Genomic DNA, 44,460 nt, shown 5'->3' on the forward strand with positions numbered 1-44,460 from the left:
GATGCGCGGCGCATTCGTGCTCCCGCCGTGCCGATGCGCTTTTGGCCGCTTCGAGGGCGGCCCGGAAGCCTGATTCGGGCGCGGCATTGGCCTGGGACATGCCCCATTCTAGATCCGGGATGCGTGGCTTGGTGAGTGGTTCCACGGATGCGCCGGGGGAAAGGCCCGGCGCACACTGGTGGCAGCCCGCAGCACCGATGTTGCCGGTCGCCATGAGGAAGGAAAGTTCCATGTCAACCCCGTCAATTTCACTCACTCGCGGACGTGGAGGAAGCATCTCGCGCTTTGGGGCCATTGGCCTCGCAGGGGCCGTGGCCAGCGCCCTGTCGGCCATCGTGCTACTCGCATATCCGCCGCAGGTCGCACCCGAAATGTTCAGTTACCCGTTTGACGCCGCCGGGTTCACCGCGGTCCAGGTCTTTTTTGCCCTGCAACACGCCGCCCTGGTGCTTCTGCTTATTGCCTTGTTGCGGTCGAGCGCGGTGGGAACGTCGCGGTTGGCCCGTTGGGGGACCTGGATTTCCATCCTGGGCATGGGTCTCGTGGGAATCGTCGAACTTGTCGCCATCACCGCGGCCCATGCGGTGGTCGGGGATTCCCTCTACAATTTGGTCTCCGGCCTCTACGCGATCCCGTCATTGATGCTTGGCGTCGGGATGGTCTTGGCGGGAGCCGGCGTGTTGCGTGAAAAGGGCTGGCGCGGCCCGGCGCGGTTCCTGCCGCTGTTGGCGGGCGTGTGGGTCTTTGCCGTTCTGCTTCCCGCTCTGGCCGGCACCAACATGATGGGCAGGATTGCCATCTTCCTGTGGATGGTCATCTTCGCTGCGCTGGGTTGGGTCCTGTGGCGGGGGAACGAGCACGGGGAACTCCGGAATTGAAACCGGAAGCCGAGGGCTCCGGAGGCGGGAAAACCGCCGCCGGGGCCCTCGGTAGCGCCTACGCCTGTTTGCAGCATTTGTGCGGCGTGTGCGATCTTGGAAGTATCCCCGGCAGGGGGATTCCGGACGATGGGTGCCGTACCCGGTGTGCGACAAGACGGCCCGCGAGGAGTCTTGTCATGTCGTGGTTGATTCTCATTGTTTCCGGTGTTCTGGAGGCCGTCTGGGCCACCGCCTTGGGCAAGTCGGAGGGCTTTACCAAGGTGGCCCCCACCGTTGTCTTTGCCGTGGCCCTGGTGCTGAGCATGGCCGGCCTGGCCTACGCGATGCGGGAATTGCCGGTCGGCACCGCCTACGCCGTGTGGGTCGGGATCGGTGCGACGCTGACCGTCATCTATGCGATGGCAACCGGCGCCGAATCCCTTTCGATCCTTAAAGTGGTCTTTCTCCTGATGATCATTGGCGGCGTCATCGGCCTTAAATCCCTTCATTCATAGCTGAATTTCCCTGGGATAAGTATCCGCTGATCCCCGGTCCCCGGCGGAGCCACTTTCCGGTATGACAATAAAGATTTCAGTGTATGCCTTCTTTGCTGTCATGAATCTTGATACGTTGAAAAGGCGGCGCCACCTCGTGCGCACCGGAGCCCAGAAGGTAGCCGGGTTCGGGGCGAAGCGGGGAAAGACGTCTTTTCGGCTATTCCCGGGGGGGAAACATGGAAACCTTGACGACCCGCAAAAAAATATCCAAGAAATGGATTGTGATCATCGCGGCGGCCTTGCTGGTTATCGGTGGCGTGGCATACGCCTACTGGTCCAACATTGGTTCGGGCACGGGCACCGCCGACACCGGCACGAACCAGAGCCTTGTAATCAACCAGACCAGCACGGTGACGGGTCTTGCCCCGGGCCTGCCAGCCCAGCCATTGAGCGGCAATTTCGACAATCCCAACTCGGGCCCGGTGTATGTCACTGCGGTCACCGCAACGGTGACGGGTACGGATAAGACCGGGTGCACCGCCACGGACTACACCATTGCCGGAACGGCCGCGGTGAACGCGGAGGTTCCTGCCGGCAGCGGCGTCGGTTCTTGGTCGGGGTTGACGATCCAGTTCAACAACAAAGCCACAAACCAGGATGCCTGCAAGAACGCCGTGGTGAGCATAAGCTACACCGGCAGCTAAGGAGAGACCTGTGGGGCCGCGCCTCGGCGAGGAGCGCGGCCCTGACGTCTCTGGCTCTCGTCCGTCTCCAAGCGGGAGGTCCGTTCTCGTGGCTAGGATGCCCACAACCACTGCCATCGCTCAGGATGACCGGGCGGTGGCAAGGCCCCTGTTCTGGACGGTTTTCTGCCTCGCCGCAGCAGTACTGCTCGGCTCAGCGGCGTGGGGGTTCTGGAGTGGTTCGAGTGGCGGCACCTCCCAGGCGGGCACCGGGACGTTGCTGGCGCCCGCTGCAGTCACGGCGTCTGCCCCAGCGGAAGGTTCGACGGTGACGGTGAACTGGACCGCCGCACAACTGGGCAGCGGCCAGTCCGCCACCGGATACTACGCAACCCGCATCCGCAACAGTGACGGTGCCACGTTTGCCGCATGCGGCACATCCGTGAGCAGCCCCATCTCCGGGCTGAGCTGCTCCGACACAGGTGTCGCCGACGGGACCTACCACTACACCGTGACCGCAATGTTCGGCAGCTGGACCGCGAGGAGTCCTTCGAGCGGCAATGTAACCGTCGTGAACGATGCATCGCTGCCCAGCATCAACGTGACGTCCATTGCTCCGGCGCCGAACAGCAGCGGCTACAACAACACCAGCCCTGTCACGGTGAACCTGGCGGCCTCCGGGGGCGCCGGGGTCGTCTCCATCACCTACGCCATCGACTCCGGAAACCCTGTCACAGTGATGGGCTCCACGGCTGCGGTGTCCGTCGCCGGGGACGGGATCCACACCGTGACCTACTCGGCCAGGGACCTGCTGCTGCGAAACAGCCAGACCGGGTCCGTGTTGGTAAGAATCGACACCACCGCTCCGGCCGCGCCTCCCGGTCCGGTCCTGTCCGCCTCGAGTGACAGCGGGGTTTCCGCGACAGACCGGGTCACGAAGGCCACCACCCAGACCTACACCGGGACCGCGGAATCCGAATCCACCGTGACCCTCTACGACGGGGCAACGGTCATCGGATCCGGCACGGCCACCGGCGGAAGTTACGCAATCACAACCAGCACCCTGGCCGCGGGCACCAAAACCATCACCGCGAAGGCCACCGACCTTGGCGGCAACACCTCGCCCGCGTCTGCCGCAACCGCCGTCACGATCGACACCACCGCACCCTCCACGCCCGCAGCGCCTACCCTGGCCGCGGCGAGCGACAGCGGGAGCTCGTCAACGGACCGGATCACCAAGGTCACCACCCCTGCGTTCACCGGCACCGGCGAGGTAGCCTCCACCATCACCCTGTTCAACGGAACCCTCGCCGTCGGGACGGCCACCGCCAACGCCGGGGCGTACACGGTCACCTCCAGCGCCCTGACCGGCGGCGCCAAAACCATGACAGTCAAGGCCACCGACGTGGCCGGCAACTCTTCCCCCGCATCGCCGGGAACAGCCATCACCATCGACATCACGGCACCGGGCAAGCCCGGCCGCCCGGTGCTGGCCGCGGCGAGCGACACAGGCCGGCTGACCACGGACTCGATCACCAGGATCGCCACCCCCACGCTTACCGGCACGGCCACGGCCGGGACCATCGTGACCTTGTACGACGGGTCCAACGCCGTCGGGTCCGCCACCGCAGTATCCGGATACTCGATCACCACCAGCACGCTGAGCAGCGCCTCGCACACGATCACCGCAAGGGCCGCCGACGTCGCAGGGAACCTTTCCGCCGCCTCGACAGCCCGAACCGTGACCATTGATACGGTGGCACCCGCCGCGCCACCGGCCCCGACACTCAGCGCCGCCAGCGACACCGGCAAGTCCAGCAGCGACAGGATCACCAAGGCGACCGCACCCGTCATCACCGGCACCAACGAATCCAAGGCCATCGTGGTCCTCTATGACGGAGCCACGGTCATAGGCACGAAGACCACCACCGGCACGACGTTCTCCATCACGTCGCCGACCCTGGCATCCGGTGCCCACACCCTTACCGCGACGGCAACCGACATTGCCGGGAACACCGGAAACGGTTCGGCGGCGACAACGATCACCATCGACACAACGGCCCCCGCGGCCCCCGCGGCCCCGGCTCTGACGGCTGCGAGCGACACCGGAATCTCGGCCATCGACCGGATCACCAAGGTCACCACCCCGTCCTTGTCGGGCACGGCCGAAGACGGATCCACGATTTCCCTGCGCGATGCCTCGGCCCAGACCGGCGCGTCCGTCACAACAATCGGCGGCGTCTACACCGCCACGACCGGAATCCTTGCCGGCGGGAACCACGCCATCACCGCAGCCGCCACGGACGTCGCCGGAAACACGGGGCCGGCCTCGCCTTTCACCACCGTCACCATCGACACGACGGCACCGTCAGTGGCCCTCAACCAAGCATCCGGACAGGCCGATCCGACTACCGGGACAACGATCAACTACACCGCCACGGCCACCGAAGACCTCTACGGACTGGCGGGTGCCGGAATCACCTTGACCGGAACGGCCGGAGCCACCACCGCCGCCGTCTCCGGTTCCGGCACGAGCTTCAACATCGCCGTCAGCGGCATGACCAAAACCGGCACCGTCATCCCGAAAATCGGTGCCGGTGCAGCTCAGGATACGGCCGGAAACGCCGTGGCCGCCTCCACGAGCACCGACAGCACCGTCACGTTCACCGATGCCACCGCCCCGGCCGTGGCTATCGTCTCCTTCACCGCCGGGGCTGGCCAGACCGCCACCCTGACAGGCACCGCAGGAGTCGGTCCAGGCGATGGCACCACTGTTACCGTCGTGCTGTGTACCGTGAATGTCTTCCCCTGCGCAGCGGGAAACACCAAAGCCACCCTGACCCCGGCCGTTGCCGCACAAACGGGGGGTTGGACAGTCACCACGGGAACACTTGGAACCAATCCCGTCCTCTATGCCCGGGCCACCCAAAACGACCTCACCGGCAACATCGGCCAGAGCCCCGTCATAGGCCCCAGGTCCATTCCGTAGCCGACCATGCACGAGCGCTCCGTACTCGGCCATGGTTGCAGGCGAGGAACGCTTGCGGGCACCGAGGGTCCTGCCGCCCCCGCCGGTGGGCACTATGTTGGGTCTTGGTAGGCTCCTGTTGTTTCCAGCGATCTCGGGGGTGCACGGGGCACGGCCCCGAAATCTCCTCGGTCTTGATCGCACTCTTTCTCTTGGCGGTCATCGGCGGTGTAATCTTTTCCCGCTTACCCTTGCCCGGAGCGCCCCCTCAAGCATAGGTTTGGGGAACTGATGGCCGTTTTCTTGGGGGAGAAGCCATGGATCACTATGAGTACCTGGAAGTCCGGCGCGCCTCGTCGAACAACCAGATCAATGCCGCCGCCCGTTTGGCGATATGGCGGAACCGCAGCGACGCAGCCGAAACCGAGCGGATCATGGCCGCATGGTTCATCCTGGGGGACCCGGAGAGGCGATTCGACTACGACTGCTGGCTGCTGACAGACCGTCCGCCCGGCGAACCGTACCCGCCGGTGGAGCGAATCGCCGTTGCGGAACTCGTTCCAGAGGCCCAACCACCCCGGGCTGCGGGGGATGCCGATGCGTCGCCACGGGAGCCGGGGCCTTTGGCGTCTGGCTGCGTGTCCGGTGGCCCGCATGCTGCTGGACACTTCAACGCGGAGCCAAAGAAATTGCCGTCCGCGCCACCGCCGGTTGCATCTCAAGCTGCTCCGCCGCCGGTTGCATCGCCAGCTGCTCCGCCGCCTTTCAACCCGGAGCAGCTGTCCTGGTGGGAAGAGGCGCTGGGCCGCGAGGAAACCATAGGACCCGGCCACAACGTGCTGCGCCGGCTGCTGGTCCTTGGCATCATGGCCGTGGTGGCGGGTCTAGTTGTCTATCTCGTGACCACCGCCGGGTCGGTTGCCACCTTGCTGCCCATCGGGTTGTGCGCGCTGGCGCTGGTCCTCATTGGCCGGCTCTGGCCGCGGGCTGCCTCGCGTCGGGCGGTGGACCAGCGCGTGTTTGGCATCGGCGGCGGCGCCTTGTCCGGCGGGTCGAGCCGGTTCAGCAAGGAAAACGTGGCCAAGGGGGTGGCGGGGGAACGGCGCACCGCATTGGCCCTCGAGGCGCTTCTGCGCATCCCCGGAACACGGATCTTTCATGGGCTGCAGTTTCCAGGAAGCCTGGTGGCCGACATCGACCACGCGGTGGTCAACGGCGACCGGGTGTTGTTCCTCGATTCCAAGTTCTGGAAGCCGGGCGAATACCGGTGGCTGGAAGCGGACAAACTGGGCTATGTACGGGGACGCCGCGTGGACCGACGTGACATCCACATGGACCAGCTCCAGCTGCATCCACTCACGGCCAAGGCCGCAGCCGAGGTCGGCTGCCACGTGCTGATCCATCCCAATGCCGAAGGGGCCATCACGTTCACCCCGGGCGGGCACATCTCCCCGACCGGGATCCCGGCAACCGATATCAAGGACGGCATGGAGATGATCGGGCGTTGGCTGCTGCAGGGACGGAAGTCAGGCCTGGTGGATCGCTACGTAATGGCGCGGATGATCGCGATGCTCAAGTAGCGGCGCTTGCGAACGATTCACTGACCCGTGGTGCGGTGGACGTGGACAAGGGAACCGCCGAATAAGGTGGTTCCCTTGTCGAATAGCGTGCCGCTACGGGCCGGAGTGTCCGCACTCGCCGTCGAGCTTGTGTCCGAACCAAGCGGGGCTGCTGAAATCGGTGAGTCCGTCGGAGGTGGCGATGAGCGACCTCAGGTCGCTTTGGGTTGAGTGGTGGCCGTATCCGGGCGTAACCCCGGGAACCTCTGCCACGTCGCCGAGCGGGTGATGCTCGTTGGCGGTGGTGTTGGCGCAGTCGACCGACTCAACGATCGGGTGGATGGTCGCCGAAGCGGCCGGGATGAAGGCGAAGGTTGCCATGGCGAGCACGGCACCAGCAGTGAGCGATCTTCTCATGAGTCCCATGTGCATAATTCCTGTGCGAGTAGGGTGGAGCGCGGGACCGCGTCCCACCCTAAGTAAGCGCCCGGACCGGGCAATTCACAAGGTCTGCAAACGTGCTTTTCGGGCCTAAATTGCAAGGCCCGGGCACCACGGCTCCACGCAAGCCGGATGCGGCAGGGCTGGACACCGCCGAGCGGCATCCGGCCCCAACCTGCAGGCTACTCGGCGCCGGCGTGCGTCAGCACCTGCACCTGGTCGGCAAACCGGACGCTAAGTCCAGATTCCCTGCCGGTGACCGTGGTGATGGAGCTGCCTGCAACGAAGGTCCAGGGGCCGCTCGGACAAGAATCGGGCTTCGGTCCTTCGGTTTCGGACACGACGCTGGCCCCGTCGGCGAGTCCGGTCAGCAGGAACCCCGTGACCTTGTCCTGCGGATTGGTGCGTGCTTCGTGAAGGAGCTCGCCGGTGGTGCTTGCCTGGACCACGTGCTTGCGGTCCTGGGTCTTCCCGTTGTTTGCATTGAAGCAGGACCAGGTGGTGGTCGAGGTCGATTCCGCGTTCAGTGCGAACGAAACCCCGGTGTGATTGGCCTGCAGGTCGTGGTCGTTCCAGCCGAACGCGTCGTGCACGTCGCCCTTGCCGACGAACCCGGTTCCGGTGGACGTGTCCACCGACCAATCGGCCGATGCCGGCGTGGCGGCAAAAAGCGCCGCGGCCGCGAATCCGGACATGGCAAATAGAGCCATCGATTTCTTCATGCTTCCCCCAAGATTAAGTTGTCTCCCCAAAACACGACCTGAAAACGGTCGTTGACGTGGACACTAGCAGATGGGTATGCGCCCAGTAAATGGCCCGTGAAGTCCGTGGGGAAACTGGCCGCAGCGGCGGTGATGCCCGGGGCAGACAGGGGTCAAGATCGCGACTAAGCTGGGCCGCAAACACCGGCAACCCGACGCGCTGCACCAGCAGGAGGACCACTGTCATGGGCTACACGCACAGCATCACCGTTTCGCTGGAATGGGAGGAAGCGGTGGCCCGCATCAAGGAGGCCCTGGGACGCCAGGGGTTCGGGGTGCTCACCGAGATCGATGTGCGCGCCGTCCTGGCGGCGAAGATCAGTCCGGAATCGGCCGACCGGATCGGCGACTACCTGATACTGGGGGCCTGCAACCCGCACCTGGCCAACCGCGGATTGCTCACCGAACCCGAACTCGGGGCGCTGCTGCCATGCAACGTGGTGGTCCGCCGGGCCCTGGACGCGACCGAAACCACGATAGAAACCATCGACGCGCAGGTCCTCGCCCGGATCAGCGGCAACCCGGCGATTCGCGAGATCGCCGCCGACGCGGACACCCGGTTGAAAGCAGCCTTGGATCAGCTGCGCGGCGCCTGAACGGACATGTTTTTCGGCGGCGCGTGCGTGCCATTGAATGCCGGTTCCGCCGGACCTACCCTGTAGATGTCCAACACGAGGGGGAGGCATCATGAAGCGCTGGTTGGCCGTGGTTGCGGTCTTGGCATTGGCACCGTTGGGCGCCGGTCCGGCGGCAGCGGCGCCGAACATCTACCACACGATTTCTTCCACCCACGGGGGCGCTTATGTGGCAGCGGAGGACGGCTGCGAGCTGACGGAGGTGTTCCTCTCCTCGAGCGTGGCCATGTACGCAGCACAGCCAGGACCTGTCAACAAGCAGGGGTTGACCTCTGTCTTCGTGCGCGTCACCGACACTTGCGGGAGCGTGACGGCGGCCGCCGGCGGCGGTGGGGTCCTGTTCGAGGCAGAGGCCATGAACATGGCCAAGCTGGTGGCCGACCCGAGGCTGCGAAACGCCTCGGTGTCCACCACCATGGAGGGCACGGACGCCGACGGCAACCCGGTCACCGTGGAACTGAACGCCACCTGGACCGGAACCGGGGAGCTGGAGCACACCACCATCAGCAACCCGGACCACTTCCCGGACGGGAACGTCGTCGCGGTCGACAACAACCTGCGCCGCGACGCGGTCGCCGAAGTCAGCGTGGAGGTTGCCGGACGCTCGGTGTCGGGGACCGATGAGGGGGCCAGCCTGGAACTGGTCAAGGCGAATTGCGTGGAGGTGGCCCGGCCCGGCGTCGAGGGGTTCTTCCCCTGCTTCGGTTTCCCCGGATAGTGCCTCGGCAAGCCGACCCCGGCGGCCATCCATGGGTCGCCGGGGTCGGGCATGTGTCCACCGGTCCGTGAAGGAACCGGGGGAGCCCGCCCCGGCTACGGACGTGCCGTGTTTGCTGCCGATCGATTCGCGGCCGCGGCCAGGTACTCCTCGGCGCCGGCCGGGTCCAGGAACCACTCGCCGAAGTCCGCCGGGTCATCGAATCCGTTGGCGAAACGCGAAGCGATCTCGGGGTACTGCGCTGCGGAGCCGAGCAGCTTGAGGACGTGCGGGGGCGGCGGGGACAGCAGGGCATTGGTCCAGTCGACGACGGGCTTGGCCTGGGCGAAGTAGGCCTCGAACGTGGACTCCTGGAAGGCGCGGTCGAAAGCGGCGTCGCCGTGGGCGAGGATCTGCTCCAGGTAGACCTGCGCGCAACGCGATGCGTTGTTGGTTCCCTGTCCGGTGATCGGGTCGTTGAGCACCACGACGTCGGCCATGCCCAGCACGGTCCTGCCCGAGGGCAGCACTGCGACCGGGTGGCGCACCGTCGGCGGGTACCGGCCCTGCAAAACGCCCAGCGGGTCGGTCAGGGACGACCCGGCAGCCCGGTCCGCCTCCCACGGCAGGAAGGTGCGCAGGATCCGCAGCGAGTTCTCGAAGTGCGCCTGGGGGCCGAGGCCGCCCCAGGAATCCATGGGGCCACCGGGCACGCCCTCGAAGACCATGATGTGGCAGGGGCCGCTCAGCGTCAGCGCGGGGAAGACGAAGTATTCGCCGACGCCGGGAATCAGGTTGAAGCTCACCGTCGAATACTCCGGTTCCGGGGCAAGCCCGTGGACGTAGGTGAGGGCGAGCGCCCGCTGCGGGGCGTCGTGGACGGAGCGGGCCGCGTCGCGGGTGAAGAGCCGTGCGATCTCGCCCTTGCCCGCGGCGACGATCACCAACTCGTCCTCACGGGCGTAGCGTTCGAGGTTCTCGACGCCTGCGTCCTCGAAGACCAGCTCGCCGCCGCGTTGGGAGAAAAGCTCCATCAGGACCGGGTACTTGATCCGCTGGTCGATGGACTGGGCGGGTGCCTCCAGCCGGGCCCGCCAGCCGAAAAGCTTGGTGCCGGATTGGTCCGGGTCCGGGACGCTGAGCCCGATGCCTTGGACCGGCGGCGCGTCGAGCCACTGGTCGATCCCGACGGAGCGCTCGTAGGAGAGAGGCGTGGGGAACATGCACTGGCTGGAAGCCACCCGGCCGGCACGGATCTCGTCGGGCGTCCGGTTGGATACCAGGCGGACCTCGTATCCGGCCTGCAACAGCCCGAGGCCGAGCTGCAGGCCCGACTGGCCGGCACCGACGATCGTTATTTTTCGCTGGCCCATGTCACTTGCCTTTCGTCGCGGAAACGGGGGCGTGGAGCGGAGGAAGGGAATGGCGGGGACGCACGGTGCATTGACGCCCCGCGCGTTGCCGAGACCTCCAACATCCCTTCCCGGGCCTCGGATGTACGTGCTGACTGGTCATTCCACCAGATGAGGCTCGGAGGTCCCGACAGATTCGAGCGTACCTTTAGTGGGCTTTGAATACATGCCCAAAATCCGTCCGGGTGCCCGCTGGACCCGTCCTCCGACGAGGTCGCGGGGATCCCTTGGCCCGGAGCGAAAGGCTCCCTCCCGGGGCCACGCGCACAAGTCACTGCCACAACCAGCGGCGGGAAGGGTAGCCGCCGTGCCGGGTCCAACAACCCGCCCGTGAGCGGCCGGGGGGAGGAGGCCGTTGGCCAGTGGTCGCTAGAGTTGCGGCACGCAAGCGCCGGTGCCCAGCAGGGCAAGTCCGGCCCGGTCCCCGTCTGCCAGCGAGGTGACCCCCACGTTGTCATCGTGCATCAATTGGTTGCGGTCTTCGGTGTGCCCCATACCTACCACGTGGGCGAGTTCGTGGATGATGACCGCACGAAGAAGCGCGGGGCCCTCCCGATGTGCCAGGAACGGAGCCAATGCGGGGGCATCGAGTTTTACCTGGCCGGCCACGTAGACCATTGGATGCCCGGGTACATGGGCAACGGCGCTCCCGCCCAGTCCTGCCACTTCGCCGGCCAGGCCGGGAGTTTCCTCTGGGGTTGACCAGGCGATCAGAACCGGGGCCCACCGCTTGCCGTAGCGCTCGGGCTGGAACTTCTTGCGTTGCTCGGTGGGGGCCTCGCTGGTGGGTCCGTCGTAGATGAACCGCAGCCCGGTGGCGGAGGAAATTTCCGCGATGCCCTGGTGGATCAGTTCCTCGCCTCCGGGCGGGGAATCTTGCGGTCTGATCACATAGCGGACGGGGCGACAAGGATCGTAGGCGACGAAGTCCTGTTCGGGATCCGGGGAGGGCAGTAGCCGGAAGGATCCGGAGCCGGTGCCGACCGGTGGCGTGCCCAGGGGATCCGCGGCCGCATCGACTCCGCGCGGAGGAACATCGGAGCCGGGAACCAGGGGGTTGAGCGCCGGCATGATGTGACGATCAAGGATCGCTGGACTGTAGTAGAGCCCGACCAGCAGTGCGATGACCAGCAAGAGGTTCCATTTGCGGCGCGCCCCGCGCCCGCGCCGGGATTTCCGAAGGCCTGACGTCTTGGGGGGAGGACCGGGGCGGGAACCGAACACCAGCGCCTCGGCACGGCGAACATCCTCGTCAAGAACCCATTGCGGGACTCTTCCGCTGGGCGAACTCCGCGGCCGCCCGTTCCGGTTCCCGAATCCGGGTTCCTGGTTCCACTGGTTTTCGTGCGGCATTTTTCCCCCAAGGTTTGTGCCTGTGCGGGGCTCCCCAGCCCCGCACAACCCAGCATAGGTGGAAATGCCGCAAATCGGGGGCGGGATCTCTCCCGCCCCCGATTTGTGAGTGGCTATGCCGCGAGCGCGGCTTCCCGGCCCGCGGAAACCCGCAAGCCCGACTCGTCTGCCGTTACCGTGACAGTGCCCCCGGCGGCCAGCTCGTCAGTGACCAAGAGGTCCGCGACCCTGTCATCGAGCTCGCGCTGGATCACCCGGCGCAGCGGGCGGGCTCCGAACTCCGGTTCGTGGCCTTCCTCGGCGATCCACGCGACCGCCGCCTCATCGACATGCAGGCCGATACCGTGGGCGGCGAGCCGGGCCTCGGTGCGGCGCAGCTGCAGCCGCACGATCTCCCGCAGCTGCTCGGCCTCCAGCTTCCGGAAGAGCACCGTCTCATCGATCCGGTTCAGGAACTCCGGACGCATGGTCTCACGCAGCCGGCCCATGACCTTGGCGCGCAGCTCGCGCTCGGACCCGGCCCCGGAATCGGAGCCGAAGCCCAGCGGGGCGCCGCGGCTGGCAAGGAACTCCGAACCCAGGTTCGAGGTCATGATGATGACCGTGTTGCGGAAGTCCACGGTGCGCCCCTGCCCGTCGGTGAGCCGGCCGTCGTCGAGCACCTGCAACAGCAGATTGAACACGTCGGGGTGCGCCTTCTCCACCTCGTCCAGCAACACCACCGAGTAGGGGCGCCGACGGACGCGCTCGGTCAGCTGCCCGGCCTCGTCGTAGCCGACGTAGCCCGGAGGGGCGCCGACCAGCCGGGAGACCGTGTGGCGCTCGCCGAATTCGCTCATGTCGAACCTGACCATCGCGGATTCGTCGCCGAAGAGCGAGGCCGCAAGGGCCTTGGCCAGCTCCGTCTTGCCCACGCCCGTGGGACCCAGGAAGAGGAAGCTGCCGACCGGGCGGTTCTCATCCCCCAGCCCGGTCCGGGAGCGGCGAACCGCCTTGGCAACGGCGGCCACAGCATCGTCCTGCCCGACGACCCTGTCGTGAAGTTCGTCCTCGAGCCGGGCTAGGCGAACCTTGTCGTCCTCGGTCAGCCGCGCGGCCGGGATGCCGGTGGCGCGGGCGATGACCTCGGCGATCTGGGTCTCGTCGACCACGGCGGCGGTGGTGTCGGCGGTGCCCTCCAGCGCCTCGGCCAGGCGGGCGTTCAGTTCCTCGGCCTCGTCGCGTAGGGCCGAGGCGTCCTCGTAGCGCTCCTGCGCCACCGCCCGGTCCTTGGCCTCGGCGAGCTCCGCGATCTGCGACTTCAAGGCCTCGGTGTCCACGCCCGGTCCGCGCTTGAGGCCCAGCCGGGCACCGGCCGTGTCGATCAGGTCGATGGCCTTGTCCGGCAGGAACCGATCGGTCACATAGCGGGCCGACATCTCGACCGCGGCGCGGATCGCCTCGTCGGTGTAGGTCACCTTGTGGTGCTGGGCGTAACGGTCCTTCAGCCCGTGCAGGATCGCCACGGCATCCTCGATCGAGGGCTCGGGAACGGTCACCGGCTGGAAGCGGCGCTCCAGGGCGGGGTCCTTCTCCACCTTGCGGTACTCGGCCAGCGTGGTGGCCCCGATGAGGTGCAGTTCGCCGCGGGCCAGCCGGGGCTTGAGGATGTTGCCCGCGTCCATGGACCCGTCGCCCCCGCTGCCGGCGCCGACCACGGTGTGCAGCTCGTCGATGAAGACGATCACTTCCCCGTCCTGCGCGGCGATCTCGTCCATGGTCTGGGTCAGGCGTTCCTCGAAGTCGCCGCGGTAGCGGGTTCCGGCGACCATGGCTGGCAGGTCGAGCGCGATCACGCGCTTGTCCTTGAGCTGTTCCGGAACTTCGCCCGCGACGATGGCGCGGGCCAGTCCCTCGACCACCGAGGTTTTGCCGACGCCGGCCTCGCCGATCAGCACCGGGTTGTTCTTGGTGCGCCGGGCGAGGATCTCGATGGTCTGCTCGATCTCCTCGGCGCGGCCGATCACCGGGTCCAGTTCGTCCTCGACCGCACGTTTGGTGAGGTCCATGCCGAACTTGTCCAGTAGTGGCGTCTCGCCCCTGGTTGGCTGGCCTGCCGGGGCGGACTGCTGCGGTGCCGGTGCGGCGCCGGAGGGTTGTTGGTCGGTGCCCTCGGCGGCGGCCTGCAGGGTCTGCGGGGTGACCCCGGCGGCTCCTAGCACCTGCCCGGCGGGCGATTCGGTGTTGAGCACGAAGGCCAGGAACAGGTGCTCGGGATCGATGTAGGTGGAGCCGAAGGCGCGGGCCACCTGGTAGGCATCCAGCAGCGCGCGCTGGGCCGACGGAGTCAGCGCGGGGGTGGATTCGGTGCGTTGCGGCCCGGATTCCGGTAGGCGCTGTTCGGCGTCGCGGGCGATCGCCGCGGCGTCGGCCCCGGAGCGGCGCAGGGCCTCGTCGACGGGCTCGACATCGAGCATCACGCGCAGCAGGTGCAGCGCGTCGATGTCGGTGTGGCCGTGTTCGACGGCGAATTGCGCGGCACGGGTCAGCACCTCGTGCGTGTGGCGGCTGAGCAGTCGGGTGATGTCAACCGGGCGCCCGAAGCGGCTGGTGCGCTGGCCTTGCAGGTAGCGCGCCAGGAAATCCTCGAAAGAGCCGTTGCCGGCGCCGGACGGGCCAAAGAATGCTGGCATGTTTCCTCCTATGGATACTTGAGTGCCATTGACTCAAGTTAACGCGGATGCCAACAGGATATTCCCGGGCGCCCTTCCGTAGGCGCCGTGTTCGCCGATGGCGAGATGGATCCGGGTGGCCGTCGACGGGGCCGGTCGGTGCTGTGTTGCGCGTCACGGCAATGTCGGGAATCGAGAGCCCCGCAACACCGTTGAAACTCATTGACGCATCAAGCACAACACCCCAGACACAGGAGACTCCCCCTATGGCAACCACCGTCCTTACCCTCGTCGGTTCCCTGCGCAACGGTTCCACCAACCAGCAGCTGGCCGAGGCCACCGTCGCGAACGCCCCCGAGGGCGTCGAGGTGAACCTCTACTCCGGTATCGAGGACATCCCGTTCTACAACGAGGACATCGACGTCGAGGGCCAGGTTCCCGCCGCCGCTGCCGCACTGCGCGAGGCCGCCGGTGCCGCCGACGCCCTGCTGCTGGTTTCCCCGGAGTACAACGGCACCATGCCGGCCGTGCTGAAGAACGCCATCGACTGGCTGTCCCGTCCGTTCGGCGCCGGCGCCGTTGCGGGCAAGCCGGCCGCCGTCATCGGTACCGCCTACGGACAGTTCGGCGGCGTGTGGGCCCAGGACGAGGCACGCAAGGCAGTCGGCATCGCCGGCGCCACCGTGCTGGAAGACGTCAAGCTCTCCATCCCGGGTTCGCTGGTCCGCTTCGCCGAGACCCACCCGAAGGACGACGCCGAGGTCGTCGGCCAGGTCGCAGCCGTGCTCGAGGGCATCCGCGCCGCCGCCGAAAGCAACTAATTTCGATTCCCGATTGACCCCTTCGGGTCGATGAACGCACGTGTGGCCGGTACCTTCGGGTGCCGGCCACACGTGCGTTTGCCCCGGCCCGGCGGCCGACGGGGAGTGCTTGCCGGAAAGGCGCACACCGATGGCGGCCGATGCGGACCGAAACGCATCGGGTCCGCTGCCTGGCACGTGGCTAGGATTGGCACATGAACGACGTGATGACGCTGCGCTTCCTTGCCGCACCGACCGATGTTTCCGAAGACGGGCTCACGGTCCAGGCCGGCCGGGTGCTCGAATGGATCGACAAGGCCGGGTACGCCTGCGCCGTCGGCTATTCGGGAGGGTATTGCGTCACCGCCTACGTCGGGAACGTCCACTTCACCCGGCCCATCGAAAACGGCGACCTAATCGAGGTCACCGCCCGGATCGTGCACACCGGGCGCAGCAGCATGCAGGTGGTGGTCACCGTCGACGCCGCCGACGTGCGCGAACGCGTCTTCAAGCCCGCCATGGACTGCATCCTGGTCTTCGTGGCGATGGACGAGGAACGCCGCGCCAAGGCGGTCCCGCCCTGGGAGCCGGCCGATGCCGAAGCCGAGCAGCTGGCCCAGGGGGCCGCGGACCGCGTGGCCGCGCGTGCCGAGATCCGCGATGCCATGCGGGCCCAGGAATACACGGATGCTGGCACCGCGCCGCGGGAACGCTTCCGGTTCCTGGCGTCGCCAGGGGACGTGAACTGGGGCGGGAACGCGCACGGCGGGATCGTGATGCGCTGGATCGACGAGGTCGCGCGGGCCTGCGCCATGGGCTGGTGCGGCAAGGATGCGGTGGCCGTCTACTCCGGCGGCATCCACTTCACGAACCCGATCCACATCGGAGACATCGTCGAGCTCGAGGCCCGGCTGATCCACACCGGCCCGCACTCCATGCACATCGCCGTGCACGTGCGCGCCCGGGACCCCCGCGATACGCAGTGGCGCGACACGACCCAATGCATGACCATCTTCGTCACCCGCGACGAGTCCGGGCGGGCCTCCGAAGTTTCGCAGCTGGTGCCCGCCAACGAGGAGGACCGGCGGCTGGATGCGCACGCAGTGGACCTGGTCCGCCGGCGCGCGGAGCTGAGCCCCCTGCGATTCGCCACGCCGCGGGTGTACTGAGTCGGCACCTTAGCCCGGTTCACGCTTCCTCCGAGCGGATTCGGTCCCCACGCGCCCGGAGCGTCGCCGCTTCGACGATGTCAAGCCTCGGGTGCATGTGGTCCCCGTTCTCGATCTCCCCGGTGAGCCAGCTCAGCGCCAGCCCGTCGCCGGTGTCCTCGAGGATGGCCAGGTTGTTGTCGAACCAGGGGCCATGGATGAGGTTCCAGCCAAACGGCGGGTTGGGCACGTGCGCCCTCCGCGCCATCCAGGCCCCGAAGGGGACGGCGGGACCCAGGGCCAGGGCCGCGGCAAAGTAGCGCAGGAACCGGGGCAGGGGGTTGCGGATCGGCGAGGCGACCGCCTGCAGGATCCTGCTGCCGCCCTCGCGTTCGACTTCGGCGACGTAGGAGAAGTGCACGTCGCCGGAGAGGAACGTGACGCTCTGCGGGGCGGGTCCGCGCCTGCCGTCGGCGACCTCGGTGGCGAACCGGGCCACCTCCTGGAAGCTGCGCTGGAACGCAGCCCAATGTTCAAGGTCAAATGTCCGGCGCAGCCGCTCGCCCAGCCACGCCTTGGGGCCCCTGCGGCTCCGGCCGGAGATGGCCTCGTCCCATGATTCCACGTGGTGCAGTCCCATGGGGAGCAGGAAGGGCAGGGAGGTGCCGATCAGCAGGTGGCGGAAGCCGCCGCGCATCCGCTCGTCGAGCCACGCAAGTTCCGCCGGTTCAAGCAGGGCGCGCCGATCCGGTTCCAGGGTGCGGGCGGCCCGGGAGTCCACCACGATCAGGCGCACGTCATCCCAATCGCGGCAATAGCTCCAGCTGTGGCTTTCGGGCTCGGCGTCGACGCGCGCGGCGAACTCGTCCAGGTCGGCGGTCAGGTCCAGCTCGCCGGGACCCGTGTGGGCAGCGATGCGCCGCCACAGCGGATCCTCCTCCCGCTGGTCGGGGGAGAGGTTTCCGAGGTGTTGGTAGATCCAGTACGAACCGAGGCCGGCAACAATGCGTTCGTGCCACCAGCTGGTCTTCTGCACGTGGTGTTTCCAGTCCAGCGACGAGTTCCAGTCGTCGCGGATGTCGTGGTCGTCGAAGATCATGGCGCTGGGCAGGGTTGCCAGAAGCCAGCGGTTGGCCGGGTCCGACCATGCCAACCGGTACAGGTGGGCGTATTCCTCGAAGTCCTTCAGCTCGGCCCCCGGTGCTTCCTTGATGTTGCGCCGCCTGCGGATGAACTCCTGCATTTCCAGGCTGGTGGAGTCCGCATAGACCTGGTCGCCGAGGAACAACGCCAAATCGGGCCAGCGGCCGTGCCCGGGTGACGCCATGGACAGGGCATAGGCGCGCATCGCGTCGACCCCGTGGGTGCGGTTGCCGGATTCGTCATGCGGAACACTGGTGCGGCAGGATCCGAAGGCCAGCCGCGGTTTCCTGGCGGGGTCCAGGGTCGCGATCATCGAGTCGGGGAAGCCGTCGTCGAGCGGCCAGACCGGGTCCCCGTCCAGATGCACGGCGTAGGGACGCACGCTGCCCGGAGCCAACCCCGACACCTCGACCAGGGCATAGTGGTGGCCGTGGGCACCGAAGGTCGCGGCCCGCCAGGCATCCGCGCCGGAACGGACCTCGACGGTGCAGGCCATCGCGGTTTCGACCCAGATGCTCGCGGTCGTTTGATCCACGTGGCGAAGCAGCGGGCCGAGCAGCAGGCCCTGGGCGGTCTCCGGGCCGGAGCCGGCCGGTGTGGTTCCAGTGCTCATCGGATTTCCCCCCTGGTGGTGCCGGTCAACCCAGAATGGCACACCGGAATCGTCCGGCATAGACCGTTATTCCCTGAAAGCCAGGTCCCCGCCCCCTGTCCCGGTACGGGCAGTGCATAGGATGGGCTGATGAGTCACCCCCGTTACCTGCAGACCCGCCGGCGGTTCGTCCCCGCCGCCCCGCACGAGGTTTTCGAGCTGCTCGCGAATCCCGAAATGCACCCGGTCATCGACGGCTCCGGAACGGTGCGGGCCTCCAGCGGCCAGCAGCAGAGGCTCGCCCTGGGCAGCGAATTCGGCATGCAGATGCGCCTGGGCGTGCCGTATCGCATCAGAAACACCGTGGTCGAATTCGAGCAGGACCGGTCGATCGCGTGGAGGCACTTCAGCGGACACCGCTGGCGCTACGAACTTGACCCCCAGGGGTCCGGGACACTGGTCAGCGAAACCTGGGACGCCAGCCGGTTGCGGCACAAATGGATGCTTCGGCTCCTGGGCTTCACCCGGAGAACCGGGCCGAACATGGAACGGACGCTCGAGCGGCTCGCCGCGCAATTCCCCGACCGCGAAGAGTAGACCCTCCGGAGGGCAAAACACCGTGCGCCACCGTGCATCACGCGCCTCCCGGCGCCGGGCACTAGGCTAAAAGCCATGAGCCAACCACCCGCCCCGGGCCCGTCGAAACCGCGGCTCGCCCCGATGCGCATCACCGTGCCGAGCCGCAGCGACGCCTTCCTGCGCAAGTTCACCGAGGTCATCGGCGGGCCCTTGGGCAGGCACTCCAGCCCGGGGCGGATCACCCCCGGCTTCTTCACCGTCGAGCGCGTGCTGGTCATCTTCACCGTCATCGCCGCGTTGCTGGCCGTTCTCGCGAAGAACGCCTGCCGGCTCAACGGATGGGGCGGCACCAACCCCTACGCGTGGGCCTGTTATTCGGACTGGACGGCTCTCTTCCACGCCCGCGGCTTCGCCGAGAACGCATTCGCCCCCTTCGCCTCCGGCGCGCAGTTCGAGTATCCGGTGCTGATGTCGGTCGTGGCCTCAATGACCGCCGCATTGGTTCCGGCCGGGGAATTCGACAGGGCACTGGCCTTCTTCGACCTGAACCTCTTCCTGGTGGCGGGCCTGTGGCTGGTGGTGGTCGTGGCCACCGCACGCACCGCCGGACGCCGGCCCTGGGACGCCGCCATGGTGGCGCTGGCCCCGGGGATGATCCTGGCCTCCTCGATCAACTGGGACATGTGGGCGGTGGCGTTCCTGGCCCTGGCCATGCTCGCCTGGTCCCGGCAGAACATCTTCCTGGCCGGGGTGCTCATCGGCCTGGGCACCGCGATGAAGGTCTTCCCGCTGCTCTTCTTCGGCGCCGTGATCGTGCTGGCCATCCGCACCGGGCGCTACAAGCCGCTGCTGGTTTCGCTCGCCGGGGCTGCGGTGTCCTGGTTAACGGTGAACCTGCCGCTGGCGATGGTGAACTTCGACGCGTGGAAGCACTTTTTCACCTTCACCGAGGACCGCGGGGCGGGGCTGTCCTCCTTCTGGCACATCTTCAACGTCACCGCAGGCGTGGTGCCGCAGATGCAGGAGCTGGATGCCTCCGCCATCAACGCCCTGGCCCTGGGGCTCTTCGTGGCCAGCTGCGCGTTCATCGCCTTCTTGGGCCTGAACGCCCCGGTGGCCCCGCGGCTGAGCCAACTGGTGTTCCTCATCGTCGCCTCCTTCATCATGTTCAACAAGGTCTACTCCCCGCAATTCGTGGTGTGGCTGATCCCGCTGGCGGCGCTGGCCTGGCCGAAGTGGAAGGACTTTTTGGTCTGGCAGCTCTTCGAGGTGCTGCACTTCTGGGCGATCTGGATGTACCTCTACGCCACCACCGCCGACATCCAGGCCTCCAACACGTTCCCCACCTCCTTCTACGTGTTCGCCGTGCTGGGGCACATGATCGCCACCGGGTACCTGATGTACAAGGTGGCCCAGTCGATGTACGACCCCGAACTGGACCCGGTGCGCCGGGTGGGGCAGTTCGACCCGCAGGCCGGGGCCTTTGCCGGGGCGGAAGACAAGTTCGTTTTGGGAGCAAAGCATGGTGCATGACGCCGCAGTGATCGGGGCCGGGCCCAACGGGTTGGCCGCCGCCGTGACGCTGGCCCGGGCAGGGCTTTCGGTGCGGCTCATCGAGCGCAACGCCACCGTCGGCGGTGCCGCGCGCACGACGGAACTGGGGTACAAAGGCGCGGTCCACGACCTGGGCTCTGCGGTGCATCCGATGGCGCTGCTCTCCCCGTTCTTCAAGGAAATCGGCCTGCGGGAGCGCGTCGACTTCGTGGTCCCGGAGATCTCCTTCGCCCACCCGCTTCCCGACGGCCGGGCCGGCATCGCCTGGCGGGACCTGGAACGGACCGCCCAGGCGCTGGGCGCCGACGGCCCAGGCTACCGCCGGATCCTTGGACCCGTCGTCGATCGCATGGCGGGGACCGCGGACCTGCTGCTGCATCCCCTGCTGCGCGTGCCCAGGCAGGTCGGCGCCTTGGCCGTCTTCGGGTTGCGCGCCGCCCAACTCATGGTGCCGGGGCTGGGAACCGGCCAGATGGCCGCGGCGATGATCGCCGGGTGCGGCGCCCACACCGCCGGGGGCGGGCGCGGGCCCGCCGCCACGGGTGCGGGCCTCTTCCTCGGTGCCGCCGCCCACTCCGGCGGGTGGCCGATCCCCGCCGGTGGTTCCCAGGCGATCTCCGATGCGCTGGCGGGCATGTTCGTCGAGGCCGGGGGGAGCATCGAGCTGGACACCGAGGTCACCGACCTGGCCCAGGTCCCCGAAAAGACCGTCCTCTTCGACACGTCCCCGGAGGCCCTGGCCTCCATCGCGGACCGGGTGCTGCCGCAGAAATACAAGAACATCCTGACCGGCACGCGCAGGGCCCCGGGGTCATGCCTCATCCACTACGTGCTCAACTCGCCCGTGCCGTGGCGCAATCCGGAGCTCGCAGATGCCGGCACCATCCACCTGGGCGGCACCGCGGCGCAGATCGGGCGGGAGGAACGCCGGGTGCGCACCGATGTCTCGGCCGCGCCCTACGCGATCGTTTCCCAGCCCAGCCGCTTCGATCCAAGCCGGGCCCCGGAGGGCAAGCACGTGCTCTGGGCATATTGCCACGTGCCCAACGGAAACCCCGCGGACCTGAGCGCCGTCATGAACCGCCAGCTGGAGGCCGTGGCCCCGGGCTTCACCGACACCATCGAATACAGCGAGGCGGTCACAGCTCCGGGACTGGCGTCCCAGAACCCCAACCTGGTCGGCGGAGACCTCTCGGGCGGGGCGACCGACATGCGCGGCATGCTGGTGCGTCCCACGCTGTCCACCGATCCGTGGCGGACCCCGGCCAAGGGAATCTACCTGGCCTCCAGCTCCACCCCGCCGGGGCCCTCCGTGCACGGAATGTCCGGCCACCTGGCCGCGCAAAGCGCGCTGCGCCACGAGTTCGGGATTCGTCTCTAGCCGTCTGGATTCCGCTGGAGATTGCCCGGAGTGTTCGCCGTGCACCCGTGCGGCGACTCAATCATGGGAGTAGGGAATTGCCCGCCCGGCTTCGGGATGCATGGCGCAACGAGACAAGGGTTGCGATCGTGGCAAGGACCGGTGCCAGCAAGAACACAGCGGATCCGGCGCTGCGGGTAAGCCCGATCCCGAGGACGGCCACCCACCAGAAAAGGATCGCGGTGAATCCGATGGCGAGGGTCAGGGCATCCCAGGGGGCACGACGTTCGAGGGGAAAGAATCCTGAACTGTGCTTGCTCGACATTGCCGGCCTCCAAAGACGCGAACTGATTCATTGCCCCAACCACAGCACGGTTCAACGCCCTTGGCCAGAGGTTCCGCAAGGATCGACACACCAGACCGCGTGGACTCAACCGTTTGGTGGAGCCGAACCGCAAACGTGCGGCGCTACGCTGGGAGATGTGACCGTTCCTGCCCAGCAACCAACCCCCGGAGCCGAACCGAGCCCCCTTGACGGGCAGACGGCATCGGCCGGTGAGATGGTGCTGCGCGTCCTGCGGGTGGGGCTGCACGTCGGTTTCGCCGCGCTGCTGGGCGTCGGGCTCGTGCGCGTGCTGCTTTCCGAAACGACGATGCCCCGGCGGATCACTGCCGTCGCCCTTTCCGCGCTGCTTGCCGGCCTCTACCTGGCCGGGACCATCGCGGAAAAGCGCCATGCCGCCGGGCGGGCGCCAAGCACGGTGCGCTGGGCCCCCTGGTGGCTTGCGGGGGTCGTGCTGCTGTGGCTCGTGCTGCTCTACCTGCACGCCGACTACTCCTGGCTGGCATTCCCGCTCTTCTTCCTGCACCTGCACATCCTGGGCCAGCGCCATTCCCTCTTCGCGGTCGCGCTGCTGACCGCCGCTGTCATTGCCGCCGGCTGGTACCACTCTGGCTCTCTGGCGCTTCCCCAGATCCTGGGACCGGTGGTCGGTGCGATCTTCGCCGTCATCATGGGCATGGCCTACCAGGCCCTGTACACCGAGGGCGTGAACCAACGACTGGCCCTGGATGAATTGCGGGCCACCCGTGCGGCGCTCGCCGAGGAACAGCACCGCGCCGGGACCCTGGCCGAACGCACCCGGCTGGCCCGGGAAATCCACGACACCCTGGCCCAGGGGCTCTCCAGCATCGTGCTGGTCTCCCGCTCGGCATCCGCGGCCCTGGCGACGGGGGACACCACCGCGGCGGCCGAACGGCTCGAAACCATCGGGACCACCGCCGCCGAGAACCTGGCCGAGGCCCGCGACTTCGTCGCCGACTTGTCCTCTACCGGCGACGGAGCCCGCTCGCTGGCCGGGCGGTTGCGCCGGCTCTGCGCCTCCACCGAACGCACGGCCGTGGCCGCCGGACACGGGTTCGAGGTTGTTTTCCGGCAGGACGGCACAGCCACCTCGCTGCCGGCGGAGGTTGCCGCCGCGCTCTGGCGGGCCGCCCAGTCCGGGTTGGCCAACGTCGCCGCCCACGCCCACGCCAAACGTGCGGTCCTGAGCCTGGGCTACCTGCCCGACGCCGTCACCCTGGATATCTTCGACGACGGGGAGGGCATGGACACCGGCGCCATCCCGGCCAAGCCGCGTGCCGACGGCACCGGCTATGGCCTGGCCGGCCTGCGCGAGCGCCTGGGCCTGCTCGGCGGCTCCCTGGAAGTCGAATCCGCACCCGGGGAGGGGACGGTATTGGCCGTCCGCATCCCGCTACACACCGCAGAAAGCAGCTCGTGATGCCCAACCTGAAGATCATGCTCGTCGATGACCACCCGGTGGTGCGCGCGGGCCTGCGCGCGGTGCTCACCGAACAGGGCGGGCTGTCGGTGCTGGCCGAGGCCGGGGACGGGGCCGCTGCCCTGGCACAGCTGGAGCGGCTGAAGACCCTGGGCCAGCGCGTGGACGTGGTGCTCATGGACCTGCAGATGGACGGCATGGACGGGGTCACCGCCACCGCGCGCATCCGCGCGATCGATGGCCCGCCCGTGCTGATCCTGACCACCTACGACTCGGATGCGGACATCCGTGCGGCACTTGATGCCGGGGCGGCCGGCTACCTGCTCAAGGACGCACCGCTTCCCGACGTGTTGGCGGCGGTCGAAGCCGCGGCCGCGGGGGAGCGGGTGCTTTCGGCGGACATCGCCGCGCGCATCACCCCCGAGGCGCGTGCCAACTCCACGGACCTGAGCCCGCGCGAGCTCGAGCTGCTGCAGCTGCTGGCCCGCGGGCAAAGCAACAAGGAGATCGCCGCGGAGCTGTTCATCTCCCAGTCCACGGTCAAGACGCACCTGATCCACATCTACGACAAGCTCGGCGTGGACAACCGCACCGCCGCCATCGACAGGGCCAGGTCGAACCGGCTGATCCGCTGAGCCCTTGGCTGCTTACCGGCCGGCGACGTCGGGCTGTTGCCGGAGCGTCTCGAGAATGAGGGGCTCCAGCTTGTCCCGCAGGTAGTGCTGTCCCTCCACCGTGGGATGCAGTCCGTCCGGTCCCACGAGGCGGTCGACATCGTCGACGAACCAGCCCTCCGCGATGGGGTCGACGTGGATGGCGCCCGCGGCCCGCCCCGCCTGCTTGACCGCGTCCCCGACAGCCAGGTAACGGGTCCCCGGCGGGGTGCTGTAGGCGGGCGGCCCAACCACCAGAAGGGCGGCTTGCGGCGCCTTGTCCTTGGTCGATGCGAAGATTTCGGCGATGGCGGCCGCCAGCTGGGTGGGGTCGTGGTGCAGGTCGTTGACGGAGCCGAAGAACACCACCAGGTCGGTCTCCGGTGTCACCCCCTGCTCCACCTGCCAGGCGAAGGTGGTGCCGGTGAGGCCGACGTTGAGGTATCCGCTTCCGTTTTGCGCGTTGTTGCGGATCTGAAGCGGCATCGAGTCGTCCGTGGGTGCCGTGGCGATGAGGTTTGGCCACGCATTTGTGGCGCTGGTGCCAAAGCCGGTGCTCATCGAATCACCGATGACCACCACGTTGCGCACGGAGGTCGGGGCCGAGACGGACGAGGAGTCCGGGGCGGATGTCGTGGACCCGGTGCCTTGGCAGGCGGCAAGGACCAACGCGCCCGTCAGTGCCAGCAGCAGGGGAACGGCGGATTGCCGCCAATGCCGGGGGGTGCGCTCCATGTTTCCACCTTCCCGGGTGAAGCGAGGTGCCCGCCATTGTGGCAGCCATCAATTTCATCGCCGATTCCCCAGCCTACGCGCGGCACCTTGGCACTGTCATGGGCGTTGGTGCGCGATCTCGGGTGTCAACCCTCCGGGCAGTAGCGTTCCCGGGCCATGGCGCTGGGCATTGAGGGGGGCTCGTTGGCGGGCAGGGAGCAATCAATCAGGCCCGTCTCGATGTTGCTCCAGGTGTTGACCGTTCCCCGGGCTCCCTGGTTGCCACAGACCAGGGTTATCGGCACGGAAACCTGCTCGACGGCGCGGTAGCCAAGCGTCCGGTCCGGCTCCCGCAGGCCCGTGAACATGGTGGTGATCCGGTCCAGGCCCTCGATGACCTCCACGGTGGGATAGCCGATGGCCTCGCCGATGGCTTCGGTGAAGCGGTCGGTGCCGGGGCCGTTCCCGTCCCAGATGAGCGAGGCGCCGAAGGGCTCATCCAGGAAGACAGTGCTCTTCTCCCGGCCGGAGGTGGTGTCCAGCTCCATGGCGGCGATGATTTTCCAGCCGCCGTTGCTTGCCTCGCCGGCCGTGACGACAGGTTCCTCGCAGTCCGCCCCGCCCAAACGAGCCGTGGCGGGGGCAACGCCGGGGGCGGGAGCCGGGTCGGTGGCCGTTGCACCGGGGACCGGACCGTCAAGGGGAACGCACCCGGCCAGCAGCAGCGCCGTTGCCGCTAGCGGCAATAAACCCACCGGGGGCCTGCGGGTGCTGCGGTCGTATGCTGTCACGGTGGGCCCCTTCAACAATGTTTGCCCAAACCTACACCGGGATGCGCCGCCGAATCCGGCAACCCGGCTCAGGGCTGGCGCGGTGAGTCCCCGGGTTGCACCCAATAACCCGGCGCGGCGATCGCCGGTGCCGGCGCGGGCGGAACGCTGAGTCGCTGGATCTTGCGTTTGTTTGCCAACTTCACGATGACGACGACGAACACGACTGTGGTGGCCATCGAGGCGAGCAGACTCGGCAAATCGCTTTCGGTGGCACTGACATCGACCAGGCCGATGGCACCCAGTGCGAAGATGACGGAGTTGTTGACCACGTGAAGGGCTATGGCAGCCTCAAGCCCGCCGGTACGCCAGGCCAGCCATCCGGCCGCCAGGGCGAAGAAGCCCACATCAAGCTGTCCGTAGATGTCGTACATGTGCCCGGCCATGAATAGAGGGATGGGCAGCAGGATCGCGAAGGCGGGGTGGCGCAGCCAACCGCCAACCAGCTGCATCAGGTACCCGCGGAACACGTATTCCTCGGCCGTGGCCTGGAACGGGACGAGCAAGATGGTCATCCCGAGCAGGAGCCACATGTCCGGGGCGCCGAAATCCGGAGCGAAGCCGTGCCCTGCAAGGGCATCGATGGCGAAGGTGATCCCGAAGCTGAGCGCCAGGACACCGAGGGCCACCGCCAGGCACTGTCCCAGCCAACCCCAGCGCATGCGCCCGGCGACCGAGGTCAGGGTCCCGACCTTCTGGACATTCATCATCCGGGTGGCCAGCAGGATCACCGGCAGCATCAGGATGAGGGAGACCATGGAGATGGCAAAGACGAACGGGTCGGACATGTCGACGGAATCGATGGAGATCATGGCCTCGTCGGCGGTACTCTCCAGCTCCGGGTTGCCGATGGCGACCACGACAAAGACGATCCCGGCCAGCAGTATCAGGCCCAGGTAAAGCCCCAGGGCAATGAGCCCCACCATGATGGTCTTCCACCAGCGGTAGGCGGAGTAGGTGCGGGCCAGCCGGTGGAAGGGCAGCGGTTCGGCCGGGGCGGTGGGGGCCTGGGGTGCCGGAACCCATTGGGCGGGATACTGGCCGGGCTGCGGGTTCTGTGCCGGGGGATGGTACGGCGGCGGGATCGTGTTCATGCCACCATTCTGTATCAACAAGGGGCCTTATCGCCTCGGCATTTGGGACGATCTTTTGGCCGCCGCCGGGACGGAGCGATGTGGTCCTTTCGGTCGATGCCCGCCCGTGGGCACCGCCGGTAACGTTAAGCCCATGACCACCGTTCACGAACCGGCCGCTGCGCGCTCCCGGCTGGGCCGGTTCCTGTCCCAGGCCTGGCGCATCGCGCTGGGCCTGGTGCTCGGATTCACCTTTTTTGCCTTTGCCTACATGGACCACTCGTTCGACGAGGCATCCGACGTGGACGCGGTGGGTGCCGTGATTGCCCTCGACATGCTCTGCGGCCTCATCGCCCTGGTGCTCTACCCTTTCCGGCACCGTTTCCCGGTGCCGGTCACCGTTGGCCTCGTGCTGCTCTCGACCCCGTCGACGCTCGCCGCCGGTTTTGCCATGCTGGCCGTGGTGTCATTGGCGACCCGGCGCCGGGTGCTGGAGATCATCGGCATTTCCGTGCTCCTGGTGGTTGCCGGGTTTGCAGGGGAACATCTCGTGGGCACCGTGGTGTTGCGCGAAGACGACGGAACCACCTGGTGGCAATTGGGCATCGTTGCCGTGGTGATGGTCGGGTTGTTGGTGCTCACCGGAATGTACATTGGCGGGCGGCGGCAGCTCACCGAATCCCTGCGCCGGCAGGTGAACAGCGCAGTGCGCGAACGGCAGGCACAGATCCACGCGGCCAAGGCCGACGAGCGCACCCGCATCGCGCGCGAGATGCATGACGTCCTGGCGCACCGGCTCTCGCTGGTCGCCCTGCACTCCGGTGCGCTGGAATACCGCAACGACCTGACGCCGGAGGAGACCAAGCAGACGGCCGGCGTCATCCGGGAGAATTCCCACTTGGCCCTGGGCGAGCTGCGCGAGGTGCTCGGCATGCTGCGCGACCCCAACACGCTGTTCGACGACGAACTGGCCAAGCCCCAACCGACCGCGGGACAACTGCGGGAACTCCTGGAAGAAAGCCGGGCGGTGGGCACCGCGGTCCACCTTGACCTTGCACCGGAAATGCAGGGACGCCTGGACGCCCTGCCCGAGGCAACCGGCCGCCATCTGTACCGGATCGTCCAGGAGGTGCTGACCAATGCCCGTCGCCACGCGCCCGGGCAGGAGGTCAGGCTGGAGCTCGGAGGCAACGCGGGCGACAAGTTGTTCCTGCGCGCTTCCAACAGCTTGGCTGAGGTGCTGCCCCGGGGCTCCGGCGCGGGGACCCTGCCCAGCTCGGGCCTGGGGCTGACCGGCCTGGCCGAACGGGTCCGGCTGGCCGGCGGGGAACTGCAGGTCGAACCGGAAGCCGGGGGAGCGTTCGTGCTGAAGGTGTGGTTGCCATGGGGCCCGTAAACGATTCGATCCGCATCGTGCTGGTGGATGACGAGAACCTGGTCCGTGCCGGGCTGCGCATGATCCTCGAATCCGACCCTCGCATCGACGTGGTCGGCGAATGCGCCGACGGGCGGTCGGCCGTGTCCCTGGTCGGCTCACTGGCACCGGATTTGGTGCTCATGGACATCCGCATGCCCGTCATGGACGGGCTGGCGGCCAGCGAGGCGATCCTGTTGGCCAACCCGGGCCAAAAGATCCTGGTCCTGACCACGTTCAACACCGACGACATGGTGCTGTCGGCGCTCAAGATGGGCGCCAGCGGATTCCTGCTCAAGGACACCCCGCCCGCCGAGCTCATGGTCGCCATCAACCAGGTCGCCGCCGGGAGGACGATGCTCTCCGAAGCGGTGACCAAGCAGCTCATTGCCGTTGCCGGCTCACGGCCCGCATCCTCCCGCCGCGATGCGGCTCTCGAGCGGCTTGCCGTGCTCACCGAGCGCGAACGCGAGATCGCCGGGGCAATGGCGCGCGGCAGCTCCAACCAGGAAATCGCCGACGGGCTGTTCATCTCGCTGGCAACGGTGAAGACCCACATCGGCAGGGTGCTGGAAAAGCTGGGGGCGGACAACCGCGTCCAGGTCGCGTTGTGCGTCTTTGAAGCAGAGGCAATCTAGCGGCGTTGGTGGGCTTCTGGTTGTGCCGGCCCAGAGCCGGCGGTTCGCGTCGAACAGGCGAATCGGGCAGGAATGGAAGAACAAAGCAGCGGGCGGCACCTTGGGCCGCCCGCTGCTTTGCATCCCCGATATAGGGGTATGCCGTTATGGCTCCAGGAAGATGCCGTTGCCCGGACCCAATGGCAGGTCCATGAAGAAGAAGACGCTCAGGATGCCGACCCACGCCAGCCAGAAGGGGATGACGAACGGCAACATGCGAGCGATCAAGGTGCCCAGCCCTGCTTGCGGTTCATATTTGCGAAGCATGGTCAGAAGCACAATCATGTAGGGGTTCAGCGGGGTAATGACTTGCGTGGCGGAGTCTCCCACGCGGAACGCACCCTGAATGAAGGCCGGTTCGTAGCCCAGCAGCACGAACATCGGCACGAAAACCGATGCCATGAGTGTCCACATCGCCGATCCGGAGATGATGAACAGATTCAATACGGAAGCCAACATGATGAAGGCGATGATGGCCGGATATCCGGTCAGCCCGATGGACTCCAGTCCGGAGGCTCCCGCAACCGCGATCCATTGACCGATTCCGGACCAATTGAAGAGCGCGATGAACTGGCCCAGGATGAACGCCAAGACCAAGAAACCGGCCATGTCGCGGATGGCCTCGCCCATCACCTTGGGGATGTCCTTGCCGCTTTGAATCGTGCCGATCAGTTTTCCGTAGACCAGTCCGGGCACCGTGAACATGGCAAACACGATGAAGACGATGGAGCTTAGAAGCGGAGACTTCGGAAGGAAGCCGCCGGTTTCGTTGCGCCACGGGGAACCGGGTACCAGGACGGCGACCACCATCAGAACCGCAAGGCCGATTCCGGCTGTCATTGCCCATTTCAGTGCCGTTGCTTCGCGGGAGGAAAGCTCTGGGTCAAGCACTTCGACGGATTTCGTTGCGTCCTGTTCCTGGATGTTTTCCACGACGGGCACGCCTTGGCGGGTCAGGCGCGGCTCAAGGATCCGGTCGATGATGAACCCGGCCAGCAGCATCAGGACGAATGAGGAGACGATGTTGAAGAAGAGGTTGGAGACAGGAGTGACAACTGCCCCGGCATTTGGCATGTTCTCGGTTACTGCCGTTGTGATGCCCGCGAAGAGGGCGTCGAGGCTGGTGACCAGGAAATTGGTTGAATATCCGGCGCCGGCGGCCGCAAAGCCACCCAGCAGTCCCGCGACGGGATGGCGTCCCGCCGCCTTGAAGACCAGCGCCGCCAAGGGGGGAATGACTACAAAGGCGGCATCCGCCATGATGGAACCCACCACGCCCACGGCGCCGACGGCATAGGGCAGTGCCCACCGCGGAGCCGATCCAAAGGCCTTGCGGATCATGGCTGCCAGTAGTCCGGATTTCTCTGCGACACCCACGGCCAAAAGAATGGGCAGTACCGTGGCCAAGGGCGGGAAGCCCAGGTAGTTGTCGCCGATATTCGCCGTGATCCAGGTCAGTCCCTCGGCGGTGAAAAGTCCCCGGATTGCGGTTGCTTCTTCACTGCCCGGTAGCTGGACGCTGACATTCATCCAGGCCATAAGGGTGGAGAGAACAGCCGTGATGGTGAAGAGGATCAGGAAGAGCATGAAGGGATCGGGCAGCTTGTTGCCCACCTTCTCGACCGAGTTCAGAAACCGGTCCATGCCCCGCTGCCGCTTTGGCTGGGTCAGCGTGCTCATTCTCAGACTCCTGTCGTGTTCGTCAGTTTGCGGTTCTCGGACGCCAGTTGGTGCAGGCGGTTCTCGGCCAGTTGAGCGTAGAGCGCTGCGCCATCGGCCAAGACGCCGTCGTCGAATGAGGCGAAAGGGGAGTGGTTGAATTCGACAGAGTCCGGATTGACGCCTGGTGCCGTGGCCGCCAACCCGATGAAGGCACCCGGGATGTTGTTCAGGACGCGGGAGAAGTCCTCGGACGCGGCCAATGGTTGCCGCATCTGGATCATGCGCTCGGATCCGAACAGCTCGATGGCGGTGTCCTGGACGATCTGCGCTTCGGCCGCGTTATTGATGGTTGCGGGATATCTGGGCCGGAATTCCACATTGGCATCCAGGCCGTGGGCGCGCGCGATCCCTCCGAGGAGTTGTGGCGCCAGGTTCTTGAGGCGATCGCGGCTGGTCTCGGAGAAGGTCCGGACGCTGGCCTCGAAATAGGCCGAATCGGGGATCACGTTGGATGCGGTCCCTGCGCGGAGCAGGCCAACAGTGATCACCACCGGGTCGAAGATATCGAATTGACGGGTAACCGCGACCTGCAGCGCCGAGATCATCTCGGTAACCACCGCAATTGGATCCTGCGCCTTGTAGGGTGCGGAGCCGTGGCCACCGGTGCCTTGGACGGTGACAATCAAGGTATCCGAAGCGGACATCATGATGCCCGGGCGAGTGAGCACTTTTCCGTGCTCTGCCATCCCGGAGAACACGTGCATGCCGAAGGCCGCGTCGGCTCGTCGGCCCGCAAGATCCAGGATCCCCTCGTCGATCATGATCCCGGCGCCGTTGCATCCCTCTTCGCCGGGTTGGAACATGAAAACAACATCACCGGGAAGCCGGCTCTTGCGTTCGGAAAGCAACCGCGCCGCACCGGCAAGCATGGCGGTGTGCAAGTCGTGGCCACACGCGTGCATTGCCCCCTCGATTCGGGAGGTGAATGGAACGTTGGTTCGTTCCTGCACCGGCAAGCCGTCCATGTCACCCCGCAACAGCACGACGGGGCGGTCGCCCGATCCGGCTCCGGGCGCATCTCCCGTCCCTCGGAGCACCGCACCAATGGAACTGAGTTTCCGGCCGAGTGTGATCTCAAGGGGAAGATCGTCGAGCTCGGTCAAGACCTTCTCTTGGGTCCGGGGCAGGTCCAGTCCGATCTCGGGTTCCTGATGCAGTGAATGACGTAGTCGGATCAGTTCCGGTTCCAACTGGCGTGCGTTCTCGAGGTGTGACATGTTCTTCCCCTGTGTGATCTAGGTCTAACGTGGGAAGAGCGTATATGTTCTATGTTCACGGGGACTATTGCCGCTGGATATCTGCGCAAAGCCGGATGAAATTCGAATAAAAATGCAGGGGAACCATGTCATTGGACGTTACCGAAGAAGACCTGAGACTGATCCACGCGCTGCAAATCGCCCCGCGGATCAGCTGGAGCGACGCTGCCCGGATCCTTGATTCGCACGCAACGACTCTGGCTGCCCGATGGCAGCGACTTCGCACTGCGGGTCTGTCGTGGGTGACGGCGAACGTCATCAGTACATCCATGGAGTCGACTCTGTCCTTCTTCGACGTGGAATGCACGGTGGCCGAACGCGCGTCGACCATCGAGACCCTTTGTGCCAGGCCCGAGGTGGTGTCAGTGCTCGAATCCGCACGCAACCGCGACTTGATGTTGATCGTGGAAACCGCGAATCTCGCCGAACTTGGAAACCGGGTTGTCCCGATGCTCACCGCGATACCCGGTGTCACGAAGTTTGAGGCCTCGATCTGTACGCGGCTTCATTCGGAGGGGCATATCTGGCGCCTGGATGCGCTCAATCGCAAGCAGCGGGCCGAACTGGAAGCACTTGTGGTTCCGCCATCGGGAAAGCCCTATTCACTCACACCGGCCGACGCCGGACTGGTGAGATTCCTGATGCGCGATGGGAGGGCCACCGCCACGGATATTGCCCGGGAACTGGATCTGCACCCCACCACGGTAAGCAGGCGTTTGAATCGGATTCTGGCCAGTGGAACATTGTCGTTTCGATGTGAGCTGGCCCAGCAGGACTCTGCGTTTCCGGTGAGTTGCCAGTGGTTTGCCGTCGTTCCGCCGGGGCAGCATGAGCAGGTTGCCGAGGTCCTGAAGTCGTTCAAGAACCTGCGTCTGTGTGCATCGACCACCGGCACGACCAACTTCACGTTCGTGATCTGGCTCCGCTCGGTGGCGGAAGTGATGGAGGTCGAGCTGGCCATCGCCGAGCGGGTTCCGGAAATCAGGTTTGCCGAGAGTGCAGTTGCGCTGGCGTATCCCAAGCGTGTGGGCTGGTTGTTGGATGAAAATGGCAGGGCAACGCGCGGAGTTGTTGCCTGAAAATTCGATGGAAGTTTCGCGGCATGCCCATGGAACGGTTCTGCTCAAGAAAACCCCACGGTTGCAAGGGCGTGGGCGGTCATGGCCGAAATTCCCGGCGACACGAGCCCGTTCGTCAAATGACTACTGACCCATGCACCTTGCGGACCGGACGGCACTTCCTAGAGCTTGGGCAGGCCATAGTGGTCTGCGATCAGCTCCACGGTCCGGGTCTGCGCCTGGCGTGAATGGCCGCCGACCACGAGCATCACCTCGTCGACGCCCGTCTGCCGGTGAAGCAGCTCCAGGCCCTGGGCCACGTCCGCGGCGGTGCCGTGCAGCGTGCGGCCGGTCCATTCCTCGAGGATCGCGCGCTCGTGCTCGTTGGCCGGGTAGGCCTCGACCTCGTCCGGGGGCAGCATGGCAAAGGGCTTGCGCTGGAACATGCGCATCATCGCCATCGCCGTGGACGTCGCCTGGCGGCGTGCCTCGGCCGGATCGTTGTCGGCGATCGCGCCCACGCTGACCAGGCTGTACGGCTCGCCCAGCAGCTCCGAGGGCCGGAAGTTCTCGCGGTAGAGCCGCATGGCCGTGACGACGTCGGCGCTGCCGAACTGCAGGGCGAAGGCGTAGGGGCGGCCCAGCTGGCCCGCCAGCTGCGCCGAGTACGGGGATGAGCCCAGGATCCAGACCTCGGGATTCGTCTCGGGCCGCGGCACCCGGTTCTGTTCCGCCTGCCAGGGACCGGGCACGGCGTGGACATCTTGGTACGGATGCCCCTGCGGGAAGTCGTCGTCGATGAAGCCGAGCAGTTCCAGCACCTGCTGGGGGAAGTCGTCGTTCGCGTTGTGGCGGCGGCGCAGCGCCGCCGCGGTCTGCCCGTCGGTTCCCGGGGCGCGGCCGAGCCCGAGGTCGATGCGTCCCGGGGCGAGCGACTCGAGCATGCCGAACTGTTCGGCGATCACCAAGGGTGCGTGGTTGGGCAGCATCACGCCGCCGGCACCGAGGCGGATGCGCTGCGTCTCGCCGGTCAGGCGCGCCACCATCAGCTGGGGAGAGGACGTCGCGGCACCGGGCATGGCGTGGTGTTCGGACATCCAGAAGCGCTCGAGGCCCCGCTTCTCGGCCAACTGCGCCAGTGCGATGATTTCCGCGAAGGTCTCCTGTGCCGTATGCCCCACCCCGGTGATGGCGTTGTCGAGCACCGAAAGGACGAAGGGCGCATTGCCCAAGGGGCGTGACTGGATCATGGGTTCTCTCTCACTTCTCATGGAAAATATGCAACTTAAGCGTGACTCTCAGGCTAGCTTCTTATCACGGAAAAATACAACTGATACCATGAGATCTATGACAAGGATCCCACTTCCCCCCGCCCCCGGCGCCGACGACCACCCGAGCCTCGCCCTGGTCAACAGCGCCGTAAGCCTTCCCGGCGGACACGTGGCGGACGACCTGGGCAGCCCGGCCGAAGCAACTGCGTGGCTCGTCGGACAACGCCTGGTTCCCGAGGAAACCGCCCTTCTTGCCTATTGCCAGGGCCAGCTCACGACGCTGCGCGGCAATTTGCGCGCCCTCTTCATGGCCCGGGTGGAAGGCGCTGTTCCCGCGCCGGAGGCCCTGGAGAGCGTGAATCGGGCGTTGGTGAAGGTGCCCAGCGCACCGCTGCTGCAGTTCGACGCCACCAGCGGACTTCGGCGGGTCGCGCGGCACCCGGTGACCCAGCTCGTCGAACACGCCATGGCCCAGATCGCGGAGGATGCGGCCGCATTGCTGACCGGCAGCCAGGCCGAACTGATCGCGCAATGTGAGGCCACGTCCTGCGACCGGCTGCTGCTTCGCACGCACGCCCGTCGATGCTGGTGTTCCACCCGCTGCGGCGATCGCGTGCGCGCGGCCCGGGCCTACGCCCGCAAGCTTGAACGGGCCCAGGCCGGCTGATCCCGAACCCCTAGGGGATCACCCGTACGCCGAAAGAGTGAGGGTTCACGCCGTGAAGATCATCCGCGTGGGCGGCGACGGCGGAGCCGATCCTCCGTAACGTTGAAGACATGATCACAGTAGAGGCACTGACCAAGAACTATGGCGCCAAGCGTGCGGTGGACGGGGTTTCCTTTACCGTCCAGCCGGGCAAGGTCACTGGATTCCTCGGCCCGAACGGCGCGGGAAAATCCACCACGATGCGCATGATCGTGGGCCTGGACCGGCCAACCTTCGGCAGCGTGAGAGTGAACGGCCGCAGGTACGCCGAACATGATGCTCCGCTGCGCGAGGTCGGCGCCCTGCTCGAGGCCAAATCCGTCCACAGGTCGCGCAGCGCGCGCACCCACCTACGGGCCCTTGCGGCAACCCATTCGATTCCCAACACCCGGGTCGACGAGGTCATCGAACTCACCGGGCTCGGCGCCGTCGCCTCCAAGAAGGTCGGCGGCTTCTCCCTGGGAATGGGCCAACGCCTGGGCATCGCCGTGGCACTGCTGGGCGACCCGCAGACCCTGATCCTCGACGAGCCGGTCAACGGCCTGGACCCGGAAGGGGTGCTCTGGGTCCGCAACCTCGCCCGCCACCAGGCGGCGCAGGGCAAGACGGTGTTCATCTCCTCGCACCTGATGAGCGAGATGGCGTTGACTGCAGACCACCTCATCGTCATCGGCCGCGGCCGCATCATTGCCGATGCGCCGATCGAGCGGATCCTTGGCGGGGCGAACGTGCCCACCTGCAGGGTCAAGACCGACTCGGCCGAGGCCCTGATGAACGGGCTGGCCGCCGAAAACGTGCACCTTACCAGGATCGATGCCCAGACCGTCCAGGTCGCCGGCCTCGACGGCCGGGCGATTGCTACCCGTGCGCTGGAACTGCAGATCCTGCTCCACGAGCTCACCCCCGTCCAGCAGTCCCTCGAAGAGGCCTACATGGCACTGACCCAGGACGAGGTCGAATACCATTCCCACCTTGGCAACGAGCTTGCCGCCGCGACCACCGGAAAGCAGGGCCAGCCATGAGCACCACGGCCATGAAACGACCACGTTCCGCCGCACCCGGTGCCGCGGGGGGCGGAAAGCTCGGCTTCGCCGGCGTGCTGCGCAGCGAGTTCATCAAGTTCTTCTCGCTGCCCTCCACGCTGATCCTGATCCTGACCACCTTCGTGGTCATGGTGGGGATCGCGGCGCTCAGTGTCTGGGGGATCGGTGCATCCCTGAAAGCGATGGCGTCAGAGCCCGAAATGGCGGCGCAGATGGGGGACATGAATGAACTCGCCGCCTCGCTGCCGGCCAGCGGGCTTCTCGTTGCCCAACTGGTCATCGGCGCCCTGGCCGTGATGGTGATGAGCTCGGAATTCGCCACGGGCTCGGCCCGCTCCACCTTCGTGGCCACGCCCACCCGGCAGCCGGTGTTCTGGGCCAAGACCCTGATGGTCACCATCGTTTCGGCGCTGGTCGCGCTCGCCTCGATCCTGGCCGGGTTCCTGGTGGCCAAGCCGATTGCCGACAACTACTCCCTGCCGTTGGACTTCGCCTCCGAGGCCTATCAGCGCAACCTTTGGTTCGGGGTGCTCTACGTGGTGATGGTCTCGCTGATCGGCCTGGCCCTGGGGACGATGCTGAAGAACTCGGCAGGCGGCATCGTGGTGCTCGCCGCGCTGTTCTTCGTGGTTCCCATCGTCGTGGACGGACTGTCGGGCATGGTGTCCTGGCTGGCCGACGCCGCACGCTTCCTGCCGGGCCATGCAGGAGGCGCGCTGATGGCGATGCCCGGTGCCGAGGGCGCCCTGGAGACCTGGGCCTCCGGACTCGTGGTCGGCGCCTGGATCCTCGTCCCGCTGGCCGCCGCCGCGGTGCTGCTGCAGCGCCGCGATATCTAGAACACGCCTTTGATCGATAGGCTCAGGGACATGAGTGAAAACACGGCGCCGCTCGCCTCCGGGGACCCGGAGGCGAGCTTTGCCGAGATCTCGGCACAACGCATCGGCCCGCTGCGCTCCTTCATGCGCCGGCGCCCGGTGCTGGTCGACATCTCCGTGGTGCTGCTGTACTTCCTGATGACCGCCCCGAGTATCGTCGAGGCGGCGCTGGCCGCGCACTGGCCCACCCTGGGCCTGCTCACGCTGACGGGCGCCTCCCTGTTTTTCCGCCGCGGCCGGCCCATGTTCGTGCTGGTCGTGGTGGTGCTCTTCGACTCCGCCGCGATCCTGCTGGACTCCTCGTATTTCGGCGGCAGCGTGGGACTCTGGATCGCGCTGTATGCGGCGTCGACCAAATATGCCGCCCGGCGCATGTTCGCCCTCACGGCCCTGATCACCGCCCTCCAGGGGCTGGTCTTCGTCACGATGGGGCTTCCGTCGATGTTCACCGATTCACCCGAGGACCAGGCGGCGCTGGCGGAGATCGGCGGGCGCACCCTCACGATCACGCTGTCCCTGGCCTTCCTGCTGGGCACCAACGCCGCGGCCGTGGCCATCGGCGCCGCGGTGCGCAACAACCGGCTGCACGAGGCCGAGCTGGACAACTGGGCCAAGCGGGTCCAGACCCTGGCCCAGCTGCGCGAACGCAACCGCATCGCCCGGGAGATGCACGACGTGGTCGCGCACTCGCTCTCGGTCATGATCGCCCTGTCCGACGGCGCCGCGGTGGTGCTCAAGCGCGACCCGGCGCGTGCCGGGGAGGTCCTGGGCGAACTGTCCACCACCGGACGCCGGGCGCTGGGGGACATGCGGCGGGTCATCGGGGTGCTGCGCACCGGGGACGGGGCGTCGCTTGAACCGCAGCCCGCCGGAGGCTCCCTCGAACAGATGCTTGCCGGCTTCCGGGTCGCCGGCCTGCCGCTGCGCTACACCCAATCCGGCCCCGCCCTGCCGGAGGACGCGACCTTCCAGCTCACCGTCCACCGCATCATCCAGGAGTCCCTGACCAACGTGCTGCGCTACGGGCGCAACGTGGGCAAGGTGGAGGTGACGGTGCACCGGGTCCGCGACGATGTCACGGTGAGGATCCACGACGACGGCACGCACCAGGAAGCGCGCCGCGAGATCATCGGATCCGCGCAGGGCATCCGCGGCATGAAGGAGCGCGCCGCGCTCTTCGACGGCACGCTGCGCGCCGGTCCGGCCTCCCGCGGCGGGTGGAGCGTCGTGGCCAAGCTCAAGTTGCCGCACCCGCCCCGCTGCCCCGGCGAGCCCGCGCCGCAGCGGGGCAGCCAACCGGCCCCCAAGAACCAACACCAAGGATCGTGAGAACAACACCCATGCCCGAGACAACCGACAAGAACACCGCGCGCATCGGCGTGCTGCTGGTCGATGACCAGCCGCTGCTGCGCATGGGCTTCAGGCTCATCCTCGAAGGCGAGGACGACCTGGAAATCCTCGGGGAGGCCTCCGACGGGGCCGAGGGCGTGCGGCAGGCCATCAAGCTGAAACCCGACGTGGTGCTCATGGACGTGCGCATGCCCACCATGGACGGCATCGAGGCCACCGCCCGCATCGTCAAGGAGCTGCCCGAGGCCAAGGTCATCATCCTGACCACCTTCGACCTGGACGAATACGCCTTCTCCGGGCTGCAGGCCGGGGCCAGCGCCTTCCTGCTCAAGGACGTCGCGCCCGAGGAACTGGTCAACGCGGTGCGCCTGGTGGCCTCCGGCGACGCCGTGGTCGCGCCCCGGGTCACCGCCCGGCTGCTGGAGACCTATGTGCGCGACGGCGCCCCGAACCGCTCCAGCGCCCCGGCGCCGGAACGCGACCCGCTGCTGGGGGATTTGACCCCGCGCGAACTCGAGGTACTCGGGGCCATGGCCGAGGGGCTGTCCAACGCGGAGATCGCGCACCGCTTCTTCCTCTCCGAGGCCACCGTGAAGACCCACGTGCGCCGGATCCTGACCAAGCTGCACCTGCGCGACCGCGTGCAGGCAGTGGTCTACGCATACGAAACCGGGCTGGTCATCCCCAGCCAGGGACTGGACTACTAAGGGAGGATGCCGATGAACTCCGAATTCCTGCGCAGCCCCTGGCTGCTGCTGGCCGTGGTCCTGGGGGTCCTCGGCGCCTTCCTGCTCACCCTCTTCGCCCTGCCCGTTCCCGGGTGGGCTAGCATCGTCCTTGGGGTCGGCGCCCTCGTGGTGGCCCTGGTCCGCACCCGCACCTAGGCGCTCCTGCGCCGCCCCCCCGCACGCAAAACGAGTCAAGGGAACTTCGAATGTCCAGCGCAGCAATCGAGCACATCAACGACCTCTCCGCCTTCGTCGCGGACTCTCCCTCCTCCTTCCACGCCGCCGCGGCGGCGGCCCGCCGCCTGGCCGCGGCCGGCTTCACCGAATTGTCCGAGGCCGAGGCCTGGGATCCGGCCCCCGGCGGACACTTCGTGATCCGCGACGGAGCGCTCATTGCCTGGGTGCAGCCCGAAGGCGCCACCGCCACCACCGGGTTCCACATCGTGGGTTCGCACACCGACTCGCCCTCCTTCAAGCTCAAGCCCAAGCCCACCACCGGCGCGCACGGCTGGCTGCAGGCCGGCGTCGAGGTCTACGGGGGCCCGCTGCTGAACTCCTGGCTGGACCGGGAGCTGCTGCTGGCCGGGCGCCTGGTGCTGCTCGACGGCACACAGGTGCTGGCGCGCACCAAGCCGATGCTGCGCTTCCCGCAGCTGGCCGTCCACCTGGACCGGGCAGTCAACGACGGGCTGGCCCTGGACAAACAGGTGCACATGAACCCGGTGTGGGGGATCGGGAACCCCGAGGAGGCCGACGTGCTGGCGGTGCTGGCCGAATCCGCCGGCGTGGATGCCGCGGAGATCGGCGGCTACGACGTGGTGGTTGCCGACGCGCAGCGCGGCGAGGTCTTCGGCGCGGCCAACGAGTTCTTCGCCTCCGGGCGCCTGGACAACCTCTCCTCGATGCACGCCTCGCTCACCGCGCTGGTGCACCACGCGGCCTCCGGCGCCGGGGAGCACATTGCGGTGCTGGCGGCCTTCGACCACGAGGAAATCGGTTCCGCCTCCCGCTCCGGGGCCTGCGGCCCGTTCCTGCAGGACGTGCTCGAGCGCATCGGGCACGGGCTGGGGGCCACGCTCCAGGACCGCAACCGCGCCTACGCGGACTCGGTCTGCCTCTCGGCCGATGCCGGGCACTCGGTGCACCCGAACTATCCCGGGCGCCACGACCCGGCCAACCGCCCGCTGCTGGGGGCCGGCCCGCTGCTGAAGATCAACGCGAACCAGCGCTACGCCACCGACGCAGTGGGCGCGGCGCTCTTCGCCCGGCTCTGCGCCACCGCGGATGTCCCGTACCAGGAGTTCGTGTCCAACAACCAGATGCCCTGCGGATCGACAATCGGCCCGCTGACCGCCACCCGGCTGGGCATCCGCACCGTGGACGTGGGAATCCCGCTGCTCTCGATGCACTCGGCGCGCGAGATGTGCGCCGTGGCCGATCCGCTGCGCCTGGCCAGGATCTCCGAGGCGTTCTTCGCCGCCTGAGAATTCGCCGGTAAACGCGTCGTTAACACCGGCAGGTTACCCGCCGTTAACCGGCGCGTGCTTTGCTCACGGACATGATTGCCGAGCCGAAGCCACGCCGTTTCCTGCCCGAGGTCCAGTCGCTGCGCGCGGTGGCGGTGCTGCTGGTCGTGGCCTACCACCTCGAGCCGCGCATGGTCCCGGGCGGCTTCGTCGGGGTCGACGTGTTCTTCGCGATCTCCGGTTTCCTGATCACCGGGCACCTGCTGCGCGAGGTGCGCAAGACCGGGCGGATCGACCTTCCCGGGTTCTGGGCCGCACGGGTGAGGCGGATCCTGCCCGCCGCGTTTGCGGTGATCCTCGCGGTGCTGGCAGCCACGCTGGCCTTCCTGCCGGCCACGCAATGGAAGGCCGTGGGCACCGCGGCCCTGGCCTCGGCGTTCTCGGTGGAGAACTGGGTGCTGGCGGCCGACTCCGTCGACTACCTTGCCGCCGATGCCGAGCCCACCGCGCTGCAGCATTTCTGGTCCCTCGGCGTCGAAGAACAGTTCTACCTCTTCTGGCCGCTGCTGGTGCTGCTGGCGGTCTGGCTGGTCCGCAGGCGTGCCGGGGCGCGGGAACGCGTCGGCCGCCGGGAAACCACCGGAGGGCTTCCGCGCACCGCGCTCCTGCTGGTCTTCGGCACCGTCATCCTCGTCTCGCTGGCCTACTCGATGGTGCTGGTGAATTCGGGAAACCCGGCCGCCTACTTCATCACCCCCGCCCGCGTCTGGGAAATGGCCGCCGGCGGCCTGCTGGCCCTCTTGCTCGCCCCGCCCGAACCCGGGCTTGCGGCGCGGAGCAATCGCCTGCTTGCCGCCCCCGGCGTGCGGACCGCGCTGGCCTGGGGCGGCTTTGCCGCGATCGCGGCGGCGGCCTTCGGCTTTGACGGTGGCACGCCCTTCCCCGGACTGTCCGCTGCCCTGCCGGTGGCGGGAACCCTGGCCGTGATCCTGGCCGGGGAGACCCGCGGCGCCTTGGCCCCGCAAAAACTCCTCGAGCTTCCCGCGGTGCAATGGGTGGGGAACGTGTCCTACTCCCTGTACCTGTGGCACTGGCCGGCGCTCACCTTCTTCCTCTTCTTCGCCGACCGCGAGCCGGGGCCCGCCCAGAGCATCGGCCTGCTGGTGCTTTCGCTGCTGCTCGCCTGGGCCAGCTACCGCTGGATCGAAACCCCGGTACGGACCTTCGCCCCGCTCGCCGCCTCGAACTGGCGGGCACTGGGTGCCGGGGCCGCCGCACTGGTTCTGGTCGCGGCGCTTGCGGTGGCTCCCGGAACCCTGGCCGAACGCGAGATCGTCGCCCAGGAACGCGCCGTCGCGACCTTGCTTGCTTCTCCTCCGCCCGGGTTCGGTGCAGCTTCGGTCCGCGCCGGTGCACCTGCATACCTGGAGGGCGTGCGGCAGATCGTCCCGGTTCCGGCCGAGGCCGAATACGACCTGCCCGACCTGGGCGAGTGCGTCCAGAAACCCAAGTCGCCCATCACCGTCGAATGCGAGAAGGGTGCAGTCGACGGGACCCTGACCATTGCCCTGGTGGGCGATTCGCACGCCTCGCATTGGTACCAGGCGATGGAGGCAACCGCCAAGCAACACGGCTGGACGGTGTTGACCTACCTGAAGAACTCCTGCCCCTTCAGCGCCACCAAGCGCACCGCCGAAAAGGATGGCGGCATTTCCTGCCACCAAGCCAACAAGGACACGCTGAAGCGCATCCTGGCCCGCGGGGACGTGGACGCGGTGGTGAGCGGTCACTGGTCCGGGGCCACGTTCGAAAAGGGTGCCGCCGAGGGCTTCTCCGACTATTGGGGCCAGCTGGAAGACGCCGGAATCAAGGTCTACCCGATTCTCGACACCCCGCGCCCCGGGCTGAAGTCCTATGCGCGGGATTGCGTGGTGCAGCATCCGGAAGAGCTTCGGTCCTGCGGTGCCCCGGAATCAAAGGCCTTCGAGGCCAACGACTTCACACTGGCTGCGGCCAAGCTCGAGCCGCGGGTCGGTGTCCTGGATTTCAACGACCAGTTCTGTGCCGACGGGTTCTGCCCGGCCGTCATCGGGAACGTGCTGGTGTATCGGGACAAGCACCACATCTCCGACACCTACATTCGCACGCTCGCCCCGGTCTTCGGCGACCGGCTAGTCGAGCGGCTGCGCACGGACGGGCTGATGAAAGCCGCGCGGTGACCTCCGTGATACACCGCACCCGGCATAGTCGGGCGCGACAGTGATTTTCCGCTAGAATGGTTGAGGCTGTTTCTGCCGCGCCCGGCAATCGGGTTGTGGCGACAGCAAATGCAAAGAACCTCCTGTTGCGGAAATGCCGTGACCGTTTAGCCCAAAGGAGGTGGGTTCACATGCGTGCTTATGAATTGATGGTGCTGATCGACCCCGAGGTCGACGAGCGAACCGTTGAACCGACCCTCGGTAAGTTCCTCGATGTTGTCCGTAACGATGGTGGAACCATCGAGAACGTTGACATCTGGGGCCGTCGCCGCCTGGCCTACGACATTCAGAAGAAGAATGAGGCCATTTACGCGGTGGTTAACTTCACCGCTACCCCCGCTACTTCCGCAGAGCTTGATCGCCAGCTGGGCCTCAATGAGACCATCATGCGCACCAAGATCACCCGCCCGGAAGAGGCAAAGGTCGTAGCAGAGTAATTCTGCTTTTTCGATCTTCGTAGAACAACACTTTAGGAGGCTCCAATGGCAGGCGAGACAGTCATTACGGTTATTGGTAATTTGACCGCTGATCCGGAACTGCGTTTCACCCCGTCAGGATCGGCAGTGGCGAACTTCACCATTGCTTCGACCCCGCGAACCTTCGACCGCCAGACCAATGAATGGAAGGACGGCGACACGCTGTTCCTCCGGGCGTCGGTGTGGCGTGAGGCTGCCGAAAACGTCGCCGAGACGTTGACCAAGGGCATGCGCGTCATCGCCCAGGGCCGCCTCAAGTCGCGTTCCTACGAAACCAAGGAAGGCGAAAAGCGTAACGTCACCGAGCTTGAGGTCGATGAAATCGGCCCGTCGCTGCGTTACGCCTCCGCAAAGGTCACCCGCACCCAGCGCTCCGGCGGTGGCAATGGTGGTGGCTTTGGTGGCCAGCAGAACGCGGGGGCAAATGCCGGCGGGTTTGCCGGCGGCAACCAAGGCGGCGGCGGTGGATTCGGTGGCGGCAACGCCGGCGGAAACTCCGGTGGCGGCTGGAATGCACCGGCAAACGATCCATGGGGCGCTCCTGCCGGAGGAAACAACGGCGGATGGGGCAACCCGGGTTCCGACGAACCACCTTTCTAAACAAATTTATTCACCATCCCGCAGAAAATTCTGCGGGCTCCACCTGATAAAGGAGCTCCACGATGGCTAAGGCTGAACTCCGTAAGCCCAAACCAAAGTCCAACCCCTTGAAGGCCGCTGACATCACTGTCATCGACTACAAGGACGTAGCATTGCTGCGCAAGTTCATTTCCGATCGCGGAAAGATCCGTGCCCGTCGCGTTACCGGTGTTTCCGTACAGGAACAGCGCAAGATCGCACAGGCCATCAAGAACGCGCGTGAAGTGGCCTTGCTGCCTTACTCCGGCGCTGGCCGCGGCTAAGGAAGGTATACCAACATGGCAAAGCTCATTCTGACCCACGAAGTTACCGGCCTCGGTGCCGCAGGCGACATCGTCGAGGTGAAGGATGGTTACGCACGTAACTACCTTCTCCCGCGTTCGTTCGCCATCACCTGGACCAAGGGCGGTGAGAAGCAGGTTGAGTCGATCAAGGCCGCCCGTGCTGCTCGCGCCGTTGCATCCCTGGAAGAGGCACAGGCACTTGCTGCTTCGCTGTCCGCCAAGCCGGTCAAGCTGACCGTCAAGGCCGGCGCTACCGGTCGCCTCTTCGGCACCGTCAAGACCGACGACATCGCCAAGGCTGTTGCAGCCGCCGGCGTTGGCTCGATCGACAAGCGCAACATCGAGATCGACGACCACATCAAGTCGACGGGTAACTACTCGGCGACCGTGCGTCTGCACACCGATGTTTCCGCAAAGATTGCACTGCAGGTTGTTGCAGTAAAGAAGTAATTTCTTTCGCAACCTCCGTCGTCATTGACGACAACCG

The 44,460-nt window shown here is 66.7% G+C and carries 42 protein-coding genes and 1 riboswitch (1 of these 43 cut by a window edge); of the genes, 29 read left to right on the forward strand and 13 right to left on the reverse strand.

Going from position 1 to position 44,460, the window contains the following annotated elements:
* Positions 1 to 100: the beginning of a LuxR C-terminal-related transcriptional regulator gene (locus ACIPVK_RS03235; protein ID WP_407610545.1), read on the reverse strand. 1,490 nt of this gene lie to the left of the window's left edge; only the first 100 of its 1,590 coding nucleotides appear in the window; its start codon is at positions 98 to 100; the stop codon falls past the left edge of the window.
* 130 nt (positions 101 to 230) lie between these two features.
* On the opposite strand from ACIPVK_RS03235, the gene ACIPVK_RS03240 reads away from it, so the two are divergent.
* From ACIPVK_RS03240 to ACIPVK_RS03260, 5 genes are all read left to right on the forward strand, one after another.
* Positions 231 to 878 (forward strand): hypothetical protein, encoded by a 648-nt coding sequence (locus tag ACIPVK_RS03240; RefSeq protein ID WP_407610546.1) that lies wholly within the window; start codon positions 231 to 233, stop codon positions 876 to 878.
* Between the two features lie 100 nt (positions 879 to 978).
* Positions 979 to 1,045: riboswitch (guanidine-III (ykkC-III) riboswitch) on the forward strand.
* A 12-nt stretch (positions 1,046 to 1,057) separates the two neighbouring features.
* Positions 1,058 to 1,375 (forward strand): DMT family transporter, encoded by a 318-nt coding sequence (locus ACIPVK_RS03245; RefSeq protein WP_407610547.1) that lies wholly within the window; start codon positions 1,058 to 1,060, stop codon positions 1,373 to 1,375.
* Between the two features lie 218 nt (positions 1,376 to 1,593).
* The gene (locus ACIPVK_RS03250) at positions 1,594 to 2,061 is read left to right on the forward strand and encodes a hypothetical protein (RefSeq protein ID WP_407610548.1); all 468 of its coding nucleotides are present in this window, start codon (positions 1,594 to 1,596) and stop codon (positions 2,059 to 2,061) included.
* Positions 2,062 to 2,368: 307 nt separating this feature from the next.
* On the forward strand, positions 2,369 to 5,029 hold the full coding sequence (locus ACIPVK_RS03255) for a beta strand repeat-containing protein (RefSeq protein ID WP_407610549.1): 2,661 nt from the start codon (positions 2,369 to 2,371) through the stop codon (positions 5,027 to 5,029).
* Positions 5,030 to 5,325: 296 nt separating this feature from the next.
* Complete coding sequence (locus ACIPVK_RS03260) at positions 5,326 to 6,588, forward strand: NERD domain-containing protein (protein ID WP_407610550.1); 1,263 nt, start codon at positions 5,326 to 5,328, stop codon at positions 6,586 to 6,588.
* 93 nt (positions 6,589 to 6,681) lie between these two features.
* On the opposite strand, the gene ACIPVK_RS03265 is transcribed toward ACIPVK_RS03260, so the two are convergent.
* On the reverse strand, positions 6,682 to 6,993 hold the full coding sequence (locus ACIPVK_RS03265; RefSeq protein WP_407610551.1) for a hypothetical protein: 312 nt from the start codon (positions 6,991 to 6,993) through the stop codon (positions 6,682 to 6,684).
* Between the two features lie 197 nt (positions 6,994 to 7,190).
* Positions 7,191 to 7,730, reverse strand: a complete 540-nt coding sequence (locus tag ACIPVK_RS03270; protein ID WP_407610552.1) for a hypothetical protein — start codon at positions 7,728 to 7,730, stop codon at positions 7,191 to 7,193.
* Between the two features lie 224 nt (positions 7,731 to 7,954).
* Between ACIPVK_RS03270 and ACIPVK_RS03275 the strand changes: the two genes are divergently transcribed.
* Positions 7,955 to 8,365 carry a DUF302 domain-containing protein gene (locus ACIPVK_RS03275; protein WP_407610553.1) on the forward strand — a complete coding sequence of 137 codons (411 nt, stop codon included), beginning with the start codon at positions 7,955 to 7,957 and terminating at the stop codon, positions 8,363 to 8,365.
* A gap of 91 nt (positions 8,366 to 8,456) precedes the next feature.
* Positions 8,457 to 9,122 carry a hypothetical protein gene (locus ACIPVK_RS03280; protein WP_407610554.1) on the forward strand — a complete coding sequence of 222 codons (666 nt, stop codon included), beginning with the start codon at positions 8,457 to 8,459 and terminating at the stop codon, positions 9,120 to 9,122.
* A 95-nt stretch (positions 9,123 to 9,217) separates the two neighbouring features.
* Here ACIPVK_RS03280 and ACIPVK_RS03285 read toward each other — a convergent pair whose 3' ends face one another.
* From ACIPVK_RS03285 to ACIPVK_RS03295, 3 genes are all read right to left on the reverse strand, one after another.
* Positions 9,218 to 10,474 (reverse strand): styrene monooxygenase/indole monooxygenase family protein, encoded by a 1,257-nt coding sequence (locus tag ACIPVK_RS03285; RefSeq protein ID WP_407610555.1) that lies wholly within the window; start codon positions 10,472 to 10,474, stop codon positions 9,218 to 9,220.
* Positions 10,475 to 10,882: 408 nt separating this feature from the next.
* Positions 10,883 to 11,647: a peptidase gene (locus ACIPVK_RS03290; protein WP_407610556.1), complete on the reverse strand. Its 765-nt coding sequence runs from the start codon at positions 11,645 to 11,647 to the stop codon at positions 10,883 to 10,885.
* Between the two features lie 332 nt (positions 11,648 to 11,979).
* On the reverse strand, positions 11,980 to 14,538 hold the full coding sequence (locus ACIPVK_RS03295; RefSeq protein ID WP_407610557.1) for an ATP-dependent Clp protease ATP-binding subunit: 2,559 nt from the start codon (positions 14,536 to 14,538) through the stop codon (positions 11,980 to 11,982).
* A 245-nt stretch (positions 14,539 to 14,783) separates the two neighbouring features.
* Between ACIPVK_RS03295 and ACIPVK_RS03300 the strand changes: the two genes are divergently transcribed.
* Together ACIPVK_RS03300 and ACIPVK_RS03305 are read left to right on the forward strand one after the other, a co-directional pair.
* Positions 14,784 to 15,338: an NAD(P)H-dependent oxidoreductase gene (locus ACIPVK_RS03300; RefSeq protein WP_407610558.1), complete on the forward strand. Its 555-nt coding sequence runs from the start codon at positions 14,784 to 14,786 to the stop codon at positions 15,336 to 15,338.
* Between the two features lie 194 nt (positions 15,339 to 15,532).
* Positions 15,533 to 16,486 (forward strand): acyl-CoA thioesterase, encoded by a 954-nt coding sequence (locus tag ACIPVK_RS03305; RefSeq protein ID WP_407610559.1) that lies wholly within the window; start codon positions 15,533 to 15,535, stop codon positions 16,484 to 16,486.
* 19 nt (positions 16,487 to 16,505) lie between these two features.
* Here ACIPVK_RS03305 and ACIPVK_RS03310 read toward each other — a convergent pair whose 3' ends face one another.
* Positions 16,506 to 18,221, reverse strand: a complete 1,716-nt coding sequence (locus ACIPVK_RS03310; RefSeq protein WP_407610560.1) for an alkaline phosphatase D family protein — start codon at positions 18,219 to 18,221, stop codon at positions 16,506 to 16,508.
* Between the two features lie 129 nt (positions 18,222 to 18,350).
* Here ACIPVK_RS03310 and ACIPVK_RS03315 point away from each other — a divergent pair, with 129 nt between their 5' ends.
* The 5 genes from ACIPVK_RS03315 (at position 18,351) to ACIPVK_RS03335 (ending at position 24,112) form a co-directional block, all read left to right on the forward strand.
* Positions 18,351 to 18,797, forward strand: coding sequence for an SRPBCC family protein (locus ACIPVK_RS03315; protein ID WP_407610561.1), 447 nt, complete (start codon positions 18,351 to 18,353; stop codon positions 18,795 to 18,797).
* Between the two features lie 75 nt (positions 18,798 to 18,872).
* Positions 18,873 to 20,312, forward strand: coding sequence for a glycosyltransferase family 87 protein (locus ACIPVK_RS03320; protein ID WP_407610562.1), 1,440 nt, complete (start codon positions 18,873 to 18,875; stop codon positions 20,310 to 20,312).
* Entirely contained in the window at positions 20,302 to 21,714 is a 1,413-nt protein-coding gene (locus ACIPVK_RS03325; RefSeq protein ID WP_407610563.1) for a phytoene desaturase family protein, read from the forward strand. Before ACIPVK_RS03320 ends, ACIPVK_RS03325 begins: the two co-directional genes overlap by 11 nt.
* Before the next feature lie 539 nt (positions 21,715 to 22,253).
* Complete coding sequence (locus tag ACIPVK_RS03330; RefSeq protein ID WP_407610585.1) at positions 22,254 to 23,477, forward strand: sensor histidine kinase; 1,224 nt, start codon at positions 22,254 to 22,256, stop codon at positions 23,475 to 23,477.
* Positions 23,477 to 24,112 carry a response regulator transcription factor gene (locus ACIPVK_RS03335; protein ID WP_407610564.1) on the forward strand — a complete coding sequence of 212 codons (636 nt, stop codon included), beginning with the start codon at positions 23,477 to 23,479 and terminating at the stop codon, positions 24,110 to 24,112. Before ACIPVK_RS03330 ends, ACIPVK_RS03335 begins: the two co-directional genes overlap by 1 nt.
* A 12-nt stretch (positions 24,113 to 24,124) precedes the next feature.
* On the opposite strand, the gene ACIPVK_RS03340 is transcribed toward ACIPVK_RS03335, so the two are convergent.
* The 3 genes from ACIPVK_RS03340 to ACIPVK_RS03350 all read right to left on the reverse strand — a co-directional run bounded on the left by ACIPVK_RS03340 (position 24,125) and on the right by ACIPVK_RS03350 (position 26,768).
* On the reverse strand, positions 24,125 to 24,865 hold the full coding sequence (locus tag ACIPVK_RS03340) for an SGNH/GDSL hydrolase family protein (protein WP_407610565.1): 741 nt from the start codon (positions 24,863 to 24,865) through the stop codon (positions 24,125 to 24,127).
* Between the two features lie 125 nt (positions 24,866 to 24,990).
* Positions 24,991 to 25,635 (reverse strand): hypothetical protein, encoded by a 645-nt coding sequence (locus ACIPVK_RS03345; RefSeq protein WP_407610566.1) that lies wholly within the window; start codon positions 25,633 to 25,635, stop codon positions 24,991 to 24,993.
* 68 nt (positions 25,636 to 25,703) lie between these two features.
* On the reverse strand, positions 25,704 to 26,768 hold the full coding sequence (locus tag ACIPVK_RS03350) for a CPBP family intramembrane glutamic endopeptidase (RefSeq protein WP_407610567.1): 1,065 nt from the start codon (positions 26,766 to 26,768) through the stop codon (positions 25,704 to 25,706).
* A 133-nt stretch (positions 26,769 to 26,901) separates the two neighbouring features.
* On the opposite strand from ACIPVK_RS03350, the gene ACIPVK_RS03355 reads away from it, so the two are divergent.
* Positions 26,902 to 28,143 carry a sensor histidine kinase gene (locus tag ACIPVK_RS03355; RefSeq protein ID WP_407610568.1) on the forward strand — a complete coding sequence of 414 codons (1,242 nt, stop codon included), beginning with the start codon at positions 26,902 to 26,904 and terminating at the stop codon, positions 28,141 to 28,143.
* Positions 28,131 to 28,799 (forward strand): response regulator, encoded by a 669-nt coding sequence (locus tag ACIPVK_RS03360; protein ID WP_407610569.1) that lies wholly within the window; start codon positions 28,131 to 28,133, stop codon positions 28,797 to 28,799. Before ACIPVK_RS03355 ends, ACIPVK_RS03360 begins: the two co-directional genes overlap by 13 nt.
* 144 nt (positions 28,800 to 28,943) lie before the next feature.
* On the opposite strand, the gene ACIPVK_RS03365 is transcribed toward ACIPVK_RS03360, so the two are convergent.
* Together ACIPVK_RS03365 and ACIPVK_RS03370 are read right to left on the reverse strand one after the other, a co-directional pair.
* On the reverse strand, positions 28,944 to 30,518 hold the full coding sequence (locus ACIPVK_RS03365; protein ID WP_407610570.1) for an AbgT family transporter: 1,575 nt from the start codon (positions 30,516 to 30,518) through the stop codon (positions 28,944 to 28,946).
* A 2-nt stretch (positions 30,519 to 30,520) separates the two neighbouring features.
* Positions 30,521 to 31,777, reverse strand: coding sequence for a M20 family metallopeptidase (locus ACIPVK_RS03370; RefSeq protein ID WP_407610571.1), 1,257 nt, complete (start codon positions 31,775 to 31,777; stop codon positions 30,521 to 30,523).
* Positions 31,778 to 31,902: 125 nt separating this feature from the next.
* Here ACIPVK_RS03370 and ACIPVK_RS03375 point away from each other — a divergent pair, with 125 nt between their 5' ends.
* A complete protein-coding gene (locus tag ACIPVK_RS03375; protein ID WP_407610572.1) occupies positions 31,903 to 32,895 on the forward strand; it encodes an Lrp/AsnC family transcriptional regulator in 993 nt (330 codons plus the stop codon).
* 161 nt (positions 32,896 to 33,056) lie between these two features.
* Here ACIPVK_RS03375 and ACIPVK_RS03380 read toward each other — a convergent pair whose 3' ends face one another.
* On the reverse strand, positions 33,057 to 34,124 hold the full coding sequence (locus ACIPVK_RS03380; RefSeq protein WP_407610573.1) for an LLM class flavin-dependent oxidoreductase: 1,068 nt from the start codon (positions 34,122 to 34,124) through the stop codon (positions 33,057 to 33,059).
* A gap of 97 nt (positions 34,125 to 34,221) precedes the next feature.
* Between ACIPVK_RS03380 and ACIPVK_RS03385 the strand changes: the two genes are divergently transcribed.
* The 12 genes from ACIPVK_RS03385 to rplI all read left to right on the forward strand — a co-directional run bounded on the left by ACIPVK_RS03385 (position 34,222) and on the right by rplI (position 44,423).
* A complete protein-coding gene (locus tag ACIPVK_RS03385; RefSeq protein WP_407610574.1) occupies positions 34,222 to 34,812 on the forward strand; it encodes a CGNR zinc finger domain-containing protein in 591 nt (196 codons plus the stop codon).
* 110 nt (positions 34,813 to 34,922) lie between these two features.
* Positions 34,923 to 35,873: an ABC transporter ATP-binding protein gene (locus ACIPVK_RS03390; RefSeq protein ID WP_407610575.1), complete on the forward strand. Its 951-nt coding sequence runs from the start codon at positions 34,923 to 34,925 to the stop codon at positions 35,871 to 35,873.
* Between the two features lie 11 nt (positions 35,874 to 35,884).
* Positions 35,885 to 36,733 carry an ABC transporter permease gene (locus tag ACIPVK_RS03395; RefSeq protein WP_407610576.1) on the forward strand — a complete coding sequence of 283 codons (849 nt, stop codon included), beginning with the start codon at positions 35,885 to 35,887 and terminating at the stop codon, positions 36,731 to 36,733.
* Positions 36,734 to 36,763: 30 nt separating this feature from the next.
* Entirely contained in the window at positions 36,764 to 38,101 is a 1,338-nt protein-coding gene (locus ACIPVK_RS03400) for a sensor histidine kinase (protein ID WP_407610577.1), read from the forward strand.
* An 11-nt stretch (positions 38,102 to 38,112) separates the two neighbouring features.
* Positions 38,113 to 38,829, forward strand: coding sequence for a response regulator (locus ACIPVK_RS03405; RefSeq protein ID WP_407610578.1), 717 nt, complete (start codon positions 38,113 to 38,115; stop codon positions 38,827 to 38,829).
* A 12-nt stretch (positions 38,830 to 38,841) separates the two neighbouring features.
* Positions 38,842 to 39,006 carry a hypothetical protein gene (locus tag ACIPVK_RS03410; protein WP_407610579.1) on the forward strand — a complete coding sequence of 55 codons (165 nt, stop codon included), beginning with the start codon at positions 38,842 to 38,844 and terminating at the stop codon, positions 39,004 to 39,006.
* A 50-nt stretch (positions 39,007 to 39,056) separates the two neighbouring features.
* A complete protein-coding gene (locus ACIPVK_RS03415; protein ID WP_407610580.1) occupies positions 39,057 to 40,334 on the forward strand; it encodes a M18 family aminopeptidase in 1,278 nt (425 codons plus the stop codon).
* Positions 40,335 to 40,408: 74 nt separating this feature from the next.
* Entirely contained in the window at positions 40,409 to 42,535 is a 2,127-nt protein-coding gene (locus ACIPVK_RS03420) for an acyltransferase family protein (RefSeq protein WP_407610581.1), read from the forward strand.
* A 170-nt stretch (positions 42,536 to 42,705) separates the two neighbouring features.
* The gene (gene rpsF, locus ACIPVK_RS03425) at positions 42,706 to 43,011 is read left to right on the forward strand and encodes a 30S ribosomal protein S6 (protein ID WP_071213679.1); all 306 of its coding nucleotides are present in this window, start codon (positions 42,706 to 42,708) and stop codon (positions 43,009 to 43,011) included.
* A 45-nt stretch (positions 43,012 to 43,056) separates the two neighbouring features.
* The gene (locus ACIPVK_RS03430; RefSeq protein WP_407610582.1) at positions 43,057 to 43,650 is read left to right on the forward strand and encodes a single-stranded DNA-binding protein; all 594 of its coding nucleotides are present in this window, start codon (positions 43,057 to 43,059) and stop codon (positions 43,648 to 43,650) included.
* A 62-nt stretch (positions 43,651 to 43,712) separates the two neighbouring features.
* Complete coding sequence (rpsR, locus tag ACIPVK_RS03435) at positions 43,713 to 43,952, forward strand: 30S ribosomal protein S18 (RefSeq protein ID WP_007269381.1); 240 nt, start codon at positions 43,713 to 43,715, stop codon at positions 43,950 to 43,952.
* Between the two features lie 15 nt (positions 43,953 to 43,967).
* Entirely contained in the window at positions 43,968 to 44,423 is a 456-nt protein-coding gene (rplI, locus tag ACIPVK_RS03440) for a 50S ribosomal protein L9 (RefSeq protein ID WP_407610583.1), read from the forward strand.
* Positions 44,424 to 44,460 lie beyond the last annotated feature (37 nt).

This window comes from Paeniglutamicibacter sp. MACA_103, assembly GCF_045798555.1.
Lineage (GTDB): Bacteria > Actinomycetota > Actinomycetes > Actinomycetales > Micrococcaceae > Paeniglutamicibacter.

Coding starts and splice junctions, on each gene's coding strand:
- ACIPVK_RS03270 (WP_407610552.1), bottom strand. CDS start 7,730: ATGAAGAAATCGATGGCTCTATTTGCCATGTCCGGATTCGCGGCCGCG.
- ACIPVK_RS03410 (WP_407610579.1), top strand. CDS start 38,842: ATGAACTCCGAATTCCTGCGCAGCCCCTGGCTGCTGCTGGCCGTGGTC.
- ACIPVK_RS03360 (WP_407610569.1), top strand. CDS start 28,131: ATGGGGCCCGTAAACGATTCGATCCGCATCGTGCTGGTGGATGACGAG.
- ACIPVK_RS03430 (WP_407610582.1), top strand. CDS start 43,057: ATGGCAGGCGAGACAGTCATTACGGTTATTGGTAATTTGACCGCTGAT.
- ACIPVK_RS03340 (WP_407610565.1), bottom strand. CDS start 24,865: ATGGAGCGCACCCCCCGGCATTGGCGGCAATCCGCCGTTCCCCTGCTG.
- ACIPVK_RS03330 (WP_407610585.1), top strand. CDS start 22,254: ATGGTGCTGCGCGTCCTGCGGGTGGGGCTGCACGTCGGTTTCGCCGCG.
- ACIPVK_RS03395 (WP_407610576.1), top strand. CDS start 35,885: ATGAAACGACCACGTTCCGCCGCACCCGGTGCCGCGGGGGGCGGAAAG.
- ACIPVK_RS03390 (WP_407610575.1), top strand. CDS start 34,923: ATGATCACAGTAGAGGCACTGACCAAGAACTATGGCGCCAAGCGTGCG.
- ACIPVK_RS03275 (WP_407610553.1), top strand. CDS start 7,955: ATGGGCTACACGCACAGCATCACCGTTTCGCTGGAATGGGAGGAAGCG.
- ACIPVK_RS03250 (WP_407610548.1), top strand. CDS start 1,594: ATGGAAACCTTGACGACCCGCAAAAAAATATCCAAGAAATGGATTGTG.
- ACIPVK_RS03370 (WP_407610571.1), bottom strand. CDS start 31,777: ATGTCACACCTCGAGAACGCACGCCAGTTGGAACCGGAACTGATCCGA.
- ACIPVK_RS03325 (WP_407610563.1), top strand. CDS start 20,302: ATGGTGCATGACGCCGCAGTGATCGGGGCCGGGCCCAACGGGTTGGCC.
- ACIPVK_RS03380 (WP_407610573.1), bottom strand. CDS start 34,124: ATGATCCAGTCACGCCCCTTGGGCAATGCGCCCTTCGTCCTTTCGGTG.
- ACIPVK_RS03265 (WP_407610551.1), bottom strand. CDS start 6,993: ATGGGACTCATGAGAAGATCGCTCACTGCTGGTGCCGTGCTCGCCATG.
- ACIPVK_RS03305 (WP_407610559.1), top strand. CDS start 15,533: ATGAACGACGTGATGACGCTGCGCTTCCTTGCCGCACCGACCGATGTT.
- ACIPVK_RS03245 (WP_407610547.1), top strand. CDS start 1,058: ATGTCGTGGTTGATTCTCATTGTTTCCGGTGTTCTGGAGGCCGTCTGG.
- ACIPVK_RS03315 (WP_407610561.1), top strand. CDS start 18,351: ATGAGTCACCCCCGTTACCTGCAGACCCGCCGGCGGTTCGTCCCCGCC.
- ACIPVK_RS03355 (WP_407610568.1), top strand. CDS start 26,902: ATGACCACCGTTCACGAACCGGCCGCTGCGCGCTCCCGGCTGGGCCGG.
- ACIPVK_RS03310 (WP_407610560.1), bottom strand. CDS start 18,221: ATGAGCACTGGAACCACACCGGCCGGCTCCGGCCCGGAGACCGCCCAG.
- ACIPVK_RS03285 (WP_407610555.1), bottom strand. CDS start 10,474: ATGGGCCAGCGAAAAATAACGATCGTCGGTGCCGGCCAGTCGGGCCTG.
- ACIPVK_RS03405 (WP_407610578.1), top strand. CDS start 38,113: ATGCCCGAGACAACCGACAAGAACACCGCGCGCATCGGCGTGCTGCTG.
- ACIPVK_RS03400 (WP_407610577.1), top strand. CDS start 36,764: ATGAGTGAAAACACGGCGCCGCTCGCCTCCGGGGACCCGGAGGCGAGC.
- rplI (WP_407610583.1), top strand. CDS start 43,968: ATGGCAAAGCTCATTCTGACCCACGAAGTTACCGGCCTCGGTGCCGCA.
- rpsF (WP_071213679.1), top strand. CDS start 42,706: ATGCGTGCTTATGAATTGATGGTGCTGATCGACCCCGAGGTCGACGAG.
- ACIPVK_RS03295 (WP_407610557.1), bottom strand. CDS start 14,538: ATGCCAGCATTCTTTGGCCCGTCCGGCGCCGGCAACGGCTCTTTCGAG.
- ACIPVK_RS03260 (WP_407610550.1), top strand. CDS start 5,326: ATGGATCACTATGAGTACCTGGAAGTCCGGCGCGCCTCGTCGAACAAC.
- ACIPVK_RS03350 (WP_407610567.1), bottom strand. CDS start 26,768: ATGAACACGATCCCGCCGCCGTACCATCCCCCGGCACAGAACCCGCAG.
- ACIPVK_RS03320 (WP_407610562.1), top strand. CDS start 18,873: ATGAGCCAACCACCCGCCCCGGGCCCGTCGAAACCGCGGCTCGCCCCG.
- rpsR (WP_007269381.1), top strand. CDS start 43,713: ATGGCTAAGGCTGAACTCCGTAAGCCCAAACCAAAGTCCAACCCCTTG.
- ACIPVK_RS03240 (WP_407610546.1), top strand. CDS start 231: ATGTCAACCCCGTCAATTTCACTCACTCGCGGACGTGGAGGAAGCATC.
- ACIPVK_RS03375 (WP_407610572.1), top strand. CDS start 31,903: ATGTCATTGGACGTTACCGAAGAAGACCTGAGACTGATCCACGCGCTG.
- ACIPVK_RS03300 (WP_407610558.1), top strand. CDS start 14,784: ATGGCAACCACCGTCCTTACCCTCGTCGGTTCCCTGCGCAACGGTTCC.
- ACIPVK_RS03365 (WP_407610570.1), bottom strand. CDS start 30,518: ATGAGCACGCTGACCCAGCCAAAGCGGCAGCGGGGCATGGACCGGTTT.
- ACIPVK_RS03420 (WP_407610581.1), top strand. CDS start 40,409: ATGATTGCCGAGCCGAAGCCACGCCGTTTCCTGCCCGAGGTCCAGTCG.
- ACIPVK_RS03280 (WP_407610554.1), top strand. CDS start 8,457: ATGAAGCGCTGGTTGGCCGTGGTTGCGGTCTTGGCATTGGCACCGTTG.
- ACIPVK_RS03335 (WP_407610564.1), top strand. CDS start 23,477: ATGCCCAACCTGAAGATCATGCTCGTCGATGACCACCCGGTGGTGCGC.
- ACIPVK_RS03385 (WP_407610574.1), top strand. CDS start 34,222: ATGACAAGGATCCCACTTCCCCCCGCCCCCGGCGCCGACGACCACCCG.
- ACIPVK_RS03415 (WP_407610580.1), top strand. CDS start 39,057: ATGTCCAGCGCAGCAATCGAGCACATCAACGACCTCTCCGCCTTCGTC.